This is a genomic window from Rhodococcus sp. KRD162 (assembly GCF_017168335.1).
Taxonomy (GTDB): domain Bacteria; phylum Actinomycetota; class Actinomycetes; order Mycobacteriales; family Mycobacteriaceae; genus Rhodococcoides.
In genome coordinates this window covers 179,244-235,796 of record NZ_JABFAU010000013.1, presented here as the reverse complement: position 1 = coordinate 235,796, position 56,553 = coordinate 179,244, and the positions used below count along the sequence as shown (strand labels likewise).

At 64.5% G+C, this 56,553-nt stretch carries 56 protein-coding genes, 1 tRNA gene and 1 pseudogene (1 of these 58 cut by a window edge); 34 read left to right on the top strand and 24 right to left on the bottom strand.

Going from position 1 to position 56,553, the window contains the following annotated elements:
• The first annotated feature begins 113 nt into the window (after nt 1-113).
• Nucleotides 114-1,379, top strand: a complete 1,266-nt coding sequence (locus J1M87_RS18220) for an aspartate kinase (protein WP_206490933.1) — start codon at nt 114-116, stop codon at nt 1,377-1,379.
• Between the two features lie 2 nt (nt 1,380-1,381).
• Entirely contained in the window at nt 1,382-2,404 is a 1,023-nt protein-coding gene (locus tag J1M87_RS18215; protein WP_206490931.1) for an aspartate-semialdehyde dehydrogenase, read from the top strand.
• Nucleotides 2,405-2,459: 55 nt separating this feature from the next.
• Here J1M87_RS18215 and J1M87_RS18210 read toward each other — a convergent pair whose 3' ends face one another.
• Nucleotides 2,460-3,530 (bottom strand): ABC transporter ATP-binding protein, encoded by a 1,071-nt coding sequence (locus tag J1M87_RS18210; protein WP_206490929.1) that lies wholly within the window; start codon nt 3,528-3,530, stop codon nt 2,460-2,462.
• Nucleotides 3,531-3,804: 274 nt separating this feature from the next.
• Here J1M87_RS18210 and J1M87_RS28730 point away from each other — a divergent pair, with 274 nt between their 5' ends.
• Complete coding sequence (locus J1M87_RS28730; protein ID WP_307830853.1) at nt 3,805-5,484, top strand: HNH endonuclease signature motif containing protein; 1,680 nt, start codon at nt 3,805-3,807, stop codon at nt 5,482-5,484.
• Between the two features lie 166 nt (nt 5,485-5,650).
• Here the strand turns inward: J1M87_RS28730 and J1M87_RS18195 are convergent.
• Nucleotides 5,651-5,806 (bottom strand): annotated as a pseudogene (locus J1M87_RS18195) (CGNR zinc finger domain-containing protein); the annotation flags it as partial.
• Between the two features lie 188 nt (nt 5,807-5,994).
• Here J1M87_RS18195 and J1M87_RS18190 point away from each other — a divergent pair.
• The 18 genes from J1M87_RS18190 (at nt 5,995) to J1M87_RS18115 (ending at nt 22,500) form a co-directional block, all read left to right on the top strand.
• Complete coding sequence (locus J1M87_RS18190; RefSeq protein ID WP_206491408.1) at nt 5,995-6,573, top strand: TetR/AcrR family transcriptional regulator; 579 nt, start codon at nt 5,995-5,997, stop codon at nt 6,571-6,573.
• A complete protein-coding gene (locus tag J1M87_RS18185) occupies nt 6,570-8,087 on the top strand; it encodes an NAD(P)/FAD-dependent oxidoreductase (protein WP_206490927.1) in 1,518 nt (505 codons plus the stop codon). Before J1M87_RS18190 ends, J1M87_RS18185 begins: the two co-directional genes overlap by 4 nt.
• The gene (locus J1M87_RS18180) at nt 8,084-9,775 is read left to right on the top strand and encodes a GMC oxidoreductase (protein ID WP_206490925.1); all 1,692 of its coding nucleotides are present in this window, start codon (nt 8,084-8,086) and stop codon (nt 9,773-9,775) included. The genes J1M87_RS18185 and J1M87_RS18180 overlap by 4 nt, the downstream gene beginning before the upstream one ends.
• The gene (locus tag J1M87_RS18175; protein WP_206490923.1) at nt 9,775-10,410 is read left to right on the top strand and encodes a hypothetical protein; all 636 of its coding nucleotides are present in this window, start codon (nt 9,775-9,777) and stop codon (nt 10,408-10,410) included. The genes J1M87_RS18180 and J1M87_RS18175 overlap by 1 nt, the downstream gene beginning before the upstream one ends.
• Before the next feature lie 168 nt (nt 10,411-10,578).
• Nucleotides 10,579-12,096 carry a catalase gene (locus tag J1M87_RS18170; RefSeq protein WP_206490921.1) on the top strand — a complete coding sequence of 506 codons (1,518 nt, stop codon included), beginning with the start codon at nt 10,579-10,581 and terminating at the stop codon, nt 12,094-12,096.
• Nucleotides 12,097-12,242: 146 nt separating this feature from the next.
• Complete coding sequence (locus tag J1M87_RS18165; protein WP_206490920.1) at nt 12,243-12,716, top strand: Dps family protein; 474 nt, start codon at nt 12,243-12,245, stop codon at nt 12,714-12,716.
• A 131-nt stretch (nt 12,717-12,847) separates the two neighbouring features.
• A complete protein-coding gene (locus J1M87_RS18160; protein WP_206490918.1) occupies nt 12,848-13,537 on the top strand; it encodes an HAD family hydrolase in 690 nt (229 codons plus the stop codon).
• Entirely contained in the window at nt 13,534-15,333 is a 1,800-nt protein-coding gene (locus J1M87_RS18155; RefSeq protein ID WP_206490916.1) for a glycoside hydrolase family 15 protein, read from the top strand. The genes J1M87_RS18160 and J1M87_RS18155 overlap by 4 nt, the downstream gene beginning before the upstream one ends.
• Before the next feature lie 29 nt (nt 15,334-15,362).
• Complete coding sequence (locus tag J1M87_RS18150) at nt 15,363-16,163, top strand: SDR family NAD(P)-dependent oxidoreductase (protein ID WP_206490914.1); 801 nt, start codon at nt 15,363-15,365, stop codon at nt 16,161-16,163.
• A gap of 9 nt (nt 16,164-16,172) precedes the next feature.
• Entirely contained in the window at nt 16,173-17,144 is a 972-nt protein-coding gene (locus J1M87_RS18145) for an LLM class F420-dependent oxidoreductase (protein WP_206490913.1), read from the top strand.
• Between the two features lie 197 nt (nt 17,145-17,341).
• The gene (locus J1M87_RS18140; RefSeq protein ID WP_206490912.1) at nt 17,342-19,186 is read left to right on the top strand and encodes an asparagine synthase-related protein; all 1,845 of its coding nucleotides are present in this window, start codon (nt 17,342-17,344) and stop codon (nt 19,184-19,186) included.
• Between the two features lie 37 nt (nt 19,187-19,223).
• The gene (locus J1M87_RS18135; protein ID WP_206490910.1) at nt 19,224-19,517 is read left to right on the top strand and encodes a lasso peptide biosynthesis PqqD family chaperone; all 294 of its coding nucleotides are present in this window, start codon (nt 19,224-19,226) and stop codon (nt 19,515-19,517) included.
• Nucleotides 19,514-19,951, top strand: coding sequence for a lasso peptide biosynthesis B2 protein (locus J1M87_RS18130; protein WP_032404574.1), 438 nt, complete (start codon nt 19,514-19,516; stop codon nt 19,949-19,951). Before J1M87_RS18135 ends, J1M87_RS18130 begins: the two co-directional genes overlap by 4 nt.
• A 145-nt stretch (nt 19,952-20,096) precedes the next feature.
• Nucleotides 20,097-20,216 carry a keywimysin-related RiPP gene (locus tag J1M87_RS18125; RefSeq protein WP_141216059.1) on the top strand — a complete coding sequence of 40 codons (120 nt, stop codon included), beginning with the start codon at nt 20,097-20,099 and terminating at the stop codon, nt 20,214-20,216.
• A gap of 57 nt (nt 20,217-20,273) precedes the next feature.
• Entirely contained in the window at nt 20,274-20,396 is a 123-nt protein-coding gene (locus J1M87_RS29060) for a hypothetical protein (RefSeq protein ID WP_254925626.1), read from the top strand.
• Between the two features lie 59 nt (nt 20,397-20,455).
• Nucleotides 20,456-20,578: a hypothetical protein gene (locus tag J1M87_RS29055; protein WP_274610978.1), complete on the top strand. Its 123-nt coding sequence runs from the start codon at nt 20,456-20,458 to the stop codon at nt 20,576-20,578.
• A 109-nt stretch (nt 20,579-20,687) separates the two neighbouring features.
• On the top strand, nt 20,688-21,683 hold the full coding sequence (locus tag J1M87_RS18120; RefSeq protein ID WP_241257124.1) for an ABC transporter ATP-binding protein: 996 nt from the start codon (nt 20,688-20,690) through the stop codon (nt 21,681-21,683).
• Nucleotides 21,673-22,500 carry an ABC transporter permease gene (locus J1M87_RS18115; RefSeq protein ID WP_032380017.1) on the top strand — a complete coding sequence of 276 codons (828 nt, stop codon included), beginning with the start codon at nt 21,673-21,675 and terminating at the stop codon, nt 22,498-22,500. The genes J1M87_RS18120 and J1M87_RS18115 overlap by 11 nt, the downstream gene beginning before the upstream one ends.
• 10 nt (nt 22,501-22,510) lie before the next feature.
• On the opposite strand, the gene J1M87_RS18110 is transcribed toward J1M87_RS18115, so the two are convergent.
• The 11 genes from J1M87_RS18110 to J1M87_RS18060 form a co-directional block, all read right to left on the bottom strand.
• On the bottom strand, nt 22,511-23,176 hold the full coding sequence (locus tag J1M87_RS18110; RefSeq protein WP_206490908.1) for a response regulator transcription factor: 666 nt from the start codon (nt 23,174-23,176) through the stop codon (nt 22,511-22,513).
• A gap of 34 nt (nt 23,177-23,210) precedes the next feature.
• A complete protein-coding gene (locus J1M87_RS18105) occupies nt 23,211-24,431 on the bottom strand; it encodes a sensor histidine kinase (protein ID WP_206490906.1) in 1,221 nt (406 codons plus the stop codon).
• Between the two features lie 75 nt (nt 24,432-24,506).
• Nucleotides 24,507-24,875: a hypothetical protein gene (locus J1M87_RS18100; RefSeq protein WP_037149972.1), complete on the bottom strand. Its 369-nt coding sequence runs from the start codon at nt 24,873-24,875 to the stop codon at nt 24,507-24,509.
• A gap of 25 nt (nt 24,876-24,900) precedes the next feature.
• Nucleotides 24,901-25,656, bottom strand: a complete 756-nt coding sequence (locus J1M87_RS18095) for an ABC transporter permease (RefSeq protein WP_206490904.1) — start codon at nt 25,654-25,656, stop codon at nt 24,901-24,903.
• Complete coding sequence (locus tag J1M87_RS18090; RefSeq protein WP_206490902.1) at nt 25,653-26,399, bottom strand: ABC transporter permease; 747 nt, start codon at nt 26,397-26,399, stop codon at nt 25,653-25,655. The genes J1M87_RS18095 and J1M87_RS18090 overlap by 4 nt, the downstream gene beginning before the upstream one ends.
• On the bottom strand, nt 26,396-27,298 hold the full coding sequence (locus tag J1M87_RS18085; RefSeq protein ID WP_206490901.1) for an ABC transporter ATP-binding protein: 903 nt from the start codon (nt 27,296-27,298) through the stop codon (nt 26,396-26,398). Before J1M87_RS18085 ends, J1M87_RS18090 begins: the two co-directional genes overlap by 4 nt.
• 82 nt (nt 27,299-27,380) lie before the next feature.
• Nucleotides 27,381-28,055, bottom strand: a complete 675-nt coding sequence (locus J1M87_RS18080; protein WP_206490899.1) for a response regulator transcription factor — start codon at nt 28,053-28,055, stop codon at nt 27,381-27,383.
• Nucleotides 28,052-29,194 (bottom strand): sensor histidine kinase, encoded by a 1,143-nt coding sequence (locus tag J1M87_RS18075; RefSeq protein ID WP_206490897.1) that lies wholly within the window; start codon nt 29,192-29,194, stop codon nt 28,052-28,054. The genes J1M87_RS18080 and J1M87_RS18075 overlap by 4 nt, the downstream gene beginning before the upstream one ends.
• 150 nt (nt 29,195-29,344) lie before the next feature.
• Complete coding sequence (locus tag J1M87_RS18070) at nt 29,345-29,770, bottom strand: SRPBCC family protein (protein WP_206490896.1); 426 nt, start codon at nt 29,768-29,770, stop codon at nt 29,345-29,347.
• 118 nt (nt 29,771-29,888) lie between these two features.
• Nucleotides 29,889-29,962 (bottom strand) — tRNA-Pro (locus J1M87_RS18065).
• 17 nt (nt 29,963-29,979) lie between these two features.
• Complete coding sequence (locus tag J1M87_RS18060; protein WP_241257200.1) at nt 29,980-30,918, bottom strand: metallophosphoesterase; 939 nt, start codon at nt 30,916-30,918, stop codon at nt 29,980-29,982.
• Nucleotides 30,919-31,103: 185 nt separating this feature from the next.
• On the opposite strand from J1M87_RS18060, the gene J1M87_RS18055 reads away from it, so the two are divergent.
• Complete coding sequence (locus tag J1M87_RS18055; RefSeq protein WP_206490894.1) at nt 31,104-31,568, top strand: GatB/YqeY domain-containing protein; 465 nt, start codon at nt 31,104-31,106, stop codon at nt 31,566-31,568.
• A gap of 64 nt (nt 31,569-31,632) precedes the next feature.
• Here J1M87_RS18055 and J1M87_RS18050 read toward each other — a convergent pair whose 3' ends face one another.
• A complete protein-coding gene (locus J1M87_RS18050) occupies nt 31,633-33,981 on the bottom strand; it encodes a transglycosylase domain-containing protein (RefSeq protein WP_206491404.1) in 2,349 nt (782 codons plus the stop codon).
• Nucleotides 33,982-34,276: 295 nt separating this feature from the next.
• Between J1M87_RS18050 and J1M87_RS18045 the strand changes: the two genes are divergently transcribed.
• Nucleotides 34,277-34,600 carry a WhiB family transcriptional regulator gene (locus tag J1M87_RS18045; protein ID WP_206490893.1) on the top strand — a complete coding sequence of 108 codons (324 nt, stop codon included), beginning with the start codon at nt 34,277-34,279 and terminating at the stop codon, nt 34,598-34,600.
• A 25-nt stretch (nt 34,601-34,625) separates the two neighbouring features.
• On the opposite strand, the gene J1M87_RS18040 is transcribed toward J1M87_RS18045, so the two are convergent.
• The 3 genes from J1M87_RS18040 to J1M87_RS18030 are packed head-to-tail and all read right to left on the bottom strand — an operon-like array spanning nt 34,626 to nt 38,161.
• A complete protein-coding gene (locus tag J1M87_RS18040) occupies nt 34,626-35,756 on the bottom strand; it encodes an ArsA-related P-loop ATPase (RefSeq protein ID WP_206490891.1) in 1,131 nt (376 codons plus the stop codon).
• On the bottom strand, nt 35,753-36,760 hold the full coding sequence (locus J1M87_RS18035) for an ArsA-related P-loop ATPase (RefSeq protein WP_206490890.1): 1,008 nt from the start codon (nt 36,758-36,760) through the stop codon (nt 35,753-35,755). The genes J1M87_RS18040 and J1M87_RS18035 overlap by 4 nt, the downstream gene beginning before the upstream one ends.
• Nucleotides 36,761-36,805: 45 nt before the next feature.
• The gene (locus J1M87_RS18030) at nt 36,806-38,161 is read right to left on the bottom strand and encodes a wax ester/triacylglycerol synthase domain-containing protein (protein WP_206490888.1); all 1,356 of its coding nucleotides are present in this window, start codon (nt 38,159-38,161) and stop codon (nt 36,806-36,808) included.
• Between the two features lie 75 nt (nt 38,162-38,236).
• Between J1M87_RS18030 and J1M87_RS18025 the strand changes: the two genes are divergently transcribed.
• On the top strand, nt 38,237-38,404 hold the full coding sequence (locus tag J1M87_RS18025) for a DUF4177 domain-containing protein (RefSeq protein ID WP_094609297.1): 168 nt from the start codon (nt 38,237-38,239) through the stop codon (nt 38,402-38,404).
• A gap of 4 nt (nt 38,405-38,408) precedes the next feature.
• Nucleotides 38,409-38,867: a RidA family protein gene (locus J1M87_RS18020; RefSeq protein WP_206490887.1), complete on the top strand. Its 459-nt coding sequence runs from the start codon at nt 38,409-38,411 to the stop codon at nt 38,865-38,867.
• Here the strand turns inward: J1M87_RS18020 and J1M87_RS18015 are convergent.
• Nucleotides 38,848-40,236 carry a wax ester/triacylglycerol synthase domain-containing protein gene (locus J1M87_RS18015; protein WP_206490885.1) on the bottom strand — a complete coding sequence of 463 codons (1,389 nt, stop codon included), beginning with the start codon at nt 40,234-40,236 and terminating at the stop codon, nt 38,848-38,850. The genes J1M87_RS18020 and J1M87_RS18015 overlap by 20 nt on opposite strands.
• 12 nt (nt 40,237-40,248) lie before the next feature.
• On the bottom strand, nt 40,249-41,109 hold the full coding sequence (locus tag J1M87_RS18010; protein ID WP_206490883.1) for a Gfo/Idh/MocA family protein: 861 nt from the start codon (nt 41,107-41,109) through the stop codon (nt 40,249-40,251).
• 30 nt (nt 41,110-41,139) lie between these two features.
• Between J1M87_RS18010 and J1M87_RS18005 the strand changes: the two genes are divergently transcribed.
• A complete protein-coding gene (locus tag J1M87_RS18005; protein WP_206490881.1) occupies nt 41,140-41,934 on the top strand; it encodes an MBL fold metallo-hydrolase in 795 nt (264 codons plus the stop codon).
• Here J1M87_RS18005 and J1M87_RS18000 read toward each other — a convergent pair.
• Both J1M87_RS18000 and J1M87_RS17995 read right to left on the bottom strand, forming a co-directional pair.
• Entirely contained in the window at nt 41,931-42,605 is a 675-nt protein-coding gene (locus tag J1M87_RS18000; protein ID WP_027494494.1) for a Crp/Fnr family transcriptional regulator, read from the bottom strand. The two genes, J1M87_RS18005 and J1M87_RS18000, sit on opposite strands and share 4 nt — an antisense overlap.
• 270 nt (nt 42,606-42,875) lie before the next feature.
• Nucleotides 42,876-43,145 carry a hypothetical protein gene (locus J1M87_RS17995; RefSeq protein WP_206490879.1) on the bottom strand — a complete coding sequence of 90 codons (270 nt, stop codon included), beginning with the start codon at nt 43,143-43,145 and terminating at the stop codon, nt 42,876-42,878.
• A 173-nt stretch (nt 43,146-43,318) separates the two neighbouring features.
• Here J1M87_RS17995 and nth point away from each other — a divergent pair, with 173 nt between their 5' ends.
• The 4 genes from nth to marP are packed head-to-tail and all read left to right on the top strand — an operon-like array spanning nt 43,319 to nt 46,561.
• Nucleotides 43,319-44,005, top strand: a complete 687-nt coding sequence (nth, locus tag J1M87_RS17990; protein ID WP_241257196.1) for an endonuclease III — start codon at nt 43,319-43,321, stop codon at nt 44,003-44,005.
• Between the two features lie 50 nt (nt 44,006-44,055).
• Entirely contained in the window at nt 44,056-44,664 is a 609-nt protein-coding gene (locus J1M87_RS17985; protein ID WP_206491403.1) for a TlpA disulfide reductase family protein, read from the top strand.
• Nucleotides 44,665-44,687: 23 nt separating this feature from the next.
• Nucleotides 44,688-45,374: a CoA pyrophosphatase gene (locus tag J1M87_RS17980; protein ID WP_206491402.1), complete on the top strand. Its 687-nt coding sequence runs from the start codon at nt 44,688-44,690 to the stop codon at nt 45,372-45,374.
• The gene (marP, locus tag J1M87_RS17975) at nt 45,371-46,561 is read left to right on the top strand and encodes an acid resistance serine protease MarP (protein ID WP_206490876.1); all 1,191 of its coding nucleotides are present in this window, start codon (nt 45,371-45,373) and stop codon (nt 46,559-46,561) included. The genes J1M87_RS17980 and marP overlap by 4 nt, the downstream gene beginning before the upstream one ends.
• On the opposite strand, the gene J1M87_RS17970 is transcribed toward marP, so the two are convergent.
• Entirely contained in the window at nt 46,562-47,494 is a 933-nt protein-coding gene (locus J1M87_RS17970) for an alpha/beta fold hydrolase (protein WP_206490875.1), read from the bottom strand.
• A gap of 21 nt (nt 47,495-47,515) precedes the next feature.
• The gene (locus J1M87_RS17965) at nt 47,516-48,010 is read right to left on the bottom strand and encodes a phage holin family protein (protein ID WP_206490874.1); all 495 of its coding nucleotides are present in this window, start codon (nt 48,008-48,010) and stop codon (nt 47,516-47,518) included.
• Between the two features lie 243 nt (nt 48,011-48,253).
• Here J1M87_RS17965 and J1M87_RS17960 point away from each other — a divergent pair, with 243 nt between their 5' ends.
• Both J1M87_RS17960 and J1M87_RS17955 read left to right on the top strand, forming a co-directional pair.
• Nucleotides 48,254-49,624, top strand: a complete 1,371-nt coding sequence (locus tag J1M87_RS17960) for an MFS transporter (RefSeq protein ID WP_206490873.1) — start codon at nt 48,254-48,256, stop codon at nt 49,622-49,624.
• 81 nt (nt 49,625-49,705) lie between these two features.
• Entirely contained in the window at nt 49,706-51,556 is a 1,851-nt protein-coding gene (locus tag J1M87_RS17955; RefSeq protein WP_307830852.1) for a glycosyltransferase family 39 protein, read from the top strand.
• Nucleotides 51,557-51,599: 43 nt separating this feature from the next.
• On the opposite strand, the gene acs is transcribed toward J1M87_RS17955, so the two are convergent.
• The gene (gene acs / locus J1M87_RS17950) at nt 51,600-53,543 is read right to left on the bottom strand and encodes an acetate--CoA ligase (RefSeq protein WP_206490872.1); all 1,944 of its coding nucleotides are present in this window, start codon (nt 53,541-53,543) and stop codon (nt 51,600-51,602) included.
• A gap of 447 nt (nt 53,544-53,990) precedes the next feature.
• On the opposite strand from acs, the gene J1M87_RS17945 reads away from it, so the two are divergent.
• Together J1M87_RS17945 and J1M87_RS17940 are read left to right on the top strand one after the other, a co-directional pair.
• Nucleotides 53,991-55,613, top strand: a complete 1,623-nt coding sequence (locus J1M87_RS17945) for an ABC transporter substrate-binding protein (protein WP_241257123.1) — start codon at nt 53,991-53,993, stop codon at nt 55,611-55,613.
• Between the two features lie 145 nt (nt 55,614-55,758).
• On the top strand, nt 55,759-56,553 hold the 5' portion of the coding sequence (locus J1M87_RS17940) for an ABC transporter permease (protein ID WP_206490870.1). 129 nt of this gene lie beyond the right edge of the window; the window shows 795 of its 924 coding nt (coding positions 1-795); the start codon lies at nt 55,759-55,761; its stop codon lies off the right edge, out of view.

The window sequence follows — 56,553 nt, the reverse complement described above, 5'->3', positions numbered from 1 at the left end:
GTCCCAGCTCGGAGCCACCCGGGCCACGACACGAGGTGCCAACTCGGTAAGGTGACCGCGAACGAACTCACGATAATTTTCCGATAGTTGGCTATCCAGCGGAGGTAAGACGCGTGGCTCTGATCGTCCAGAAGTACGGTGGGTCGTCGGTGGGAACCGCCGAACGCATCCGACGCGTCGCTGAACGAATCGTCGAGACCAAGAAGGCAGGCAACGACGTCGTCGTGGTCGTGTCGGCCATGGGCGATACCACCGACGAACTGCTCGACCTGGCACAGCAGGTGTGCCCGGCCCCGCCTGCCCGCGAGATGGACATGCTGCTCACCTCGGGTGAACGCATCTCCAACGCGCTCGTCGCGATGGCGATCCACTCGCTCGGCGCAGAGGCGCGGTCGTTCACCGGATCCCAGGCAGGCGTCGTCACCACCAGCGTGCACGGCAACGCCAAGATCATCGACGTCACTCCCGGTCGCGTGCGGAGCGCACTCGACGAGGGCTCGATCGTGCTCGTCGCCGGCTTCCAGGGCGTCAGCCAGGACAGCAAGGACGTCACCACCCTCGGCCGTGGCGGCTCGGACACCACCGCCGTTGCGCTCGCCGCAGCACTGAACGCCGACGTGTGCGAGATCTACACCGATGTCGACGGAATCTTCACGGCCGATCCGCGCATCGTTCCCAACGCCCGCCACCTCGACACGGTCTCGTTCGAGGAGATGCTCGAGATGGCGGCCTGCGGCGCGAAAGTGCTGATGCTGCGCTGCGTCGAATATGCCCGTCGCTACAACGTTCCCGTACACGTGCGCTCGTCGTACACCACGAAACCCGGAACGATCGTCTCCGGATCTATGGAGGACATTCCAGTGGAAGAAGCAATTCTCACCGGCGTCGCGCACGATCGCAGCGAGGCGAAGGTCACCGTCGTCGGGCTGCCCGACACACCTGGCTATGCCGCCAAAGTGTTTCGCGCCGTGGCAGATTCCGAGATCAACATCGACATGGTGCTGCAGAACGTGTCCAAGATCGACACCGGCAAGACCGACATCACCTTCACCTGCCCCAAGGCCGACGGCCCAACGGCAGTGGAGAAGCTCACCAAGCTGCAGGCCGAGATCGGCTTCACTCAGGTGCTCTACGACGACCACATCGGCAAGGTCTCGCTCGTCGGTGCCGGCATGAAGAGCCACCCCGGCGTCACCGCGACGTTCTGTGAGGCCCTCGCCGACGCCGGCATCAACATCGACCTCATCAGCACCTCGGAGATCCGTATCTCGGTGCTGTGCAGCGACACTCAGCTCGACGACGCGGTACGGGCGCTGCACGCCGCTTTCGATCTGGGCGGCGACGAAGAAGCCGTCGTACACGCAGGAACAGGACGGTAGAGATGACCACAGTTGCAGTCGTAGGAGCCACCGGCCAGGTCGGTGCCGTCATGCGAACCCTGTTGGAGGAGCGCAACTTCCCCGCCGACACCGTTCGATTCTTCGCTTCCGCCCGGTCGGCGGGCAAGAAGCTGCCGTTCCGCGGCGAGGAGATCATCGTCGAGGACGCCTCCACCGCCGATCTCACCGGAATCGACATCGCCTTGTTCTCGGCCGGTGCCACCCTCTCGCGTGAGCAGGCACCGCGGTTCGCCGCAGCAGGGGCGACCGTCATCGACAACTCCTCGGCGTTCCGCAAGGACGCCGACGTGCCGCTGGTGGTCAGCGAGGTCAACCCCGAGGCGGCGAAGAACCCGCCCCGCGGCATCATCGCCAACCCCAACTGCACCACCATGGCCGCAATGCCCGTGCTCAAGGTGCTGCACGACGAGGCAGGCCTGCAGCGTCTGATCGTCTCCAGCTACCAGGCCGTCTCCGGTAGCGGACTCGCCGGTGTCGAGGAACTCGCCACCCAGGCGCGCGCCGTCATCGGCGACGTCGAAAAACTGGTGCACGACGGTTCCTCGGTGGATTTCCCGGCCCCGAACAAGTACGTCGCACCCATCGCCTTCAACGTTCTGGCTCTCGCCGGTGCGTTGGTGGACGACGGCTCCGGCGAAACCGACGAGGACCAGAAACTGCGCAACGAATCGCGCAAGATCCTTGGACTGCCGGACCTGCTGGTCAGTGGCACCTGCGTCCGTGTTCCGGTGTTCACCGGTCACTCGCTGTCGATCAACGCAGAGTTCGGTTCACCGTTGTCGGTGGAGCGGGCCCGTGAGCTGCTCGCATCCGCCCCCGGTGTGTCGTTGGTGGACGTGCCGACGCCGCTCGAAGCAGCAGGCAAGGACGACTCTCTTGTTGGCCGCATTCGCCAGGACCCGGGTGTTCCCGAGGGCCGCGGACTCGCGTTGTTCGTCTCGGGCGACAACCTGCGCAAGGGTGCCGCACTGAACACGATTCAGATCGCCGAACTGCTGGTCTGACGTCGTGCGCCTTTTGCGTACCTGGAGGTACGCAAAAGGCGCACGACGGGGGACGTCAGTTCAGACGGAGGCCCTCCGCGGAGGCCTCGAAGATGTGGGCGTGCGCGTCATCGATGCGGACGTGGACGCGGTCGCCCTTCTCCGGCGGGCTGCGCCAATCGGCCCGAGCGACAATGGTCTCGGTGCGGCCGTTGATGTCCGCGCGTCCGAACACGAACGCTTCCGACCCGAGTTCCTCCACGACATCGATCTCGAGGGCGATTCCGCTGTCGGCGATCTCGATGTGCTCCGGCCGAATGCCGAACATCACCTCGGTCGCAGAACCGAGAGTCCGACGCGGCACCGGAATCACCTGATCGGCCAGGCGAACTCCGCCGTCGGTGACAGGAGCACGGAACAGGTTCATCGACGGTGAGCCCATGAAACCCGCCACGAACGCGTTCACAGGGGTGCGGTACAGCTCCCGCGGGCTAGCGCATTGCTGCAACACACCACCCTTGAGTACGGCCACGCGATCGCCCATCGTCATGGCCTCGACCTGATCATGGGTGACGTAGACCGTGGTGGTGCCCAATCGACGCTGCAGCTGAGCAATCTGCGTGCGCGTCTGGACTCGGAGCTTCGCGTCGAGGTTGCTCAGCGGCTCGTCCATCAGAAACACCTGTGGTTGACGAACGATGGCGCGTCCCATGGCCACTCGCTGCCGCTGACCACCGGAGAGCGCCTTCGGTTTGCGGTCCAGATACGGCTCCAGGTCGAGAAGCTTCGCCGCTTCCTCGACGCGAGTGCGGATGTCTTCCTTGCTTGCCTTCGCCAACTTGAGCGCGAAGCCCATGTTCTCCGCCACGGTCATATGCGGGTACAACGCATAGTTCTGAAAGACCATCGCGATATCGCGGTCCTTGGGCTCGGTATTGGTGACGTCCTTGCCGCCGATGAGAATGCGACCGGACGTGACCTCCTCCAGGCCCGCGAGTACGCGCAGGGACGTCGACTTGCCGCAGCCCGATGGGCCGACCAGAACCAGGAACTCACCGTCCTCGATGTGCAGGTCCAGCTCGTTCACCGCCGGGGTATCGGAGCCGGGAAACAGCCTGGTCGTGCGCTCGAACGTGATTGATGCCATGACGAAATAGATCCCTCCACCGGCAGGAACGTGCCGGACGATCCGAGTGTGGGGTGCCGGCGGAAACCGGCCAGCACATAGTATGGGCCCGGTCACAGTCGCGAGAGAGCGGCCCGGTGAGCGGTGCTGAGTCGTGACGCACGATTCTCGTTCGGTTCCCGACGGCGGCAGGTGACCTGCGATATTTGTGGGTCTAGTGAGCTGCGGTACTGCACCGTCGCTCCTTGACCAGCACCGCCGGAATGTGTCGGTGGTTGGGTATAGCTTGTGCGGTGTGAAGGCACGGGGGGATGTGTTCGAGCTCGCAGACCAGGAGTTGGTCTCCGAGCTCGCTGCCGTGACTTCCGACGAAAATTTTCTTGCTGCAGCGAGATTGACGCTGCTCGCCGAGATCGAACGCCGTGGTCTGGCGATCAAGCTCGGGCATTCGACCGTGACGCGGTGGTACGCGAGATCGGTGCGGATCACCGACGGGTCCGCTGCCCGCCAGAGTGCGTTGGGGCTGTGGCTCACCGACTGGCCTGCCGTGCTCGATGCTCTCGCCGGTAGTGAGATCCACGCGGCGCATGCCTCGGCGATCGCCGACGGGTACGCCTCGGTCGTGGTGGCCGACCCGACGCTGGACCAGCGACACCGCGAGGCCGTCGTCGCGGAGTTGCTCGAGACCGCGCGCGGTGCCACCGCCGGTCAGGTCGCCACCCGTGCGCAGGCGTTGGCGCATTCGGCGGCCGACGAGGCCAGGGCTCGGCACCAGAAGGCGGAGAAACAGCGCCGCGAGTGGGAGCAGGAACAGGCCCGCCGCACCGGTGCCGGTGCCGATGCCGGTGCAGGTGCCGGGGACGCTGATTCGGCTGCTGCTGGTGGCGGCTATTCGGGTGCCGGTGATGGCGCTGCTGGTGGCGGTGATGGCGCTGCTGGTGGTGGTGGTGGTGCGGGCGTCGGCGGTCCGGTACCGCTGGGACCGCCTCCGGTGCCGGTGTCGGAGAACCCGGATCTCAATCGATTCGATCTGCACCCTCTCGCCGATGATCGGTTCCAGCTCAGCGGCAATGTCGACCGGTTGATGGCCGAGAAACTACTCACCGCGCTCTCGCCGTTGACTGCGCCGCGGCCCGGTCCCGGTGGTGCCCGTGATCCTCGCAGTCCGTCGAAACGCCGCGCCGACGCACTCGATCTGATGATCGACCGACACCTGCGCGGTAGGGGCACCGGCGCAGCGGGTGGGTCCCGGGCGTCGGTGCATCTCATAGTTCCGTTGCGGGACTTGCTCACCCACAGCGGCAAGCAGCAGACCGGAAGCGTCACACCGGATTCGACGGGAACGACCACCGTCGCCAGCTCGTCGGACGATGACGCCGCTGCCGCTACCGCTGCTACGGGTGGTAGTGCTACCGGTGCAGGTGCCGATTGTGCCGGTGGTGGTGGTGCTTCCGGTGCAGGTGCCGATTCTGCCGGCGCTGGTGCTGATGGTGCCGGTGGTGCCGGTGGCGCGCAGAAGTCGACGGTGGGGCCGGGAGATGTTCACTGGCCGTTCCACCTCGACTGGACCGGGCCGATGAGCCGCAGCCTCGCCGAGTTGCTCACCTGCGACGCCGACCTGACCCCCGTCATCGTCGACCACCACGGCGTCCCACTCGCCCTCGGACGGACCACCCGACTGGCGACCGAGAACCAACGCACCGCCCTGACCATCCGCGACCGATGCTGCGTGATGTGCGGACGCCCGGCCCCATGGTGCCAAGCCCACCACATCGCATTCTGGGAACACGGCGGCACCACCGATCTGAACAACCTCGCCCTGGTCTGCGGAGAATGCCACCGCCTCGTCCACCACGGTCACTGGCAACTGGCCATGGGCACCGACGGCCACCCCTACGCCATCCCACCCGACACCGTCGACCCCACACGACAACCCATCCCCAGCTACCACCGCCGAAAACAACGAGCCGCCTGATACCCCGACCGGCACGGGTCGAGCGGTAAGCCGGCGACCCTCGATACCGGGTTCGGTGTCGTCGAGCGCCTGGCCGTTGGCGTCAATGCTGCGAGCGGCTCCATCGCCACGGGAATTGCGGGAGGCGGAGCTCGAGGCGTCCTGAGCTTCCGGTCTGTGGCCTGGTTCAGGAGGGCTCTGTTGTGCGACGGCCGGCGGCCATGCGTGCCTTCTTCTGGCGGTTTCCACAGGTGTTCATATCGCACCACTTGCGGCTGCGACTCTGGCTGACATCGAAGGATGCGGCGCGGCAGGTCGATGATGCGCACAGAGTGGGAGGTCCTCGCGAAGGCGAGCTAACGCTGAATGCCGGGTTCGGGGCGCAGTGGCCGCGTTGTCGCCGGGTGAGTTGCCTGCACACGGGACGCAGTGTCAGCGCCTGAGTCTTCCTCGGGCGGCGCGAACTTAAAGTCAGGCTGGACTGTTTGTAAATTGAGCGCTACGGTGCTTGGTGTGACTACCGACACAGGGATGACGGATTCGGGCTCGACCGAGCGTCGAACGCAGGCCGAGCGCACCGCGGGGACCAGGGCGAAGCTGCTCGATGCCGCGATCGACTGCCTCGTCGAGCTCGGTTTCGCGAAGACCAGCACGCAGGAGATCGCGCGCCGCGCCGGCGTGTCCAGGGGCGCGCAGCTGCATCACTTCCCGACCAAGGAGTCACTGGTGATCGCGGCAGTCGAGCACTTGGTCGACCGTCGGCTCTCGGAAATTCTCGAGGCCGAACCCGATGCTGAGCGAGGTCCCGAGATTCTCCTCGACGCGTTCTCCGGACCCCTGTTCTACGCCGCACTCGAGCTGTGGGTGGCCGCCCGCACCGACCCCGCTCTGTACGAAGCGATGATCCCCCTGGAACGGCGCGTCGCCGAAGCAATCGAGAGCGGTGCCCAGATCGTCATGGGTAGCCGGATGACGCCAGAATCCATCGAGCTCAGTGTCGAACTCGCCCGCGGCCTGGCCGTCTCGGCGTTGTTTCGTACCCCCGAGGCCGACGCGCGACTTCGCGAACGGCTCCTTCCCGTCTGGTCCGACAAGGTGATGACTTCATGAATCTTCAAGAGCGCGTAGATGTCCTGGTGGTCGGGGCTGGTTTTGCCGGCCTGGCTGCGGTTGCGAAGATCCTCGCCGACGACCCCGGAGCCGACGTGGTGGTCATCGAGCGTGCAAGCGATGTCGGCGGAACCTGGCGCGACAACACCTACCCCGGATGCGCGTGCGACGTTCCGACCTCGCTGTACTCGTTCTCGTTCGCACCGAGCCCCGAGTGGAGTCACACTTTTGCGCGCCAACCGGAGTTGTTCGACTATCTGCGTTCGGTCGTCGAGCGCCTCCACCTGAAGGACCGCATCGTCACGAACTGCGAACTGCAGTCCGCCATCTGGGACGAGTCGACGAAGCGGTGGACGGTGCAGACGACGAACGGCGCGACGAGCGCCCGGGTGTTGATCGCAGCTACCGGCGCGCTCTCGACGCCGAAGATCCCGGACGTCCCTGGCATCGATACCTTCGAGGGCACGGTGTTCCATTCCGCCACCTGGAATCACGAGCACGACCTCACCGATGAGCGGGTCGCCGTCATCGGGACCGGGGCCTCTGCGGTGCAGTTCGTCCCCGAGATCGTCGACAGAGCCCAGCGGCTCACCGTCTTCCAACGCACCCCGGCGTGGGTCATCCCGCGCCTGGACCGCACCATCGGCAGGCTCGAGCGCGCGCTCTACGAGCGTATTCCGGCGACGCACCGGGCAGTCCGCGCCGTCATCTACGGCTACCGCGAGGCCTATGTGACCGTTCTGGCCGACAACCCATGGATGCTGCCTGCGGTGAAGGCCTTCGCCAAGCTGAATCTGAGACGGCAGGTCAAGAACCCCGCGACGCGGGCAGCGTTGACCCCGGACTACGCACCTGGCTGCAAAAGGCTTCTGCTGTCCAATGATTGGCTACCGACGCTGGACCGTCCGGATGTGGATCTGGTGACGTCCGGCCTGGCATCGGTGACCGAGAACGGCGTGGTCGAGGCCTCGGGCCGACACCACCAGGTGGATACGATCATTTTTGCGACGGGGTTCACCCCGACCGAGCCGCCTGTGTCGCATCTACTGCGGGGCAACGACGGCCGTACACTGGCGCAGCATTGGGGCGGCAGCCCGCAGGCCCATCGGGGGACGACCGTCGCCGGCTTCCCGAATCTGTTTCTGATGTACGGGCCCAACACCAATCTCGGGCACAGCTCCATCGTGTACATGCTCGAATCCCAGGCCAACTACCTGGTATCCGCACTGAACGCGATGAAGACTCGCGGCATCGCGGCCGTGGAGGTCGTCGAATCTGCTCAGCGGCAGCATAATTCATGGGTCGACGCCGAGCTGGAGGGCACGGTGTGGAATGCCGGTGGCTGCTCGAGTTGGTATCTGGACGCCAACGGCCGCAACTCCACGATGTGGCCCACCTATACCTTTCGATTCCGCAGCATGACGCGCGAGTTCGATCTCGCGAACTATCGGATCGTCTCCGACGCTCCCGATTCAGACACTCTCGATTCCGACAACGAGGTGGTATCCGCATGAGTGACTACGACGTGGTGATCATCGGCTCCGGTTTCGGTGGCAGCGTTGCCGCCCTGCGGGCCGTCGAAAAAGGCTACCGGGTGGCGGTGCTCGAATCCGGCCGACGGTTCGAGGACGACGAACTACCCGAGACCAGCTGGCGATTGCGCAAGTATCTGTGGGCTCCGGCGTTGGGTTGCTATGGGGTGCAACGCATTCACCTGCTTCCCGATGTTCTGGTGATGGCGGGCGCAGGTGTGGGCGGCGGTTCGCTGAACTATGCGAACACGTTGTATCAGCCGCCGGCGAAGTTCTTCGAGGACCCGCAGTGGGGGTCCATCACCGACTGGCAGCGCGAATTGAGTCCGTACTACGACCAGGCGCGCCGGATGCTCGGCGTCGAGACCAATCCCACCATCACTGCCTCGGACAAGGTCATGAGGGAGGTGGCGGAGGACATGGGCGTCGGCGACACGTTCACCTCCACGCCGGTGGGGGTCTACTTCGGGGACCGTGGCAAGACCGCACCGGACCCGTTCTTCGGCGGTGCCGGGCCCGAGCGCACCGGGTGCACCGAATGTGGATCCTGTATGACGGGGTGCCGCGTCGGAGCGAAGAACACGCTCGTGAAGAATTACCTGTATCTCGCCGAACATGCTGGTGCGCAGGTTCTTCCATTGACCACTGTGGTGGATGTGCGCCCGAACGGCGACGGCTACGACGTGGTGACACGCCGGACCGGCGGCAAGCTGCGTCGCAGCGAGAAGACGATCACTGCCGATCAGGTGATCTTCTCGGCCGGTACGTACGGCACGCAGAAGTTGATGCTCGCGGCCAAGGAGAAGGGGTCGTTGCCGCGGCTGTCGAGCAGGATCGGCTCGCTGGTGCGCACCAATTCAGAGGCCGTGTTGGCCGCCACCGCACGCGGGCATGAGGTCGACTACCACGAGGGTGTGGCGATCACGTCCTCGTTCCACCCGGACGATCACACGCACATCGAGCCGGTGCGATACGGCAAGGGCAGCAACGCGATCGGGTTGTTGCAGACCGTGCTCAGCGACGGCGGCGGCAAGATGCCACGCGTCCTCAAGACCCTCGGTGTCGCTCTGCGCCATCCGGGCGCTGCGGTTCGGAGTTTGTCGGTGCACCGGTGGTCGGAGCGAACCGTCATCGCGTTGGTGATGCAGACCGACGACAATTCGCTCGAGCTCGGATCGAAGAAGGGCCCGTTCGGTCGTCGGCTCACAAGTAAGCCCGGTGCTGGCGACCCGCCGCCACAGTGGATTCCGCAGGGACATACGGCGATCAGGTTGCTTGCGGACAAGATCGGCGGCGACCCGGGCGGCTCGATCGCGGAGATCGTCAACATTCCGATGACGGCACATTTCCTCGGCGGTTGCGCAATCGGTGACTCGCCCGAGACCGGTGTCGTCGACGGCTATCAACGGGTCTACGGCTACGACGGACTGCACGTGCTCGACGGTTCCGCGGTCAGCGCCAACCTGGGCGTCAATCCGTCTCTGACGATCACCGCGCAGGCCGAGCGAGCAATGGCGTTGTGGCCCAACAAGGGTGAGGTCGATCGGCGGCCGGCGGTGGGTTCCGAATATCAGGAAATCGCACCCACGCAGCCTGCGCACCCCGTGGTACCGGTGTCTGCGCCGGGCGCGTTGCGGCTTCCGCTCACTGTCGTCGGGAGGGAGTCCTGATGTGGAGTGTTGCCGAATCCGAGACCGAGCGCACCGATTGGCCGGCGAGTCCGGCCGCTCCGTGGCCGGCCAACGTGCGGGCCACGATCTGGTGGCACCGAGCTCGGTCGTCGGACTTCGCGCCTGCCGGTGCCAAAACCCTGCCGATCACGATGTGCATGGTGGTCGATTACACGACGTCACCGGTGGGCCCGTATCGCGAGATATTGGCGAGCCCGGTTCTACGCCGGGACGTGGGCAAGGTTCCGCGGATGGCGGTCCCCTTTATCGCCGTCGACTCCGCGACGTCGGTGCACGGTGGTAGGGCCAACTGGTATCTGCCGAAGGTGCTGGCCGAATTCGACGGCGATGTGTTGGGGGAGGCCGGGGTGAGCGGTGGTGAGTGGTCGGTGCGGACGAGGTCGCGCGGGTTCGGGCCGCAGTTCCCGATGCGCGGGTCCATCGGGTTCGCGCAGCCGGTGGCGGGCGGATCGGCGGTCGGTGTCGCCGGCCTGAGGGGTAAGGCGAGGGTGGCTCGGGTGCAGGTGGATGCGGTCGGCCCGACGTTGAGTCGTTGGATGCCCTCGGGCACGTATTTGGGGTTGCAGATCCTGTCGGGTTCGATGCGGACGGGTGAGGCGCACGTGGTTGCCTGAAGGCTCGGCTTTCTTGACTCAGTCCAGATTTGTGGGCAGGCTGGAAATCAGCAGGGTTTATGCCGGTGGCGCTCGAGGCATTCCTGCAGACACGACGGTCCATTGCGCGGCCGCTCACTTTCGTCCGGGGCAGCCCCCGGACTCGATATCGCCAGCAGGAGGCCTTGTATGACCAAGCCGACCACCAGCAACTCGGGCATCCCCGTAGCCAGTGACGACCAGTCGCTCACCGCAGGTACGCAGGGACCGATTCTGCTGCACGATCACTACCTGATCGAGAAGATGGCGCAGTTCAACCGTGAGCGCGTCCCGGAGCGCGTCGTCCACGCCAAGGGCTCCGGCGCGTTCGGCCAGCTCGAGATCACCGGCGATATCAGCAAGTACACCAAGGCCAAGGTCCTGCAGCCCGGCACCAAGACCGAGATGCTCGCACGCTTCTCGACCGTCGCGGGCGAGCAGGGTAGCCCTGACACCTGGCGCGACCCCCGCGGGTTTGCGCTGAAGTTCTACACTGACGAGGGCAACTGGGACCTCGTGGGCAACAACACCCCGATCTTCTTCGTCAAGGATCCGATCAAGTTCCAGGACTTCATTCGAAGCCAGAAGCGGCTGCCCGATTCCGGCCTGCGTGACAACAACATGCAGTGGGACTTCTGGACGCTCTCGCCCGAGACCGCCCACCAGGTGACCTGGCTGATGGGGGACCGCGGCATTCCGAAGTCCTTCCGGCACATGGACGGGTTCGGCTCGCACACTTACCAGCTGATCGCCGAGGATGGTACTAGGACCTGGGTGAAGTTCCACTTCAAGACCGATCAGGGCGTCGAGTACCTGACTCAGGACAAGGCCGACGAGGTCGCAGGCACATCGCCGGACCACCACCGTCAGGACCTCTTCGGTTCCATCGAGAACGGCGATTTCCCCAGCTGGACCTTGAAGGTGCAGCTCATGCCGTACGACGATGCGGAGAACTACAAGTTCAATCCGTTCGACCTCACCAAGGTCTGGTCGCAGAAGGACTACCCGTTGATCGAGGTCGGCAAGATGACCTTGAACCGGAACCCGGAGAACTTCTTCGCTCAGATCGAGCAGAGTTCGTTCGAGCCGTCCAACACCGTGCCGGGCATCGGATTCAGCCCGGACAAGATGCTGCTCGGCCGCGTCTTCTCCTATGCCGACGCTCATCGGTACCGGATCGGGGCCAACTACGCGCAGCTCCCGGTCAACGCTCCGAAGTCCGAGGTCAACTCGTACGCCAAGGACGGCAGCATGCGGTACTCGTTCAATTCCCCGGACACACCCGTGTACGCACCCAACTCGTTCGGCGGCCCGTCTGCGGACACGAACAAGTACGGCGACGACGGATCGTGGGACTTCGAGCCACGGTTCATCCGCACCGGCTACATCGAGCACCCGGAGGACGGCGACTTCGTTCAGGCCGGTGCCCTGGTGCGCGAGGTCATGGACGACGCCCAGCGGGATCGTCTCGTCGGCAACATCGTCGGGCACGTCCTCAACGGCGTGAAGGAGCCGGTCCTGAGCCGGGTGTTCGAGTACTGGACCAACGTCGATGCCGATCTCGGCAAGAGAGTCGAGGACGGTGTGCGGTCGCAGCAGGACGAGACCGCACCCACCACCGGTGCCGGTGCCATCGACGACCCTGCCGACGAGGCCGCCAAGGTCTGACCGAAGGACAGTTCTGGGATCGGCGTCACAGATTTGGTGGCGCCGATCCGGAACACAGCGCGGTGACCTGCTGTTGTGTAGTACAGACGAAAGCACAATAATGATGTGCGATGCATACCGTCGTCCAACGGCAGGGAGGCCACCTCATGACTAGCCCCATCACCAGCACGCTCGACGCAGGTCAGCAGAAGATCGCAGGCGATGCTCTTCAGGGAACAGTGGTAGATCTGATCGACCTCTCGCTCATCGCGAAGCAGGCCCACTGGAACGTGATCGGAAAGAACTTCCGCTCCGTGCATCTCGAGCTCGACGAGTTGGTCACGGCTACACGTGATTTCACCGATCAGGCCGCCGAGCGAGCAACCGCCATCGGTGTCAGCCCCGATGGCCGCGCAGCGACGGTCTCGGCCACAGCGGGGACCAAGGGCTTCGGAGCCGGGTGGACCGAGGACAGCGAGGTCGTAGCGGCAATCGTCGACAACATCGCTGCCGTCGTCGAGCGACTGCGCGGACGGATCGCGGATACGGCAGAAGCCGATCCTGTCACCCAGGACCTGCTCATCGCCGTTACCGCGCGACTCGAGCAGTTGCACTGGATGTGGCAGGCGCAGGCCAGGTAGCACCTTCGATTGTCCCGGGCCCCTCGCATGATGCGAGGGGCCCGTTGTTTTCGAAAGCGGACTGTTGTCGAGTGCGGACTGTTGTCGAGTGCCCACTGTTTGCGGGCATCGACCCTGGGTATCCGATGTCCATGCCTGTGAGTGTTCCCAGCGTCGACGCTGTTCTGTTCGACATCGACGGCACGCTCGTCGATTCCAATTTCGTCCACGTGTCCGCGTGGTCACGCGCATTTCGTGAAGCGGGCCGAGAAGTTTCGGCCTGGCGCATCCATCGTTGCATCGGGATGGACGGGTCGAAGCTGCTCGAGTCTCTCGTCGGTTCCTCCGACAGCGCATTGGCCGCCGAAGCGAAGAAGCTGCACGGTGAGTACTACGCGGCGGCCTCTGCCGATCTCGAGGTTCTGCCCGGTGCACGGGAATTGCTGGAAGACATGAAGTCTCGTGGTCTCACCGTCGTTCTGGCGACATCCGCGCCCGAAGGCGAACTGTCGACGCTGCGGGATCTGCTCGACGTGGAGGATTCGGTGGCGGTCGTGACCTCCGGCGAGGACGCCGACGTCGCGAAGCCCGAACCGGACCTCGTCGCGGTCGCGCTGGAGCGGGCCGAGGTCGAGTCGACGCGTGCGGTGATGGTCGGTGACAGTGTGTGGGATATCGAGGCCGCCGGGCGTGCAGGCGTACGCGCCATCGGCGTGTTGAGCGGAGGTATCTCGCGCGCAGAGCTGCTCGATGCAGGTGCGGTGGCGGTGTTCGACGACCCGGCCGATCTCCTCGAGCATGTCGAGAGCAGCCCGATCTTCTCCGGAAAGGCACGCGCTTGAGTGAGTTTCGAGACCCGCACCGCAGGGTCGACGGTTACGTTCCCATCGAGAGCTACGGAGCGATCGGCGACGGGAGAACGGTGGCAATGATCGCCGACGACGGTCGCATCGACTGGCTTCCGGTCCCGAACCTGGATTCTCCGCCGCCGTTCGCCGCGCTGTTGGATTACGAGCATGGTGGATGGATCGAGCTGGCCCCGGTTGCCGAGTTCACCGTCCAGCGTGAATTCGTCTCGGATACAAATGTTCTCGCTACCGTCTTCAAGACTGCCGACGGAACGGTGCGAGTGACCGATTCGCTCAACACCGGCGTGGCCGGGCGACTGCCGTGGATGGAACTGGCACGCCGAATCGACGGCATCGACGGGAGCGTCGAGATGGCCTGGAAGGTGGCACCGGGAACCATGCTCGGTAAGGCCTCACCCTGGGCCTATGCCACCGAGCACGGCACCGTCCTCCGGGTGGACGGGCTGACCCTCGCCGTACGAACCCTCGGCATCGACGATCCTCGGGTCGAGACGCAGAATATTCATGGGCTGTTCTCCACCGAGCCCGGTTCCAGGCACGCTCTCGGAGTCGTCGGCACCGAGAACGAACCACTGCATCTGCCCGATCCGCAGACATTGGACGAGGGGATCGACCGAACCGTTCTCAACTGGCGGATGTGGTCGGAGGAGTTCGCGTACGAGGGACCGTGGGCGGAGCACGTAGCGCGCAGTGCTCTTGCCCTGAAGTTGCTGTTGCACAGTCCTTCCGGTGCCATCGCTGCTGCAGCGACGACGTCGCTGCCGGAGAACCGGACCGGCGGGAAGAACTGGGACTATCGGTACGCCTGGGTGCGAGATGCCGCGTACACGATCAGGGCGATGCAACGCTTCGGGCTTCGTGAGGAAGTGCACGCGGCCGTCGCCTGGTTGCTGAAGGTCATCAGGTCCAACGATCCGCTGGTCAATGTGTTCTACACGCTTCAGGGACAGTTGCCAGGGGGAACCGAGCAGCCGGATGTGCCCGGCTGGCGAGGCATCGGCCCGGTCGTCAACGGGAATGCAGCGGCAGATCAGCTGCAGCTCATGATCTTCGGAGACCTGTTCTCCATCATTCGGCAGTACGTGGACGCCGGGAACATTCTCGACGCGCAGACCGGTCGCCTGTTGGCCGCCATCGCCGACGAGGCCTGTGACTCATGGCAGCGCAAGGATGCGGGCATCTGGGAACTCGAGGACGAGCGTCACTACACCAGTTCGAAGCTCGGCTGCTGGCAAGCGCTGGACTGCGCTGTTCATTTGGCCGAGGCCGGCGAGATCCCCGGAATTCCGGACCGGTGGAAGGCGGAAAAGGGCCGCATCAGGCACTACATCGAAACGCAATGTTGGTCCGAGGAGCGGCAAGCATATTTGGCATACCCGGGTGCCGATGGCCTCGACGCGTCGGTGCTGTTGGCCGCCGAGATGAATTACGATCGCGGGGAACGGCTTTCGTCCACCATCGATGCGCTGAGCGAGGAGCTCGGTGCGGGTCCGTTGCTGTATCGCTACAGCGGCGTGCACAAGGAAGAGGTCACGTTCGTGGCCTGCGCGTTCTGGCGAGTGTCGGCATTGTCGTGCGTCGGACGCGACGACGAAGCCACCGCCCTGATGGACCAGTTGGTGGAGCTGTCCAATGATGTCGGTCTGTACAGCGAGATGATCGATGCTTCGGATGGATCGTTCCTGGGTAACTTCCCGCAGGGCTTGAGCCACCTGGCCCTGGTGAATGCGGCGCTGACGATCGCGCGCCCGCACGACGCCACAGCCTGACATCGACTCCGAGCGCAAAGTGGGATCACATGGATTTGGGAATCGACGGTAGAACAGCGTTGGTGACAGGGGCCGACTCCGGAATCGGCTGGCACACAGCGAAAATGCTGTTGGCCGAGGGTGTTCGAGTCGTGATCAGTGACAAGGATCAGAGTTCCCTCGACGAGGCCGCGGCGCAACTCGAAGCACCTGAGGGGCAACTGTTCGCATTCGCTGCCGACGTCACCGACACCGAGGCCGTCGAGAACTTGGCGGTGCGGACACAACAAGCCGTGGGGGACATCGACATTCTCGTCCAGTCCTCGGGCGTGACCGGAGCGCAAGGGCTGTTCCACGAGATCGAAGAGGAGGGGTGGAACTCCACCCTCGACGTCGACCTGATGGGCCCCGTCCGGTTGCTGCGGGCGTTCGTGCCCGCGCTTCGCCGCGGTGGGTGGGGACGCATCGTGCTGCTCACGTCCGAGGATGCAGTGCAGCCGTACGACGACGAATTGCCATACTGCGCAGCCAAAGCCGGTGTGCTTGCCCTCGCCAAAGGGCTCTCTCGTAGTTATGCGTCGGAGGGGTTGTTGGTCAACGCCGTCTCTCCGGCATTCATTCACACCCCGATGACGGACGCGATGATGGACAAGCGGGCCGAAGAGAAGGACACCGACCGAGACGGTGCCATCGAGAGCTTCCTGAGCGAGCAGCGTCCGCACATGGAGCTCGGACGCCGGGGCGAACCCGAGGAAGTGGCCGCAGTGATCACGTTCCTGTGCTCGGAAAGGGCCAGCTTCGTCAACGGATCGAACTACCGCGTCGACGCCGGTTCCGTCGCAACAATTTAGGAGACACACATGACCAATTTCGGATACACGTTGATGACCGAGCAGAGCGGCCCGAAAGAGCTGGTGCAGTATGCCGTCGGAGCCGAGAAGGTCGGCTTCGATTTCGAGGTCAGCAGTGACCACTACTCGCCGTGGCTTTCCTCGATGGGGCATTCGCCTTACGCCTGGACGACGTTGGGTGCGGTGGCTCAGGCCACCGAACGGGTCGAACTGATGACGTACGTGACGTGCCCGATCATCCGGTACCACCCGGCCGTCGTCGCTCAGAAGGCCGCGACCATGCAGATCCTGGCCGACGGGCGCTTCACCCTCGGCCTCGGCAGCGGCGAGAACCTCAACGAGCACGTCGTCGGCGAGGGCTGGCCGTCCATCGACAAGCGGCAGGACATGTTCGTCGAGGCGCTCGAGATCATCAGGGAACTGCATTCCGGTGGCCTGGTGACATACGAGGGCAAGCACTTTCGCGTCGACTCCGCTCGGATCTGGGACCTGCCCGAAGGCGGCGTGCCGATCGGTATCGCAGCAGGCGGAGAGAAGGCAGTGGCGCGCTTCGCCGAGTACGGCGATCATCTCATCGCTACCGAACCCGACGCCGATCTCGTGAAGGCGTGGTCCGACAACCACGACGGACCGGCGCGATCGATCGGACAGATCCCCATCTCCTGGGACCCCGACAAGGACACCGCGGTCGATCGCGCACATGACAGCTTCCGCTGGTTCGCCGGCGGCTGGGCCGTCAACGCCGATCTGCCGACGACGGCAGGTTTCGCCGGAGCGACCAAATTCGTGCGCAAAGAGGATGTAGCCGACACCATCCCGTGTGGACCGGACCTGGACGCCATCGTCGAGGCGGTCAAGCCGTACTGGGAGGCCGGTTACACCGACATCGCCCTCGTGCAGGTGGGCGACGAAACCCAAGAACGGTTCCTCGCCGAGGCTGCAGGCCCGTTGTTGGAGAAGCTGCGCGCTGCGTCCAGCTGAGCTACTCCGGTAGCTGAACAACCCCGACCGATTCAATCGGCCGGGGTTGTTCGCGTCGGGCGGTCCTCCCACGGTATGACTCCGCGTCCGTCCGTCGCAGGACTGAAATCGTCGGCAGGCAGGACGCCACGAAAGTTCCCACGCGGCAGAGTGGTTCACATCGAACGAGCCGAACACTCACCGCAGGGAGGCGGACGATGAACACGCGAGATGCTGTCGAGGCGGGTGGCCGCTCATTTTTCGTGGCGCTACCCGATACGGCCCGCGCAGGCGCGTTGGCGGCCCGGTTGGCGCAGGTGTCGACCACTCGGATCAATCACGACTCGGGGCGTCCATGGCTTCTCGGGCATCTCACAACCGACCGACTCGTCACCGCACAGGTTGGACGTATGACGGTCGCAGTCGTCGGCAGGTCAGATGCGACGGAGTCCCGGCTGCGGAGACTTGCCGAGAACATTTCGTTACCGGCACAGGCGGCAACGGCAGCGTCGAACTTCAACGGGAGTTACACGACGGTCGTGTCGGTAGATGGACAGATCTATGCCAGCGCCGCGGCAATGGAGACCCGCAGAATCTGGTCTGCGCGGATCGACGGTGTGCTGGTACTGAGCGACCGCGCCGATGTTCTGGCCGATCTGGGCGAGTTCGACGTCGACCCAGCGGCCGTCACCATACGACTACTCGGCACCATGCCGCACCCGCTCGATCGCGTCCCGTTGTGGACGGAGGTCGAACCACTTGCCGGAGATCGATACATCACCGTCGACAGAAACGGCGAGCGAAGCCGGACCGGAACGTGGTGGTACGCGCCGCAGGCCGACACCTCGAGGTCCGATGGTGCCGTTCTGTTCAGATCGGCGGTGGAGGGTTCGGTTCGAGCTCGCACCGCGCCCGGAGATCCGGTGGCCTGCGACCTTTCCGGGGGGCTGGATTCCACTCCGCTGTGCTATTTCGCAGCACAAGCGCAGCAGGGTGTGCTCGCTCGCACTCTCTTCAACGACGACCCGGGTGGACGCGAGGATCTCCACTGGGCTCGCCGGGCGATCAAGAGCATGCCCGGAGTGCACACCCATGAGGTCACCTCCACGGACGACATGCAGGATTTCTACGAGGGTGTCGACAGCCTGGATGTTCGACTCGACGAGCCGACGCAGGCCGCGACCGCCGGGCCGCGGATCGTACGAATGTTGGCCGACGATCGCCGCAAGGGAATCAGGACGCACATCACCGGTCTCGGAGGGGACCACATTTTGCGCGGCGTCAATGCGTGGGAGCACACGATCGTACGGGCACGTCCGTGGGTCGGGTGGAACAGAGCCAGGGCGCAGCACATTCCAGCGGGAATCGGAGTGCTGACGACCTTGCGAGAGTTGGCCGATCGGCGCACGTACCGACAATGGTTCGCCGACACGATGCGTGCAGCACTGGCCGGAGCTCCTCACCCGGAGATACCACGGATGAACGATTGGTCCAGTCCGCCCGCTGTGCCACCCTGGCTTACGCCGCATGCTCGCGAATTGCTTCGGAGCAAGATCGATTCCGTGCTCGAGGCAGCAGAGCCACTGGACCGAACCGTTGCCGGGCACATCGATCTGTATTTCGCTCGCGATGCTGCCCGACTGATCCGCGGCACAGCACAACTGGGACAGCCGTTCGGAGTGTCCTACGACTCGCCTCTGCTCGACGATCGAGTGGTGGAAGCTGCCCTTGCAGTTCGACGCGACGAACGCGATACCCCACTCGAATGGAAGCCCCTCATGAAGGACGCGATGCGCGGATTGCTGCCGAACGACTATCTGATGCGAACGAACAAGATCGGCGGCGGACCGCAGTCCGTACGCGGGTACGCCCGCCACTACGGACGACTGCTGGAGCTGATGGACGACGCACGACTGTTCGATACCGGACTGGTCGACCGAACAGAATTTGTTGCATCGACATCGCCTCGAGCTCGTGAGGTACCGGTCGGACATGTTCACCAGGCCATCAATGCCTCGGTATTCCTTGCGGCTCAGCGAAATCGGACCGACCTAACAGTGTGATCGATCCATCCCGGCTCTATCGACAAAGGAGAAACCTATGTTCTGGAGGACCAAGGACACTGCTGCGCAGCGAAACTCGGGTCGTTCCAGCAGGACGAGGCACCTCGACACGGTGGCAACCGAGTACGGTCACGTCGTTCTCGACGGTGCAGCCGGCCGGTACTGGCACCTCAACGACAGTGCGCTGATCGTGTCACGTTGCCTGCGTGAGGGTGGCAGTCGCGAGGACGCGGCCGCGGCGTTGGTCGACACGTTCGCCATCGACCCGGCACTGGCGAGATGCGACGTCGACGCTGCCTACCGTCAACTCGAAGGGGTCGGTCTGCTGTGAGTGACGTACTGCCACACATTCCTTCGACCCTCGGTCCGCTCCCCACTCTCGGCATCAAGGCGAGCGTCGGAATCGCCAAGGGCCTGAGTCGAATGCCTCCGAATGTCCTGCGTTCGTTCCTCGAACGGATCGCAACCGGCGCTCGGCCGGCGACCTACGAGGAGGCTCGTCTGGCTCGCGATGCAGTCCTGACCGCCAGCCCCTACAGCAGAGGTGGATCGGCTTGTCTGCCTCGCTCCCTTGCGACGGTGTTGGTGTGCCGTGCACGAGGCACGTGGCCACAATGGTGCGTGGGCGTGCTCTCGTCGCCGCCGTTCACCGCCCATGCGTGGATCGAGGTCGACGGAGTGATAGTCGATGAACCGATGGCCAAGTCCGACTTCTCGACATTCTTCTCCGTCTCCTCGAAATCGATGCTGCCGCAGTCTGTGTGAGCTGGACTCCAGGCTGCGCCTCATGAACTCGGGACGTCGGACGTCGACCGCGCCGTCGACCGCCGTCGATCCCGTACCGGAGGACTCGATACGGGCCCCGGAGTGAATCGACCGATCCCTGAGTATGCGAAAGGAGGTGTGACACATGACCGAGGATTACCAAGCCCCGACCATCGTCGACCTGGGTAGCTTCCAGGACGAGACAGGTTTCGGCATCGGTGGCCAGGCCGAGGGCTGGAACCCGATCGCGGATCGCAAGAACTGATCGTCGACGCCGCGAACATCGCGGCCTGATCAACCTCGGAAAGGAGGTGTAACGCGCATGTCGAAGCCATACGAAACACCTGCTGTTGCAGATCTGGGCCGTTTCCAGGACGAGACCGGAGAGTTCATCGGTCCGCACACCGAAGCGATCCTGCCGTTCGAGGATCACTCCAAGGAGTGAATCCGTCAGTCACATAGAACAATTCGAAACATCTCTACAATTCAGCGAGGAGTTCCATCGTGAACAAGCCATACGAAACACCTGCTGTTGCGGATCTGGGCCGTTTCCAGGACGAGACCGGAGAGTTCATCGGTCCGCACACCGAAGCGATCCTGCCGTTCGAGGATCACTCCAAGGAGTGACACTGCACCCGGTACGGCGACCCGGCACGATCATGTGCCGGGTCGCCGGTCCGGGATCCGATTCCGAGTCGTACCCAACTGTTGTGGCAACAACGTAGAAGGAGCGTCGATGACGATGGCACTGCACGGGCAGTCGAGCGATTCCGTTGGCACATCCGTATACCCGAACCGATCCGACGTACCGGCCCTCGAGGCCAGGGACGTTCGGATGCGCTACGGGTCGATCGATGTGTTGACCGGGGTCGATCTTCGTGTCGAGGCGGGCGAAGTGGTTGCATTGCTCGGGCCGAACGGCGCGGGTAAGACGACCACCATCGAGATTCTCGAGGGAATTCGCCGCCGGTCGAGTGGGTACGTGCGTGTGTTGGGAGTCGATCCCGCCCACGGCGACGAAGAATGGCAGTCGCGCATCGGTGTCGTGTTGCAGTCATGGCGTGATCATCGTCGATGGAAAGTTCGAGAGTTGTTGCTGCACTTCGCACAGCATTATCGGGTACTCGGGCCGTCGGGTGGCCGACTGCCATACGACACGGACGAGTTACTGGATGCTGTCGGTCTGACCGACCGAGCACAGACCAAGGTCGGTCGACTCTCCGGAGGCCAACGGCGTCGTCTCGACGTCGCGATCGGACTCGTCGGAAATCCCGAGCTGTTGTTCTTGGACGAACCGACAGTCGGGTTCGATCCCGAAGCGCGCCAGGACTTTCACGAACTCATCGGGTCGATCACCCGCACGCGGCGAACGGCCGTCGTACTGACCACCCACGATCTGGTCGAGGCCGAGCTTCTCGCAGATTCGGTGGCGATTCTGGTAGATGGACGTGTCGTCGCGCGTGGAACCACCGAGCAGCTCGCCCGCCGGTACGCCTGGGGTACCGCGGTGTCGTACCGGCTCCGTGGACGTTCGCAGACGGCGACGGTCGACAACGCCACCGAGTTCGTGCGTGAACTGTTGGCCTCGGGGGGCTCCCAGGTGACCGATCTCGTCGTCCGGCCACTGAATTTGCAGGACGCCTACCTGCACATGATTCGAAGTGCCGATCCCGTTGCCGCGGAGCTCGATCCGAGTCCAGATGAAGGAAAGGTGCTCTTCCATGCTCATTGATACCGTCCGTCTCGGTCTCGGCCGCGGGCTGATCGAATTCAGACAGAGCCTTACCCTCGTCCTCAACTACATCTTCTTTCCGTGCATCGCTCTGATCGTCATGTATTTCCTTCGAGGAGTGGAGGTGTCGGGCTCCGGAACCTCGCTCGGTAGTTTCGCCATCCCCGGAGTGCTCGCGATCAACGTGCTGTTCAGCGGACTGATGGGGTTGGCCACCAACCTCATCGCCGAGCGGGAGGACGGAAGTCTGCTGCGCGTGAAATCTTTGCCCTACGGTATTCACACCTATCTCGTCGGCAAGATCAGCAGCCAGGTGGCCCTCACGTTCATCACCTTCTGCGTCGTACTGATCGGAGCGAGTGTGCTGTTCGGGCAGTTCGTCTCGGCCGATCCGATCGAACTAGCAAACCTTGTGTGGATTCTGCCCCTCGGCATGACGGCTACTCTGCCGTTCGGAGCGATCCTGGGTTCGCTCGTCAAGAACCCGCGGAACCTGAGTTTCGTATCGCTTCTGCTCATGGCGCTGGTGAGCGTGTCCGGCGTGTTGTACCCGCTGGCGAACCAGGCGTCCTGGATGCAGGCGATCGGACAGGCGACTCCGCTCTACTGGCTGGGCCAGGCCCTGCGCGCTGCTCTCCTCGGTGATGCCGCAGCCGCTTCGGAGATCGGTGGGCGGTGGCACCTGGCCGAGACCGCATTGGTTCTCGGTGCTTGGAGCGTCGTCGGATGCATCGCGGCGGTGTTCGTGCTCCGGCGCGCGGCACGGCGCGATGCGGGTGCCAAGATATCCGGAGCCGTCTCCTCGCGTGCCGAGTGATCACACTCCGTCAGTCCGAGACCAAACCCGCAGTGTGGGCGAACACCACGCATTGAATTCGGTCGCGAACATCGAGTTTGCGCAGTACCCGCCCCACGTGTGTCTTGACGGTAACCTCCGCGATGAACAGCTTGTCCGCGATTTCGGAATTGTTCAGTCCCTGTGCGATTGCCTCGAGTACGTCACGTTCGCGGTCCGTCAGCGACTCCCAGCGACGCCGAACGGAATCGTCGGCGGGAATACCGGCACGTTGCGGGGATACCGAGCACAGCAGTTGCCGAGTCATTTGCGGCGAGACGACCCCAGTGCCGCGGTGAGTGGCCTCGATGGCGGACAGAAGTGCGTCGGGCGGAGTGTCCTTGAGCAAGAATCCGCTCGCCCCCGCCATGATGGCGTTGTACGCCAGGTTGTCCACCGCGTATGTCGTGACAATGAGGATCTTGGGAGGCGCGTCGAGGTCGAGGATCCGCGCAGTGGCGTCCACTCCGTTCAGTCCGGGCATGTCGATGTCCATCAAGACCACGTCGATCTCACCCGGCAAGCTCTCGACCAGGGAAACTGCGTCGATCCCGTTCGTTGCTTCGCCGACGACGGTCGTTCCGCTGCCGGACTCGACGATCATTCGCAGCCCAGCTCGGAACAGTTCACTGTCGTCGACGATGACAGTGCGAATCATTGTCCCCCCGAAGGATCGAGTCAGCTGATGGCGATCAGTTGTTTCTGGTGCGAACATACCGGTTGTTCGAGCTGCGATCGTCGGAGCTGAGAGGAATCGTTGCCCGAACGACGAATCCGCCGTCGGGCGGCGACTCGGCGAACAGTGTTCCGCGCAGGGAATCGACGCGCTCGCGCATACCGAGTAGCCCGAAGCCGTCCGTAGTGCACTCTGCGGCACCCACTTCGGCAGCCGACCCGTCACCGTCGTCACTGACTTCGACTTTCACGTTCTCCGCGGTGACGTCGACCGATGCAGTCACCTTGGTCACCGAGGTACCGGCATGTTTGCGAACGTTGGTCAACGACTCCTGCACGATTCTGTAGACGGCTTCCTGCACCGTTGGTGGCAGCTCGCAATGACGGCCCTCCACAGTCAAATCCGTGGCGACGGTATCGGACGCGGCCGATTCGACCAGGAACTCGAGATTCGACACGACGGGCGAGGTGCGCGTCATGTCCGCTGGTTCGTCTCGGAGCAGCTTGAGCAACTTTCGGAACTCGGAAAGCGAATCACGACAATGGGTGTTGATCATGCGGAGCGAATTCTTGTGTTCTTCCGCCAGTTCGGGGGATGACCGCAACGTTCCCTCGGACATGGTGAGGATGCCGGCCAGACTGTGTGAGATCACGTCATGAAGGTCGCGCGCGATGCGGGCACGTTCTTCTGCTGCGGCTATCTGCGCCAAATGGTCCTGCTCGCGTTCGAGTTGGTCGGCACGGGTACGCAGAGTTTCGTCGTGCACACGACGTAAGGCGGTATGGGTGCCCCACAGCCACACCGCGACGGTCGTCGTCCCGATGGCCGAGAGTGGCACTGCAGATGCCGCGAACGTCTCACCCCACCGGATCGCGGCAATTACCGCGCCCGCCACGACGGCTGCCGCACACAGCAGTGCCGCACGGCGTGGGGCGTGTGCTGCCACCGCGTACACCCCGGCCAGCAACATGAGATTCGCCGGGATCGGGCCGAAACCTTCGATCAACTGGACGGTGCCGGCAGCCGACATCACGGCGAAGGACCGCAGCGGATGGCGATGCGCGAACAACCATGGCAGACACAGGCCCAGTGCAATGGCCATCAAGAGAACTGTCGTCGTACCGCGCCAGTACACGCCTACCGAGACCGCTCCCGTATAGGAAAGGATGCCGAAGCAGAGAACACCGCGTCCGATGGCTCGGACGCGGTGTTGCTCGGATCCAGTGGTGAGCATCATGCGGCGATGATAACGGGACCAGGTGGTCCGTAGTGTTTTCGAGCAGGCCCCGCGAATCGCCGAGACGTTGTCGGATCAACTGGAGAAGATGTTGCTCACCGCGTCGTGCAGCTCACCGTACTGAGCGATCGACGGATTGACCACGAAGAAGATCCACAGGGCGGCCGCCGCCACGGATACGCACAACACGATCATCGACAGGACGAATCCCGTGCGCGCGACCCCGGTTGCAGTGCGCCGCGTCGCCCGCCACCCCAGAACGACGCCGGTTGCGGCGAGCGCGACCGGGACGAAGCCGGCGAACGGAAAGATCACCAGCACGGGTGTGAGAACGAAGGCGAGCAGTGCTGCGGTGAGCGAAGCGGCACCGCGCCCGTCGGGGCGCTGATGCGTACGCCCCGGTTCGGTGTACTCCGTGCGAGTGATAGTTCGATTGTCGGTCATGGTCGATTCTCCTTTCGCTGCGATATCACTGAACGTGAATGTCCTTGCGGTCGAGTGCCCTGCCGGTCATTGCGACGACTACGGCAGTGAGCAGTGCCGCGGCCGTCAGGACCGACAGTGCGGCTCCGGTGGTCAGCGAACCCGAGTCACCGAAAGTTCCGGAGGCCAGTTGGGTTGCGCGAGTTGCCAGGGCGTAGGGCAACACGAAGATTGCCTCGGTCACCTCGGCGGTGAGGAAGAACACCGATATCCCGGCCCCGACGAGAGCGATGGCAATCGGCACAGCAAACGACCTGATCGCCATCGACAGACCGGATTGCAAAGCCGCCACCGGTAGCGACCCCACCACAACGAGTGCACTGGTCGCGAAGAGCTCGGAAGGAAGCATCCCCTCGAGCGAGAAGACCACCTTGCCGAGAACGACGACAGCTGCCAGCATGACGATGTTCATGATCGCGGTCAGCGTTGCCACCGCAGCCGCCTTTGCGATGGCGATGCGCGTCGACGGAACCGGCCCACTCATCAGGGCATTCCAATTTCCTCCTCGGTGTTCTGATTTCCACGCCAGCGAGGCCAGTACGGCAACGCCGAGTGCGAGTGGGAACAGGCCGTAGAACACGACTGTGCGCAACCACAATGTGCGCCATCCCTCGGCCAGTTCTGCGCCCGACGCGATCGTGTTGAACGTTCCTACCCCCGCGATGATCAGAGGGAGCAGGACGACGACCGCCCATGCCTGCGAGCGCCTGAGTTTGATCATTTCCGCCGAGAACGCGTTCATGCCCGTACCTCCTGTCGATCGAGTCGAACGGTCGTGAACCAGAACAACACTGCCCCGACAACTCCGAGGGCGATGATGCTGGCGTAGGACGGGTTCAGCGTCACCACCTGCTCGCCTCGGTAGTCGGCGGCAGAGGCCAAGGAGTAGTACCCCCACGGCGTCAGGTGTGCTGCCCATGACGGGAATCCTGAGGCGCAGATCGCGATGACGGTACCCACGATGCCTACTCCGAGCGCGACCAGTTGGTTGTCCACTCGCGCCGAGATCAGCAGATGCAGACCGAGTATTACCAGGTTGGCCGTCACCGCCGCCGCCGTGTAGCCCAACCACAGACCGGCAGGCAACGGTTGGTCCACTCCGATGGCGGTCCCCAGAAATACACCTGCAGCACTGGCCGCAACCGTCGCGCCACCGACAACGAGGCCCGTGGAGACGAGCTTCGCGCGAACGAGCGCTCCGCGGTCGGCTCCCTGGGTCTGGTTCGACAACCAGCCGTTGGACTGGTGCTCGACTTCCACTGTGCGGCTGGCCATCACTGCAATCAGCAGCGGCGACGCGATGGGGACGGCAAGGGACAGACCGGCCAGTGGCAGTGCCCAGGAGACCACAGTCGAATCGTTCGACGTTGCCGCGGTGAGAGCGCCGACGAAGGTCAACCCTACGATCGCGGCGACCAACAATGCGGCGATCGCGCCGATGTGCAGGTGCCTGAGTTTGGCGAATTCGTTGCGTACGGTCGTCACAACCGGCCACCCTTCGTCAGATTCATGAATACGTCTTCGAGGGACTGATCCTCGCGCCGAACGCCGTAGACGCCTGCGTTTGCGCCGACGAGTTCCGTTACCACCTGTGCGGTACCGCGATCGTCGATGCCGGACAACCGCAACGTGTGATCGTCGATCTGCACCGGGATCTTCTGTTGCAGCACCGAACTCGCGCGAAGAGGGTCGATCGCGTCGATGAGCACGTCCGGAGTGGATGCGGCGAACAGCTCGTCGCGGGTGCCTTGGAAAATCAGACGGCCCTGGCTCAGGATTCCGAGCATGTTCGCCGTCTTGTCGATCTCGCCGAGCAAATGGCTGGAGACCATCACTGTCACACCGTGTTCGGCGAGATGGCGGAGCAAGCCGCGGATCTCTTCGATGCCGGCCGGGTCCAAGCCGTTGGTGGGCTCGTCCAGGATCAGAAGTCGTGGTTCGCGCGCGAGTGCCATCGCGATGCCCAGGCGCTGTTTCATTCCCAGTGAGTAGTTCTTCACCCTCTTGTCGAGGTGTTCCTGCAAACGGACAGTGGCCACAGCCCGCTCGATCTGTGCGGCGTGCAGCCCGAGCGAGCGTTGCACGATCCGAAGGTTCTCCGCACCCGTGAGATGTCCGTATCCGGGTGGAGATTCGATGAGTGATCCGATGTGTGAGAGCAATTCGCGGCGGGTGCCGTGATTCATCGACATACCCAGGATCTCCACCTCACCCGAGGTCGGTCGAATCAGGGACAGCAGCATCTTCATGGTCGTCGATTTGCCCGATCCGTTCGGACCGAGAAAGCCGTAGACGCAGCCCTCAGGAATGCGAAGGTTCACGTCGTCGACGACGGTGTGCGTGTCGTAGCGCTTGCCGAGGCTGTGAGTTCTGACGATGTCCATACCCCGACTGTTCCGCATTCGGCCTGGAGAATCGTCCGCCTGCAGGAGTATTTCGGAGGGTATACCCAGGTATACCCTCCCGTCAGCCGCCGGTACCCGGACCGACCAGTCCCGACTCGTAAGCGGCGATCACTGCCTGGGTGCGATCACGTACCCCCAGCTTGGACAATATGCGCCCCACGTGGGCTTTCACGGTTACTTCCGACACCGTGATCGCAGCGCCAATCTCCGCGTTGGACAGCCCGCTCGAGAGGTGGACAAGGACTTCACGTTCACGTGGAGTCAAATCGGCGAGTTGTTCGGTAGAGGTGGAGACCGGTCGCGCTCGGGGCGCGGAAGCGGAAGTGAAATGCTCGATCAAGCGCCGCGTGGTACTCGGGGCGACCACCGAATCTCCCTCGTGCACATGCTGAACCGCCGATATCAGCTCGTCGACCGGAGCGTCCTTGACGAGAAAACCGTCGGCACCTGCTCGAAGCGCGTCGAACACGTACTCGTCGAGGTCGAAGGTGGTCAGTATCAGTATTTTCGAGTTCGTCGTCTGCACGATGTCACGGGTTGCTTCGATGCCGTCCATCACCGGCATTCTGACGTCCATGAGAACGACGTCGGGGGTGGTCGCCCGAACTACGTCGATGCCTTCGCGTCCGTCGGCAGCTTCGCCGACTATCTGCACCTCGGGGCGCGAGCCGAGCACCAGTTTCAGTCCGGCTCGCACGAGGTTCTGATCATCCACCAGCACAACCGATATCGTCACCGTGCCGCCTCGGCAGGCAGTGAGACCGCGACGTGGAATCCGTCCGCGGTGGGGCCTGCGTCGAAGGTGCCGCCCTGCGCGAGAACTCGCTCCCGCATACCCATCAGCCCCCATCCGGACGCAGACGACGAATGGGCTCCGCGTCCATCGTCCGCTACGGTCAATTCGATCGTCGCCGGTCCGTAGTTCAGATGCACTCGCACGGCTCGAACCTCCGGTCCCGCGTGTTTGCGCACGTTGGTCAACGACTCCTGAATCACACGGTAGATCACCAGCTGCAGACCGGGCGGCAACTCGACGGGCTCGCCGGTCACGCGATAGTCGATCGGAATGCCCACCGCCCGCGATCGCTCGACGAGCCCGTCGAGCTGGGCGATACCCGGTGCAGGGACCCGGTCGACCGGATCGTCGGAATGCAGAACGGTGAGCATCGACCGCATCTCGGTCATTGCTTCTCGACCGGTGTCTCGAACGGTCTCCATTGCCGCGGCGGCCGCATCGGGATCCTGCCGGACGGTGCCGGCGGCACCCTCCGACAGCAACACGATCGCACTCAGGCTGTGGGACACGATGTCGTGTATCTCGCGGGCAATTCGGGTTCGTTCGGCCGCGGCAGCGTCCCGTTCCATCTGCTCGGCGCGGAGCTGCAGGCTGTGGACGTACTCGTTGCGTACGCGCGCCAGCATTCCGGTCAGCCACGCGATCGCCACGATCAGCACCAGCAGCCCCACGTCACCGAAGGACATGCTGTACCGCTCCATCGACGGCATCGTCATGGTGATCGTCCACGCGGCCACCGCGAGGGCCGCAGGAACCGAGTTCGACTGCGGCCGACTCCGAGCGACGGCGTGCAGAGCGGGAACCAGCATCACATCTGCGACCAGCAGCTCCACCCCGAGTGCGAGTTGCAGATAGGCGGTCGCCACGATCACCGAGAACATCGACAAAGGGCGACGGCGATGGAAGACGTACGGCAGACACAGTCCGACAGGGAGGGCATATGCCATCCAGGAGACCGCGTCGACGGGTGACGCGAAGCCCTGCACGGGCAGGTTGTAAGCAAAGACCGCAGCCGCGACAACGCAGTCGAGCAACCTGTGATTGCGCAGGCTCGATCGGACACCATCGATCACGGTCATCGCCCGATACCGTACTGGACAAGCGCAGTGGGGTCACGTCTCAGCGAGTGGGAAACGACGACACCTCCCGTCGACGCGGCTCTTCGCGCGCCCAATCGCTACGTTCCCGGCACTGACGGGTCTTGCGGTTCGGGCAGGGTGAAGAACTGGCTACGGAGCCAGCGTCGGCAAGTTCTTCGAGATGCTCGACGTCAATGCTTTACCGACGATCGCAGCGAGCCCGGGGATGGGCGCGTCGAATCCGATCGTGTAATCGAGTTCGGTGCCGCCGTCCGGGGTCGGAGTCAACCTCTGCCTACCCCAATGACCGCGTAGCGGACTGCCTTTGGTGATGCGGTACTCGATGAGCGAGTTGGGCTCCGAGGTGGTGGTGGTTTCCTCGAACGCGGGCAGCGGTCCCAGCTTCAGGCGGCGAGTCGAACCGACTCCGTTGCGTGTGGTGTCGCCGTCTCGCACGCGGTCGATCTTCGCCATGAACAGCGGCCCGAGATTCTCGTGCTCGGCCAGTACGGCGAACACGACCTCGGGCGGAGAAACGAACCGGTGGGTGACGTGGACGCGGGTCGGGGTCGGCATGGTTGGGAGATCCGTTCGCTCGGGGTCGTGCAGAGTCGACTCACAGTAGCGTCGATCACGGAAAGAAAAAGGGACCCACTCGATCGAATCGAGTGGGTCCCTTCTCGTGGTCCAACTGTCGGGGTGGCGGGATTCGAACCCACGACCTCTTCGTCCCGAACGAAGCGCGCTACCAAGCTGCGCCACACCCCGTGTACCGCTGGAGAAGTCTAACTCACGACTGCCTCGGAACGCGAAACGCCCTCATCGGAGGAGTTTTTCGGACCCATTCTGGGAGCCGGGGTGAGCGTGATCAGTGTTGCCTCGGGCCTGCAGCAGAACCGTGCAGGCGCGTAGGGCGAGGTGCCGATGCCCGCCGAGACGTGCAGCTGGGTGTGCGCGCCCCACTTCGACGGACCCTTGACCCGCGAGCGGTCGATCTCGCAGTTGGTCACCAGTGCGCCGTAGAACGGCAGGCACAGCTGCCCGCCGTGGGTGTGTCCGGCGAGGACCAGGTCGTAACCGTCGGCGGCGAACTTGTCCAGCACGCGCGGCTCCGGCGAGTGGGTGATTCCCAGGCGGAGGTCGGCCAACGGATTCGGCTGTCCGGCGATGGTGTCGTATCGGTCTCGCTTCAGGTGCGGATCGTCGACGCCCGCCGCGGCGATGCGTACTCCTGCGATCTCCAGCTCACGACGGACATGCGTGACATCGAGCCAGCCGCGCTCGGAGAATGCGGCCCGCAGATCTCGCCAGGGCAACGAGTCGCCGGTGGTGCGCTTGTGGTTCTTGTCGAAGTACTTGAACGGGTTCTTCGGTGTGGGCGCGAAGTAGTCGTTGCTGCCGAACACGAACAGGCCGGGACGCGCCAGCATCGGCCCCAATGCCTGCACGACGCTGGGAACAGCACGCTGGTGGGAGAGATTGTCTCCGGTGTTGACCACCAGATCGGGCTCGAGCCGGTCCAGTTCACGTAGCCAGTTCTGCTTCATCCGCTGGCCGGGCATCATGTGCAGGTCGCTGATATGGAGCACGCGCAGAGTCGCAGATCCCGGCTCCAGTACGGCCATCGACGTCTCGCGAAGGGTGAATGCATTGCGCTCGATGAGCGTGGCATACCCGAGTCCCAACGCCGCGGCACCCGCCGTCCCGATCACGGAACTTCTCAGCGGCGAGGCCCGGACCGCGTCCCGCGCGTGCTCTGCAGCGGAGCGAAGTTGCGTGGAGGCACTGCGCAGTTGCGTCGAAGTACGGAGAATCGAGGGACTCAATTGGGCGGACACCTCGTCCACGATACGGCAGCGACGGGATATGGACGTGCGAGCTGCAGGCCGGGCCGCGTAGCGTTTCGACCATGTCCGAACTCAAGGCTCGACTCCGTACCGACCTCACCGCAGCGATGAAAGCGAAGGACAAACTTCGCCTGGCGACGCTGCGCATGCTGCTCGCCGCCATCCAGACCGAGGAGGTCTCCGGCAAGGAGGCCCACGATCTGACCGATGACGACGTCTTGAAGGTGCTGGCCAAGGAAGCGAAGAAGCGCGGCGAGTCGGCCGAGATCTATACCCAGAACGGCCGCGGGGAACTCGCGGCGAACGAGCGTGCCGAGGCACAGATCATCGACGAGTACCTGCCCACTCCGCTCACCGACGAGGAGTTGGCCAACATCGTCGACACCGCCATCGCGCAGGTTGCCGAGGACATCGGGGAGCGGCCGGCGATGAAGCAGATGGGTCAGGTCATGAAGGTCGCCTCGGGCCTTGCTGCAGGCAAGGCCGATGGATCGCGCCTGTCGAAGGCCGTCAAAGATCGCTTGTAGTACCTGCTGCGGTGGTGCGGATCAGTACCCTCTGGGCACATGAACCGCACCACCGTCTCGGGCGTCAGCGCGGGGCCGTGAGGCCGGGGATGCCCGGAATCTGAATCCCCGGCGGCAGGTCCGGGATCTGAATGTTCGGCAAAGTCGGCGTCGGAGGCGGCGGCGGTCGAACCGAACCGTCACTGACGTAGAGCGTGATGTTGGATCCGGGTACCGCGGACCCCGACGGCGACGTCGACAACACTGTGCCGCGAGCGGCCTGGCCGGCCGTCGTCACGACTGTCACCTGGAAGCCTGCACCCTGCAGGGTGGATGTCGCCGAAGACTGGCTCTGGCCGGTCACATCGGGGACCTGACCGTTGGCAGAGCCTCGGACGTATTTCTGGTCGACGGGTGGCAACGCGATGGGGCCGAAGTCCGTCGCGATCGGGGCCATCGCGTCGAACCAGGTTCGGGCGGGCTCGTTGCCGCCGTAGAGGTTGCCGGAGCTGCACGGCCGTAGCGGGAACGAGCAGATCTCGCTCGGCGTCGGAGAGTCACCGTAGGTGTACACGGCCGCGGCGTAGTGGTTGGTGAATCCGAGGAATCCGGAGGAGCGGTTGGACTCGGTGGTACCGGTCTTACCGGACATCGGCAGGCTCCAGCCGGCCGAGTTCGCGGCCGAGGCGGATGTACCGCCTGCTTGATCGTCCTTGCTCATGGCATTGGCCAGGGTGTTCGCCAAACCGGGCTCGACGACCTGCTCGCACGCCTGGTGCGCGACCGGTACGGGCTTGCCATTGCGATCGAAGATCGAATCGATGGGGGTGGGCGGGCACCACTTGCCGCCGGAGGCCAAAGTAGCAGCCACGTTGGACAGCTCCAGGGGATTGACCCAGGTGGGTCCGAGGGTGAACGAGCCGAGGTTCTGGCTCTTCTGGAAGTCGGCCATCGACTGATCGGTGCCCGAGGAACCCGGGTCGGTGTACGAGCGCAGGCCCAGGCGCACGGCCATGTCGACCGTCGGCGTGACACCGACGGATTCGATCAGCTTGACGAACGCGGTGTTGGGAGACTGCGCGAGCGCGTCGGTGATCGACAGTGCAGGCGGGTAGTTGCCGGCGTTCTCCACGCAGTAGGTGGCAGCGGGGCAGTTCCGCGCACCACCGTTGCCCACGCCTTTGACCTCGACGCGCTTGGGTACCTGCAGTATCGCGCTGGTGCCGAGTCCGCGTTCCATGGCCGCCGCTGTGGTGAACACCTTGAAGATGGAGCCCGCTCCGTTGCCGACCAGCGAGTGCGGTTGTGGCTGCACGGTTTCGTCGGCGTCTGCGTTGAGGCCGTAGGTACGGCTGCTGCCCATCGCGAGCACGCGGTGTTGATCCTGGCCCGGCGCGACGACGTTCATGACGGTGGCGACCCCGTCGAGTGACGGGCTGGTGTTCTGAACGAGAGCGGCCTTGGTGGAGTTCTGCACCTTGGGGTCGAGCGTGGTGCGGATGAGGTATCCGCCCTTGTCGATCTGTTCCTGGCTGATTCCGGCCTCGGCGAGGTACTGCAGTGCGTAGTCGCAGAAGAAGCCGCGGTCACCCGCCGCGATGCAGCCGCGGGGGAGTGTTTGGGGCACCGGCAGGACGCCGAGCGGCTCCGCCTTGAGCGCACGGAGTTCGTCTGCGCGCTCGGGAAGGTTCTGGATCATCGTGTCGAGCACGGTGTTCCGTCGTTCGAGTACGCCCTCTTCGTTGGTGTACGGGTTCAGGGCCGAACTGGACTGCACCATGCCTGCGAGCATCGCGGCCTGGACGGCGCTGAGCTGGCTGGCATCGATGCCGAAGTAGGTCCGGGCGGCGTCTTGGATGCCGAAGGACGAATTACCGAACGGAACGAGGTTGAGGTACCGGGTGAGGATCTCGTCCTTGGTCAGTTCTTTGTCGAGCGTCAGCGCCATCCGGATCTCGCGGATCTTGCGAGCGGGTGTGGTCTCGATGGCTGCGCGGCGTTCGGCGTCGGTCTTGGCGACCACGAGCAGCTGATAGTTCTTCACGTACTGCTGATCGATGGTGGACGCGCCCTGCTCCACCTGGCCGCTGGTGGTGTTGGTCAGGAATGCGCGCAGCGTGCCCTGCCAGTCCACCCCTCGGTGTTCGGCGAAGCGACGGTCCTCGATCGAGACGATGGCGAGCTTCATCTCGTTGGAGATCTTGTCGCTCGGTACCTCGAAACGGCGCTGCTCGTACAGCCAGGCGATGGGGTTGCCGTCGATGTCGGTCATCGTCGAGACGGCAGGCACATCGCCCTCGACCAGTTCGGCCGAGACGTTGTCGACGGTATCGGCGGCACGGTTGGAGGCATATCCGAAGCCACCGGCCAAGGGGAACATCACGCCGGCGAGCAAGGCACCGGCGAGTGCAGAACATCCGGCGAGCTTCGCCACGGTTTTTCCAACAGACACAGGGCACAGCGTACGTGGGTACAGCTCGAATCGGCATCAGGCCTGGATGCTCTGTGCACTGCGGCCCTGCTCGGGACGGCCGTACCAGAAATGTGACCTCACCGTCTTGCATTCACGGCTCACGTTACCTAAATTGTGAACACGGTGTGATTCACGTAACACTTGATAATGATTGTGGGGCAGCTCTTAGAATTTGTGCTTCGCCAGCGAGGTACAAACTGCTTCGAGCCTCCGGGGTCGTCCACCTAGGACGTCCGACACGCAAAGGGGTATCCGCATGCATACGACAACCGCGCCGACGCGACTCGATGTAGAAGAAGCAGAGGCACGCATCGCCTGGGTGTCCCACGCCCGCTGCAAGGGCACGGACCCGGACCAGCTCTTCGTTCGCGGTGCAGCGCAGCGCAAGGCTGCGACCATCTGTCGGCATTGCCCGGTGTTGATGCAGTGCGGCGCGGATGCGCTCGACAATCGAGTCGAGTTCGGCGTGTGGGGCGGCATGACCGAGCGGCAGCGCAGGGCCCTGCTCAAGCAGCACCCCGAGGTCGATTCCTGGTCCGAGTTCTTCGAGGCCCAGCGTCAGCAACAGGCCGCCATCTGACCCCTACCGGCAAGCCGATCGCAGCTCACCCCTGCCGGGTCAGCTGATCGGCGACGGCACGAAGCGCGGCGAGGTCGGACACCTCGAACGGCAACGACGGAACACCGACGATGGGCACGCGGGGGTGCGCACCGGTGAAGCGTCGCAGCAACCGAACCTCGCGCGCTGCCGTCACGGCACGTTGAGCGTGGATACGAAGAACGGCGGCGGTCAGTTCCGCGCCGGGCTCCTCGATCCGGTCCAGCAGATCAGCGGCCGTGGCGGCATGATCGGCCGGCACCGACGACAGCGTCGGGTGCGTCCGGTTCACCACGAGGCCGGCCAACGGCATCTGCTCCTCCGACAGCCGCTCGACGAAGAACGCGGCCTCGCGCAACGCATCGGGTTCTGCAGCCGCGACGACGAGGAAGCTGGTTCCCTCCTCGCGCAACAACTGGTACGTACGCGTGGCACGCTCGCGGAAGCCGCCGAACATCGAATCCAGTGACTGAACGAAAGCCGATGCGTCAGAAAGCATTTGGCTACCGATCACCGTGGAGACGCCGCGCATCGCCAGGCTCATCGCGCTGGTGACCACACGGGTGATGCCGCGTCCGGGGGCGGTGAGCAGCCGGATCAAACGACCGTCGAGAAACGACCCGAGTCGCTGCGGCGCGTCGAGGAAATCGAGTGCGTTGCGCGAGGGCGGAGTGTCCACCACGATCAGATCCCACGAGGCGTCCAAGGACAACTGCCCCAGCTTCTCCATCGCCATGTACTCCTGTGTGCCCGAAAAGGACGACGCCACAGTCTGATAGAACGGATTGGCGAGGACCTGCTGCGCTTTCTCCGGCGTCGAATGTTCGATCACCATCTCGTCGAACGTGCGCCGCATGTTCAACATCATCGCGTGCAGTTCGCCCTTGGCACCTGCAGGCAACTTCACCGGCTGCGGGCTGTTGTCGAGATCGCCGAGGCCGAGTGCCTGAGCCAGTCGGCGGGCCGGATCGATCGTCAGCACCACCACTCGCCTGCCCTGTTCGGCTGCGCGCAAGGCCATCGCCGCGGCGGTCGTGGTCTTGCCGACCCCGCCTGCCCCGCAGACGACGACGATCCGCGAGGCGGGGTCGGTCAGAATGCGGTCGACGTCGAGGTCGGTAGCTCCTGGTCGAGTCATCGGACACCCTGTTCTGCCAGTGTGGCGGCGAGTTCGTACAAACCACCGAGATCGACACCGTCGGCCAACATCGGTAGCGACATGCGGGCGACATCGAGTTCGTCGAGCGTGGTTGCGCTCTCCACCTGAGCGGACAGCGTGGACGCATGCTCGATCGATTCGGTGAGCAGACCCGCGAAATCGTCCTCGGAGAGCGTGATTCCGGTCTTGGCGAGACCGTCGTGGATTGCCGCGGCGTCGATCTCGCCCTCGGCGATGGCCTCGAGGGATTCGGCAGGCAGGTACGTCGGTTCGGTGCGGTTGACGATGACCGTGCCCAGCCGAAGATCTGCTGCCGCGAGTTCACGCACCGCGTCGGCGGTTTCCTGTACCGGCAGAGCCTCGAGCAGCGTCACCAGGTGCACGACGGTGTCGCTCGAGTGCAGCAGCCGAACCACGCCCTCGCTCTGGGACCGCACTGGGCCGCCCTTGGCCAGATCCGCCATGGCCTTGGTGACATCGAGGAAGTTTCCGATGCGACCTGTCGGCGGTGAGTCCACGACGACCTCGTCGTAGGCGCGGTCACCCTTCTTGTCGGTCCGCACCACGCATTCTTTGATCTTGCCGGTCAGCAGGACGTCGCGCAGGCCGGGTGCGATGGTGGTGGCGAATTCGATGGCACCGATCTTGCGCATGGCGCGGCCCGCGAAACCGAGGTTGTAGAACATGTCGAGGTATTCGAGGAACGCGGTTTCGATGTCGATGGCCAGGGCGTAGACCTCGCCGCCGCCGTCCGCTGCGGCGACGCGAGTCTCCACCGGCGGCAACTGCGGTACGTCGAACAGTTGCGCGATGCCCTGCCTGCCCTCGACCTCCACCAGTAGCACCCGTCGACCGCCCGCTGCCAGCGCCAGCGCCAACGCCGCGGCGACCGTCGACTTTCCAGTGCCGCCCTTGCCCGACACGAAATGCAGCCGCGCGGCATCGGCTCTCGCCGACCATCCCTCTTCGTTCGCTGTTCCCACGCCTCGACCATATAGAGGTATCCCCCGGACGTCCGGCGGACATGGCTAACCGACGTTCGATGGTCCGCGAAGCTCGTTCACCAGATCCTCGGTGTGCGCTCGAAGCGACGGCAGCGCCGTGGGGCAGGTGACAAGGGAGACGGTGACGGTCTCACCGAGTCCGAAGAAGCCGTGGGTCACGGCGCGCCCGTCTTCGAGAAACGGAAACCCGGCGGTGAATCGGGCTCTCGCACCGCACAATCGGAGATCGGCCGCGCCTCTGTTCACGCTGACGACCGTTGTCTGGCCTGCGACGCGGTCGGGGTTTCGGATTCGATGGCGAAACCGACGACCCTGGACGTATCTGACGATCGGTGCTGGTACTCGGTCGTCGGCTCGGGCAAGCCGCAGCACCGGCTCGGTGGTCGCTCGTACCCGTTCCTGCTCCAGTGATCGGGCGATCTGCTTTCGCCTGTCGTGGGGGTCCTCGATGTCTGCATGGAGATCGACCGTGCCCATCAACACGCGGTTCGCCGCTGCCCACGCGAAACGCGGCGGAAGTGCAATCGGCACCATGGCGGCAACGTCGAGATCGCCCTCTCGGCCGTCCACATCGCGCAGGTATCTGCTCAGGCAGGTTCCGACCGCTGCCAACGCCGACACGGTGATCGTCGAGCTGCCCGCACGACACTGCTCGGCGGGCATCGGCACGATCCGAACCGTCCTGGCCGAACTGACGGCGCAGTTGAGCGAACTGGCTGGAAGCGAACTCGGGAGCGGGGTCGCGAGCACTGCGCGCAGCGCCCTGCTCGCTGTCCAGCGTGAAATTGCGAGGTCGACGGGGGCGCAGAGCAGTGCACGTGCCGTGTTCAGCCAGGTGCGGATCCTCGTGTCCTGCGCCGGGTGGCCGGGCAGCGGGATGCCGACCGTGCGGTCCTCGGGCGCCGCGAAGAGCGCTCGCAGCAGTCGAGTCACTCCGAGGCCGTCGGTCAACGCGTGCCCCACCTGCAGGATGATCACGGTGGCGGCACCCTGGACCCGCGGGACACCGTGGACGCCGCGAACGAGGTGTAGCCGCCAGGATTGTGCGCGCATGTCCAGGCGCGTGCGTAGCAGCTCGCCGACGAATTCCTCGAATCGGTCCCAGTTCTGTCCGGCGAGATCATGATCGACCAGGTGCTCGCGAGGCGCAGAATCGTCGCGTACCCAACGCGGGTAGTCCAGTCCCCACAGTGTTTCCTTCAAACGAAGCCTCAGCCCGGGGATACCGGGGGCCCGAGCCTCCACATGTGCTCGGACGTCGGCGAAGGTGGGCGCGGGGCCGTCGACGGAATCGAACGCCAGCAGCGCGAACTGATCGCTCGAACCTCCGTGATCGCGGCCGAAATGGTAGACGGCATCCTTCATCTCGAGTCGGGCCATCACCCGACCCTAGTTCGAGGAGATCGAGCAGATCGGACGTACCGGGGCCGTCGGCGAACGATAGGCTCTGAACTCATGAGCGAAAAGATCATCTGGGAGTACTTCACCGCGCCGGTGCTGATTCATGCCACCAAGCAGATTCTCGACAACTACGGCTCCGAGGGCTGGGAACTCGTGACGATCATGGCAGGACCCAACGGCGGCGACACGTTGGTCGCGTACTTCAAGCGTCCGAAGGCCTGAGCACGTGACGAACTGGAGTGAGCGCCTGGTCGAGCTGGGCATCGAACTGCCCGAGGTGGTCCCGCCGCTGGCGGCGTACGTCCCGGCAGTGCAGGTGGGTTCGATGGTCTACACCTCCGGTCAGCTACCGATCGTCGACGGCAACCTGACCTCCGTCGGCAAGGTCGGCTCCGAGGTCTCGGCCGAGGACGCCACCGCAGCGGCGCGCGTCTGTGCATTGAACGCACTCGCCGCCGTGCATGCCCTCGTCGGCATCGACTCGGTCGCCCGCGTGGTCAAGGCCGTCGGCTTCGTCGCATCGGCCTCCGGCTTCACCGGTCAGCCCGGAGTGGTCAACGGAGCGTCGAACGTCATCGGAGAGATCTTCGGCGACGCAGGAAAGCACGCGCGGTCGGCCGTCGGGGTTGCCGAACTACCTCTCGGTGCCTCGGTGGAAGTGGAGCTCATCGTCGAGCTGCGGTAGGCGTCGTCCCGTGCAGGGCAGCGCAGGTCTCGTCGATCGATGCGCGCAGGATGTCCGCGTATTCGGAGTGGTCCGGGACGGTCGTCGGGCACACGGACACGCACACTGCGATGACCTCGCCGTACCCGTAGACGGCGTGGGTGAGGCTGCATCCCGGACCCAGCGCGGCGACGCCCGCGCACAACCGAGCTCGGCCCGACCCCAGCACGAGGTCCAAGCCGGTTCGGTCGACGCTGGTCACGACCGTGTGGGTCACTGCCCGATCCGGCCTACCGGTGCGGCGAACGATGCTGCTCGCGTGGCGTCCGAAACCGTGCAGTAGGGCGGCCGGATAGTTCTCGGCAGCGAGAGTGGCCTCGACGTGCCGGTGATCGGTCACGTGATCGCGTTGCAGCGACAGCGCCGCCGCGACGGCCGACGCTCGCTCGGCCGCCCCGGTGAGCTGTGAGTGCAGTGAGACCGCGGCCGGCAGGGTGCGGTTGATGGCCGGCCACGGCACCGTCGGAGCGAGCGCAATGGGCACCAGCGCCCGGATGTCATCATGATCGGGCTCACCGTGGGCGGCGAAGAACGTCGACAGCGCAGCTCCTACTGCGGTGAGGGCGGTGACCGTCACGGTGTGCTGCCCGCCCTGGAACTGCGCTTTCGGAAACTGCAGCACGTGTACGGCCCTCGTCCCGTCGGGATGGACATTCGATGACGTGGAGCCGACCGAACGCGGTGCCACCAGTTCCCCGGTTCGCACCGCGGCCACGTATCTTCGCTGGGTTCGCACCATGGCGAACTGGGATCGCACCCAACGGATCGGCAGCAGTACCGCAGCTTTCGCCGCGTCGTACAGAGGATGCGCCCGGGAGGTCTCGGGATCATCGGTGAACCCGAGGTTCTCGGTGATCTCGTCTCGACCGAAGAGGGCGCGAGCGATACGGGTACCGACGGAGCCGTCCGCGAGCGCGTGACTGATCTGAACCACGACGACGGTGGCCGCTCCCTGCACGCCGTCGACCGCGGTCAGACCCCGGCCGACATGCACCGTCCAGGCTCGATCCGTCGCGTCGATCGCATTGCTCGACAGTTCCGCCAGGAACGACGACGCCGTGTGTCGTCCGTCGGAGAGATCGTGATCGATCAGGTGGTCGCGAACAGGGAGCCGATCACGGACCCATCGTGGAAGATCCAGCTGACCGGGTACCTCGCGGATGCGAATTCGCAGCCTCCGAACATGTTCGGCGCGCCGCTCGACGTGCCGTGTCACCTCGTCGAAGGTCGGTGGCTGCGCGTCGCCGGAATCGAACACGATCATCGTGTACTGGTCCGTCGAGCGATGTGGGGCAGAGGCGAAATGGAACTCCGCATCCTTGATGTTCATCCTGGTCACACTTCAGGGTGCCCACGACCTCGCTCGATCAATCACCTCCTGCAGGTGCACTCCTCGATGAACGGAGCATTCGTGATCGACACCGGACTCGACGGACTCGAGGAATTCGTCCAGCAGGACCGCGAAGCAGTCGGTCGACGAGGTGGATCGATCGGTGAGGGTCTCGACGCCATCGGGGCCGCTCAGTTCGATACGCATCAGCGAGGGCATGATCGGCGTCCGCAGCGACAACTGGACGGTGCTGCGGGCACCGCCTTCGTGTTCGAGCAGAACCGTCCAACTGTCCGACGCCACCTCGCGGTGCGAATAGGCAACGCGTGCAATGGTTCCCAGCGCGGCGTCGAGTAGATCGAACACGTGGGGCCCGATGTCGAGGATCGCCCCGTCGTCATGACGCCACTGCGAGCGGGCGTACGCACCGCCGAGGGTGGCACCGGAGAACCAGGTTCCCGAGCCCGCCGCCCAGGAACGTCCGGCGACCGCATCGAGGAATTGTCTTGTCTCAGGGGCAAATCGGAGAGTGAGCGTCACCATCGAGCGGACGCCTGCCGCTGTGACTGCCGTGGCCAGTTCCTCGGCCTCGGCCACCGTTGCGGCAACGGGCTTGTCCAGCAGCACGTGTTTGCCTGCCTGCGCTGCGCGCAGTGCATAACCGGCCTGCACTGCCGGTGGTACTGCGAACGCCACCGCGTCGACGGCGTCGAGCAGGGCCTCGAACGACTCGAAGACCGGCGCACCGAGGTCGGCCGCGGCCTCGGGTCGTCGGGCCCACACGCCGGAGAAGTCGACGCCGGGATGGGCGAGGAGCGAGGGGGCGTGAGTCTTACGAGCCCAGGGGCCCGCTCCGACGAGTCCGACCTTCATGTGAGTCAACGGTAGTCCTACAGTAATTCCATGGCCGTCTCGAACCCTCAGCATCCCGCATACGGACTTCTCCGGACAGTGACGCCTACCGCGTCGGTTCTGCTCGCCGACAATCCGGGCAACATGACCCTCGACGGAACGAACACGTGGATTCTGCGGGCACCGGGGTCCGAGGAGTGCATCGTCGTCGATCCGGGGCCGAAGGATCGGGGCCATCTCGACGCCGTCGCCGCGTCGGGCAGGGTTGTTCTCACGCTCGTGACCCATCGCCACGCAGATCACACCGCCGGGCTGCGGCGGTTCCACCGAAAGACAGCGGCTCCGGTGCGGGCTTTCGGGGAGAAGTTCCTGCACGGCACCGGCACTGCGCTGATCGACGGGGAGGTGATCGAGGCCGCGGGGCTGCGGATCGAGGTGCTGCACACGCCCGGTCACACGGCGGATTCGGTCAGCTTCGTCCTCGACGACGCGATCCTGACGGGCGACACCGTTCTCGGCCGCGGTACCACGGTGCTCGACCCGAAAGACGGCTCGCTTGCGGACTATCTGGGATCACTGGACCGGTTGGAAGGTGCGGGAGCAGGCAAGACGGTGCTCCCCGGGCACGGTCCGGAGCTTGCCGATGCCGCCGAGGTGGCGCGAGGGTATCGCGCCCACCGTCAGCAGCGTTTGGACCAGGTCCGTTCGGCGTTGGCCGAGATCGGCGAGAACGCGAAACCGATGCAGGTCGTGCGGCACGTCTATTCGGACGTGGACAAGAAAATGTGGCCTGCTGCGCGGATGTCGGTCAAAACGCAGCTGGCCTACCTTCGAGAAGGCAACTAGCGAGCTCGGCGGGCCAGACGCTCGGAGTCCGAGATCAACACCGACTTGCCTTCGAGCCGCAGCCAGCCGCGGTGCGCGAAGTCTGCCAGCGCCTTGTTGACGGTTTCGCGAGAGGCACCGACGAGCTGAGCGATCTCTTCCTGCGTCAGGTCGTGGGTCACGCGCAGCGATCCCGCTTCCTGGGTGCCGAAGCGCTGGGCGAGCTGCAGCAGCGCCTTGGCGACACGTCCGGGAACGTCGGTGAAGATGAGGTCGGCAAGGTTGTTGTTGGTACGACGCAACCGGCGAGCCAGCACGCGCAGCAACTGCTCGGCGATCTCGGGCCGCTGGTCGATCCAGTCCTTGAGCGCGGCGCGGTCCATGCTGACCGCGCGCACCTCGGTGACGGTGGTGGCCGAGGAGGTGCGGGGGCCGGGATCGAAGATCGACAGTTCGCCGAACATGTCCGACGGTCCCATGATCGTCAGCAGGTTCTCGCGGCCGTCGGGGGAGCGTCGTCCGAGTTTGATCTTGCCGGAAACGATGATGTAGAGCCGGTCTCCGGGCTCACCCTCGTTGAACACGACGTGTCCACGAGGGAAATCGACAGGCTGCAGCTGCTTCGTCAGCGCCGCAACCGCAGAGGGCTCGACTCCTTGGAAGATGCCGGCCCGTGCCAGGACGTCGTCCACTTGCGCTCCTTTTGGGATGTCGGTGACGCGGCAACCCGCACCACCGAAAGCGTTTGTACACAGTTCGTGCCACTCACCGAACTGCGGGTGCAATTCAGGCGTCGACGCCGATCCGATGATCAAACACAACAATTACCTCAGGAGAGTCTACTTCGAGTCGGTGGAAACCGAGTGATCGACGCCACCACAGGTTGCCAGAGCCCTCGCGCGTACGTTCGCGTTCACCCGAAATTCATGGAAATCACGACCGATACACACACAACGTCCTGATCAGCTGGCGCGTTGGTCGACCATGCCGTCGCGGGTGTCGATCGTCCGCGGCGGGGTCTGACGTCGCTTGCGGGTGTTGAAGCGAGCAAGAGCGTGCGGGAAGCCTTCGTTCGCCAGGGTGGCCACCTCGGAGTTGCTCGCCTTGTCGAGGAATTCCTGAACTTCCTGCTCCCGGACGCCGAGCTTGCTGAGCCGGAACTCGACCCGCTCCATGGCGAGTGCGAAGAGCATGAGTAGTACCGGAAAGAGCACCACGGCGAGTCCTTGCATACCCAGCAGTAAACACCGAAATGGTCTCGATACAAACACAGCACGATGTGCCTGCATCGTTCGTTACGCATTCTTGTCCGTACAGTGTTGGAGTGGAATCGACAGCTCCGAAACGCCCCGACGTGCGCAAACGCGAGGAGACTCACCTCGGCCTCATACGCCGAGCGCGGCGGATGAATCGGAAGCTCGAGACAGCCTTCCCCCATGTGTACTGCGAACTCGACTTCACCACACCCCTCGAACTCGCCGTTGCGACCATCCTGTCTGCGCAGTGCACCGATAAGCGCGTGAACATGGTGACCCCTGCACTGTTCGTGAGATATCGCACGGCCCGCGACTACGCGGAAGCAGATCGAACCGAACTCGAAGAGTTCATCCGCACCACGGGGTTCTATCGCAACAAGGCCACATCGCTGATCGGCCTGGGGCAGAAGCTGCTGGAGAATTTCGACGGTGAGGTACCTGCGACGCTGAAGGACCTCGTCACCCTTCCCGGCATCGGCCGCAAGACCGCCAACGTGGTGCTCGGCAATGCGTTCGACGTACCCGGCATCACCGTCGACACACACTTCGGCCGGCTCGTGCGGCGCTGGCGATGGACCGAGGAGGAGGACCCGGTCAAGGTCGAGCACGCCGTCGGCGCACTCATCGAACGCAAGGAATGGACCTTGCTCTCCCATCGAGTGATCTTTCACGGGCGACGCGTCTGCCATGCTCGGACGCCCGCCTGCGGAGTGTGTGTCCTCGCCAAGGACTGCCCGTCGTTCGGAACCGGCCCGACCGATCCGGCCACCGCTGCCGCACTGGTCAAGGGCCCGGAAACCGATCACCTGCTCGCCCTCGCCGGAATCGTGTCGTGAACAAAGCCGCGCTGCGCTGGTCTCTCGTCGCTCTGATCCTGGTCGTCGGGATGGTCTATGCGCTCTGGCCCCGCCACGACGCTCCCACTGCCGCACCGTCGGACGCGCCCGGTCTCGGGCAGCGTGCGCCCGGTACCGACGCGCGCCGCGCAGCCGATACCCCGGAGGCTCTCGCGCCGCTGCGACAGGAGGCCGGCCTCTCGGCATGTCCTACGTCACAGGGCAACGACGCGGGCCCGCTGACCGGCATCACGCTCGAGTGCATCGGCGACGGCTCGTACATCGATCTGGGGCAGGCGCTCGCGGGGCGTCCCGCATTGCTCAACATCTGGGCCTACTGGTGCGGACCCTGCGCAGAAGAGCTGCCGTACCTGCAGCAGTACGCCGAACGAGCAGGCGACGCAGTGACCGTGATGACGGTGCACAACGACGCCAACGAGACCAACGCTCTGGCTCGGCTCACCGACTACGGCGTCACCCTGCCCGGAGTTCAGGACGGCGGTGGCCGCGTCGCCGCGGCCGTGGGGGCACCGAACGTGCTGCCCGTTTCCGTTTTGATATCTGCGGATGGCACTGTCGCCAAGGTGTTGCCTCAACCTTTCCGTAGCGTCGACGACATCGCCGACGCCGTGCGCGTGAATCTCGGAGTCGAGTCGTGAGCGCTCCCGAATGGCTCGTAACCATGCGTGACGTCGCAGGCGGGGCCCGCGGGCTTTCCGACACCATCGGTGCCAACCCTGTTCTGCAGCGTCAGGCCCCGCCGTCCGGCCGCTCACGAACTGCGGCGGTCCTGGTGCTGTTCGGCGGACCGGCAGACGCCGATCCCACCTCGCCCGGCGGGCTGCCCGCCGAGGCCGATGTGTTGCTGACCCAGCGCGCATCGACGCTGCGTGATCACAGCGGACAGATTGCGTTCCCCGGTGGTGCCACCGATCCGGGTGACGACGGCCCGATCGGAACGGCGCTGCGTGAAGCCGAGGAAGAGACCGGACTGGATCCGGCCGGTGTGGTTCCGCTGGCGACGATGCCCGGGATCTACATCCCGCCCTCGCGCTTCGATGTGGTTCCGGTGCTCTCGTACTGGGAGCGGCCGAGCCCGGTGCGCGTCATCGATGCGGGTGAGACCGAGCGGGTCGTGCGAGTTCCGTTGCGCGAGTTGCTCGATCCCGACAATCGATTCCAGGTTCGACATCCCTCGGGTTACCAGGGGCCGGCCTTCTCGGCGCAGGGAATGCTCGTGTGGGGATTCACGGGCGGTATTCTGGCGGGCCTGCTGGCTGTTTCTGGCTGGGAGCCCGAGTGGGACACGGGTGACGTACGCGATCTGGAGGCCAGCTTGACTGCGGTAGGAGCGAGGCTCGATCGGTGACCGGTTCAGGATGGGTCGATATCGCGGTGATCGCCATCGCACTGCTGGCGGCAACGTCGGGATGGCGGCAGGGTGCGGTGGCGTCGGCGCTGGCGTTCCTCGGCGTCGTGCTCGGTGCCGTCGCCGGAATTCTGGTGGCCCCACACGTACTGGAGCACGTCGATGGTTCGCGAACGAGGGTGTTCGTCGGCATCGCGTTGATCGTGGTGCTGGTGATCGTCGGTGAAGTCGCCGGAATGGTTCTCGGACGCGCACTGCGCAGCGGAATCCATTCGCGCGCAGCCAGATCCGTCGACAGCACGATCGGAGCCGGACTGCAGGCGGTCGCAGTTCTCGCCGCTGCCTGGCTGCTCGCCATTCCGCTGACCTCCTCCTCGCAGCCCGAGGTCGCCAGTGCGGTACGCGGATCCACGGTGCTGGGCCAGGTCGACGAAGTGGCACCCGATTGGCTGCGGCAGGTGCCGAAGGAGTTCTCGGCTCTGCTCGACACCTCGGGGTTGCCGGAGGTCATCGGGCCGTTCGGTCGCACCCCGGTCGCCGAGGTCGCGGCTCCCGATTCCGGTATCGCCGCAGGCCCCATTCCACTTCAGCTGCAGTCCAGCGTCATCAAGATCAACGGCATCGCTCCCAGCTGCCAGAAGGCGCTCGAAGGTTCGGGCTTCGTCGTCGGACCGAATCTGGTGATGACCAACGCGCACGTCGTCGCCGGAACGTCCGAGGTGACCGTCGATTCACCCAACGGACCGCTCGACGCCGAGGTAGTACTGTTCGATCCCGAGGAAGACATTGCTGTGCTTCGGGTTTCGCAGTTGCAGGCACCGGTGTTGTCGTTCGCCCCGACTCCGGCCGATTCCGGAACCGATGCCATCGTGCTCGGCTACCCCGGCGGCGGGCCGTACACCGCGAGCCCGGCACGTATCCGCGAGGTCATCAATCTCAGCGGCCCCGATATCTACCGCACCGGAACCGTCCAACGCGAGGTCTACACGGTGCGCGGATCGGTGCGGCAGGGCAACTCCGGTGGACCACTGGTCAACTCGTCCGGCGAGGTGCTCGGTGTCGTGTTCGGTGCGGCCGTCGACGACCCCGATACCGGATTCGTGTTGACCGCATCGGAGATCTCGCAAGAACTGGCACAGAGTTTCGATGCGCCGGTCGCGGTGACCACCGGCGACTGCATCGTCTAGCTAGCTCTCCCGGACAACCCGCAGGATCTCCTCGGACACCACCTCGGGCGCTTCCTGGTGCGGGTAGTGCCCCACGTCCGGCACTGTTCGACGCGTCAGCCCCGGTGCCCAGTGCCGATCCCGATCGAGGGTGGTCGGCAGCACGTACGGGTCCAGGTCGCCGCTGATCTGAGCGACCGGAATCGTGGTGCGGACGTCGACGGCGTCCATGAAGCGGCGTCCGTCGGAACGGAATTGGCTGCGGAACGCCCACCGCTGATATTCGAGCGCGCAGTGCGCGGCACCGGGAATGCGGATGGCCGAGCTCATCTTCGCGGCGGTGTCCGAGAAGTCGTCGGTACTCATCCACGCCGCCCCGGCGCGGCTGCTCATCAGCTCTGTCACTGCGGCACCGCCGTTGCGCGTCAACTGCCGCTCGGGCCGTAGCGGAATCTGGTATCGCACGAAGTGCGGGAGCAGCGCGGCGCGCTGGGCGGGGTCTTTCAGTACTGCGCGCCGCAAGGAAATGGGGTGCGGGGCGTTGATCAGCACCATCGAGCGCACGAGACGCGGGTGCAGCGCGGCACTGGCCCAGCAGACCAGTCCGCCGTCTGCGTGCCCGACGAACGTGGCGTGCGGATAGCCGAGAGCACGGACGAGTCCGACGATGTCGCCGGCAAGGGTCCACCCGTCGTAACCGCGTGGGGGCTTGTCGGAATCGCCGTATCCGCGCAGGTCCACCGCGATCGCCCGGACACCCGAGCCGGCGAGTGCCTGGATTTGGTGCCGCCAGGAGTACCAGAAGTCGGCGAAACCGTGCAACAGGATCACCAGAGGTGCGTCAGGAGCGTGCTCGCCGACCTCCACCGTGTGAAAGCGGATTCCGTTGGCGTGGATGTCGCGATGGATCCACTGTCCCGGGTAGCGGACCGTGGACGGATCGGGCTGATTCATGCTGCTCGATTCGCCGGGTGGCTACTTCTTGTAGCCGGGAACCCCTGGGATGGAATCGTGCTGGTTCGGCAGCACCGTCGACGCCTGCTTGAGCGAATCGATGGTCTTCTCGGGCTTGCGCAGCTTCTTGACCCTGCGATAACCGAGGAAGCCGAACAGAGCGGCGGCCAACACCATGAACGCGAACACGATCAGGAAGGCTGCCCACCGGTAGAGCCACACGTCGAGCAGTTCGGCGGCGAAGAAGAAAAAGAAGAAGGTACTGAACAACAGGACCGTCAGTGCCGCGATGAAGAAGACGCTGCCCTGCAGTCCCTTCTTGACCTCTCCGGTGACCTCCGCTTTGGCGAGGGCGACCTCGGCTCGCACCAGCGTCGACACCTGTGTGGTGGCGTCCTTGACGAGGTTCCCGATGCTGGCGCTACCAGGGGTGCGGGCATCGACATCGGTCAGAGGTATCGACGAAATCGTGTTCGGGACGCCGTTTCCGTATCCCTTGTCATTGCTGACGCTCAACTCTCGGCCCCTTGTAATCGCTCTGCTCGGTGTTGATCGGATCGTATCGACAGTAGTGCCTACGTAGCAGGTTAACTGCTCCGCGATGGGCGAGCGACGCTCGGCCCCAGAGCCGCGTACCACCGCGCCGCACCGGGCAAACAGCGAGAATCGGGTACGACCGGCGACAAACGAAACCGGGCCGTGAAATTCTCAGGTGTTCATCAGGTAATTTGCAGGGAACTTCCCCCTTCAGGAGCATCCGTGAGTTCAGCACACGCCGTCACCGCCGATGGCGCAATTCCCGCACCGCAGGTGCCGCGTTCACGCATCGTGATCGCGTCGATGGTCGGCACGTCCATCGAGTTCTTCGACTTCTACATCTACGCCACCGCCGCAGTGCTCGTCTTCCCGCGCCTGTTCTTTCCGGCAGGAAACGACACCACCGCGCTGCTGGCCTCGTTCGCGACGTTCGGTCTGGCCTTCATCGCCCGCCCCATCGGGTCGGTTCTCTTCGGGCACTTCGGCGATCGCATCGGACGCAAGGCGACCCTCGTCGGGTCACTGTTGACGATGGGCGTCGCGACGTTCGCGATCGGCCTGTTGCCGACGTACGCCGCGGTGGGTCTGTGGGCCCCGGCGCTGTTGGCGATCATGCGCTTCACCCAGGGTGTCGGCCTCGGCGGCGAGTGGAGTGGTGCGGCATTGCTGGCCACCGAAACCGCCAAACCCGGAAAGCGCGCCTGGGCGGCGATGTACCCGCAGCTGGGCGCACCCATCGGCTTCTTCTTCGCCAACGGCATCTTCCTGTTGATCGTCATCGCCACCGGATACGACTCGGCCAACTCCGGCACCGATCACGCGTTCCTCACGTGGGGCTGGCGAATTCCCTTCCTGCTCAGCGCGATCATGGTGATCATCGGGCTCTACGTCCGGCTCAAGCTGGAGGAGACGCCGGTGTTCAAGCTGGCCGTCGAGCGCGGGCAGAAGGTCAAGGCTCCGCTGGCTCAGGTGTTCAAGTCCAGCTGGCGTCAGCTGATCATCGGTACGTTCGTCATGCTCGCCACGTACACACTCTTCTACATCATGACCACGTGGGTGGTCAGCTACGGCACCGGCAAGGTCTCCGATGTCAACGGCCCCAAGCTGGCCATCGCGTACACCGACTTCCTGGAGCTGCAGCTGATCGCGGTGCTGTTCTTCGCAGCGTTGATCCCGGTCGCCGGGCTGCTCGCGGACAAGTACGGACGCCGCCCCACGCTCATCGTCATCACCGCGGTGATCGTGCTGTTCGGCCTGTCGTTCCACTGGTTCGCCGATCCGGCGTCCGCGTCCGCAGGCAAGATGTTGGTCTTCATGTGCGTCGGCCTCGGTTTGATGGGCCTGACCTTCGGTCCGATGAGTGCCGTTCTGCCCGAACTGTTTCCGACGAACGTTCGCTACACCGGCTCGGGAATCTCGTACAACACCGCGTCGATCCTCGGTGCGGCAGTGGCCCCGTTCATCGCCACCTGGCTGGTGAGCAGCTACGGCGTCGGCTGGGTGGGTGTCTATCTGGCCATCGCGGCCTCGTTGACCTTGATCTCGCTCATCATCATGAGGGAAACCCGCGACCAGTCGCTCGACAACGTGTAGAGCGGCCGGCGGGGACATTGACGGGCGATTGCCAGGAAGCCCGGAGCGAACCCTCAGCGTCGAGGGCCACAGTGATCGCTTGTGACCGTCCTCGAACACGACATCGCCCGCCCGCGGTGGGCAATGCCCACTCTGGTCGCCCTACTCGTCGGAACAGCAGCGGCCTACGCCGTGGACCTCAGCCGCGAGCACTGGGGTAACTCCTTCTACGCAGCGGCCGTCCAGGCCGGCTCGGTCAGCTGGAAGGCGTTCGTCTTCGGTTCGTCCGACGCCGGAAACTCGATCACCGTGGACAAGCCCCCAGCGTCGTTGTGGGTGATGGAACTCTCGGTCCGGGCCTTCGGTCTGAACCCGTGGTCGCTGCTGCTACCGCAGGTGCTGATGGCCGTGTTGAGCGTGGGCATCATGTACGCGATCGTCGCGCGCCGATTCGGATACGGGGCCGGGCTGATCGCAGGCCTCGTCCTGGCGACGACGCCGACCTTCGCGCTGATGTTTCGCTACGACAATCCCGACGCGTTGCTCACCCTCGCGCTGTTGGGTGCGGCCTGGGCACTACTGCGGGGTCTCGAAGACGGTCGAACTCGCTGGCTGGTGCTGACCGGGGTGGTGATCGGGCTCGGTTTCCTGACCAAGCAGCTGCAGGCGTTCCTCGTCGTTCCCGCGCTGGCTGTGGCCTACGGGGCATTCGGGCCGCCGAAACTCGGAATTCGACTACTGCAGCTGCTGGCTGCCGGCGGTGCCGTACTCGTATCCGCCGGGTGGTGGGTGGCGCTCGTGCAGCTCGTTCCCGCGGCAGATCGACCCTGGGTCGGCGGATCGAAGACCGACAGCATTCTCGACCTGACGTTCGGCTACAACGGCCTGGGCAGGTTGACCGGGAACGAGCACCCGAGCAGCACCGCCGCGGCCCAGACGGGCGGTTTCGGCGGGGTCGGGCACGCCCCGCAAACCGGCATCACCCGGTTGTTCGCCGCTGCCCAGGGCGGTCAGATCTCCTGGCTGATTCCCGCCGCGCTGGTACTCCTCGTTGCGGGAATCGTGTTGCGGGGCAGAGCGCCTCGACGGGACTTTCGACGGGCGTGGTACGTGATGTGGGCTGTCTGGCTCATCGGATGTTCGGTGGTGTTCAGCTTCATGTCCGGCACCTTCCACCCGTACTACACGATCGTCCTGGCTCCGCCGATCGCCGCTGTCCTCGGGTCCGCGGGCAGCGAGCTGTGGAGGCGCGAAAAGTTCTCCTGGCGTGCGGTTCTGGTGCTGTCCTCGGTGGTCACCACGGCAACGTCGTTCGTCTTTCTCGCCCGTACCCCCGAGTTCCTGCCGTGGCTTCGGTGGGTGGTGCTGGGCGGCGGGATCGCGGTGGCACTCGCCCTGCTGTTCTTTCGTTCCCGAACCGTCTCGATTGCACTGGGGGCTGCGGCAATCGCGGTTGCCTTGGCCGGGCCGATTGCTTACGTCGCAGATACCGTCGTCACGCCGCACACCGGCGGCGGTCCGTCCGCCGGCCCTGCCATTGCATCCGATCACTCCGCGTATCGAACTGGACGAGGCGATGAAAGTGCCGGTCGATCCCCGCAATTCGGCTCTCAGTCGCCGCCCGATGCCGCGCTGATCGGCATGCTGGAGGCCGATGCACCCCACTACACCTGGGTGGCGGCGACGATCGGCTCCAACGCCGCTGCGGGCCTACAACTCGCCACCGAGGACCCGGTGATGCCGGTGGGCGGGTTTTCCGGAACCGATCCGTCACCCACCCTCGATCAATTCGAGGCCGATGTGGCAGCCGGGAAGATCCACTACTTCGTCGCAGGCGCGGGCAGGACCCGGTCTTCGTCGATCGGCGACTGGGTGACCGCGAGGTTCACGCCCCAGACCGTCGGCGATTACACGGTCTTCGATCTGACCGAAGCACCTGCGCTCACCGCGTGACGATATCGAGCCGCTCCGCCGACGGCGGAGCGGCCGCGAGCGTCTACCGGCCCTTTGCGATTGCCTCGAACACCTTCGGATCGACGAGGGTGGAGGTGTCACCCAGATCGCGACCCTCGGCCACGTCACGGAGCAGGCGTCGCATGATCTTGCCGGACCGCGTTTTCGGAAGCTCGGGCACGATGGAGATCTCGCGAGGACGGGCGATCGGTGAAATCTCCTTCGACACCTGAGCTTTGAGCTCCTTGATCAGGTCGTCGCCGGTGTTCTCCACGCCGGCGCGCAGGATGACGAACGCCACGATGCCCTGTCCGGTGGTCTCGTCGGTCGCACCGACGACGGCGGCTTCGGCGACGCCGTTGTGACCCACCAGCGCCGACTCCACCTCGGAGGTCGAGATGCGGTGGCCCGAGACGTTCATGACGTCGTCGACGCGGCCGAGCACCCACAGTGCACCGTCCTCGTCGTACTTGGCACCGTCGCCGGCGAAGTACCAGCCCTCTTCGGGGTACCGCGACCAGTACGTGTCCTTGTACCTGTCCATGTCGCCCCAGATGCCGCGCAACATCGACGGCCAGGGCTCGTCGAGGACGAGGTAGCCGTTGCCGCCGTTGCCCAGTGGCTTGGCATCGTCGTCGACGATCTTGGCGCAGATACCGGGCAGTGGACTCATGGCCGAGCCCGGTTTGGTGGCGGTGACGCCGGGCAGTGGGGAGATCATGATCGCACCGGTCTCGGTCTGCCACCAGGTGTCGACGATCGGTGCGGTGCCGCCGCCGACGACATCGCGGAACCAGCGCCACGCCTCGGGGTTGATCGGCTCCCCGACGCTGCCGAGCAGGCGAATCGAGGTCAGATCGTGTGCCTCGGGAATCTCTTTGCCCCACTTCATGAACGTGCGCACGAGGGTGGGGGAGGTGTAGTAGATCGAGACCTTGTACTTCTCGATGACGTTCCAGTGCCGATGCTCGTCGGGCGAGTTGGGGGTGCCCTCGTAGACGACCTGGGTGGCGCGGTTCGAGAGCGGCCCGTACACGATGTAGGAGTGTCCGGTGACCCAGCCGATATCGGCGGTGCACCAGTAGACGTCGGTGCCTGCCTTGTGGTCGAAGACGTTGTGATGGGTGTAGGAGGTCTGCGTCAGGTAGCCGCCGGAGGTGTGGATGATGCCCTTCGGCTTACCCGTCGTACCGGAGGTGTAGAGGATGAACAGCGGGTGCTCGGCAGGGAAGGGTTGTGCCTCATGCTCTGTCGATGCCTTCGCGACGGTCTCGTGCCACCACAGGTCGCGTCCGTCGGTCCAGGCCACATCGGAGTCGGTGCGTTTGACGACGAGGACGTGTTCGATCGAGGCGGCACCGTCGACGGCCTCGTCGACGGTGTCCTTGATGGGAGCGGGCTTGCCGCGTCGCCACTGGCCGTCGGTGGTGATGACGAGCTTGGCTTCGGCGTCGTCGATCCGTGAGCGCAGCGCGGTGGCCGAGAAGCCGGCGAAGACGACCGAGTGGGTCAGGCCGAGGCGAGCGCAGGCGAGCATCGAGACGATGGCCTCGGGGATCATCGGCATGTAGATCGCGACCCGGTCGCCGGAGACGAGGCCGAGTTCGGTCAGGGTGTTCGCGGCCTGGCTGACCTCGGCGAGCAGATCGGAGTAGGTGACGTCGCGGCTGTCGCCGGGCTCGCCCTCCCAGTGAATGGCCACCTGGTCGCCGTGCCCGTCGAGCACGTGGCGGTCGACGCAGTTGTAGGCGACGTTGAGCTCACCGTCGCCGAACCACTTGGCGACGGGGGCCTCGGACCAGTCGAGAACCTCGGTGAACGGGGTGTGCCAGTGGAGACGGCGTGCTTGCTCGGCCCAGAAGCCGAGTCGGTCGTTCTCCGCGGCGGCGTAGAGTTCGGCTCCGGCGTTGGCCTGTGCCGAGAACTCGGCCGAGGGTGCGTAGGAGGCAACCGCGGTCTCGTCTGTTCCGGAGGTACTGGTCGTCATCTCGAATAGCTCTCTTTCGTCCGATGCGTTTGACCCGTGAAACGACGCTTCGATGCCGCTTTCGAGCCATGGGTGAGGGTAGTCACATGTGATCGCGATCGCACCGTTGCACTCGGCTGCAACCCCCTGATCTGCGGTGATCGGTCGTTTCTGCGCGATGGACGGTAAATCGTGCGGCCGGTGAGCGGGGTCGGTCGCGTCCGAGTCCGAACTGTGAGAAATCGACTTGCCGAAACGTTTCGAACGTGTGTCGTAGCCACCCGCCGATCAGGCAAATCTGGGGGAGTTCACATGTTCGTATCAGGATGTGTCTAAAGTCCTCTTCTATTGGATCGTTCCCACGGCATACCTGCGTCGTGGTTTGCGGTCGCCCATGAATCCCCGGGCGTCGCGCCCGAGGGACTGAGCACGGATGACCCCGTGTTCACATCTGGATGGAGGATTTTCTTGCGTATCAAACGTGCCGCGGTCGTCACCACGGCTGTGCTGATGAGTGCGAGCCTGCTCGCCGCCTGTGGCGGTGGGGGCTCGGGCTCCGGCGGCAGTGCCGACGGGATCTACAGCATTTACATCGGCGAGCCCGAGAACCCGCTGGTTCCCGGAAACACCACCGAGAGCGAAGGCAGTCAGGTCCTCGAGGCCCTCTTCACTCCGCTGGTCACGTTCAACGACGATGACAACAGTGTCGAGTACAACGGCGTCGCCGAGTCAGTCGAATCCGACGACAACACCATGTGGACCATCAAGCTCAAGGACGGCTGGACGTTCCACGACGGCACTCCGGTCACGGCCGAGTCCTACACCAAGGCGTGGAGCTACAATGCGTTGAGCACCAACGCATTCGGTGCGTCCTACTTCTTCGAGAACATCGAAGGCTATGCAGATCTGCAGGGCAGCGACACCGCCGAGCCCGTCGCAACCGAACTGAGCGGTCTCAACGTCGTCGACGACACGACCTTCACCGTCAAGCTCACCGGACCGTTCGCGATCTTCCCGCTGACGCTCGGTTACACCGCGTTCGACCCGCTGCCGGAGGCGTTCTACAACGACCCGACGGGCTTCGGTGCCCGCCCGATCGGTAACGGCCCGTTCAAGGCCGACTCGGACTTCGTTCCGGGGCAGGGCTTCACCGTCACCAAGTACGACGACTACGCAGGCGACAACCCCGCCCAGTCCGCAGGCGTCAACTTCAAGGTCTACACCGAGGTGAGCACCGGCTACAACGATGTTCAGGGCGGCGGACTCGACGTCATGCTCGATCTGCCCGAGGATGCATGGGCCACCGCACGCAGTACGTTCGGTGACCGTTACGGCGAGCGCGCTCGCCCCGACATCACCTCGCTCGGCTTCCCCACCTATGATCCGCGTTTCCAGGATCCGAACGTGCGCAAGGCATTCTCGATGGCCATCGACCGCCAGGCCATCGCGACCGCGATCTTCACCGATACCCGCACCCCCGCCGACTCGTTCGCATCTCCCGTCGTCGACGGTTACCGCGCGAATGCCTGCGGTGCCAACTGCGAGCTCAACCCGGACGAGGCCAACCGTCTGCTCGACGAGGCCGGATTCGATCGCAGCCAGCCGGTCGATCTGTGGTTCAACGCCGGAGCCGGCCACGATTCGTGGATGACCGCTGTGGGCAACCAGATTCGTGAGAACCTGGGTGTGAACTACGCACTGCGCGGCGACCTCCAGTTCGCGCAGTACCTACCGCTGCAGGACGCCAAGGGTATGACCGGCCCGTTCCGCTCGGGTTGGATCATGGACTACCCGTCGATCTACAACTTCCTCAGCCCGCTGTACTCGACCTCGGCCCTGCCGCCGGCAGGCAGCAACGCCACCTTCTTCAGTGACCCGGCGTTCGACAACGCGCTGACCGAGGGCAACAACGCCGAGGACATCGACGGTGCCACCGAGGACTACCAGCGTGCGGAGGACATCCTGATCGACCAGATGCCCGCCACCCCGCTGTTCTACGGTCTGAATCAGGCCGTGTGGTCCGACCGCGTCTCCGACGTCAAGATCGACAACCGAGGAAACATCGTCCTCGAGGATGTCGTAGTCAACTGACGACACACCCAGTGGGTGGCAGCCGAGCAGATCGGTTGCCACCCGCCGGGTCTCGTTCAACCGTGGGTCGAATCGGTCCCACACCGACCTGCGCCGGCAAGACCCGGGGTGCAGGTTCGTCCCTTGTTCAAGGAGAAGACACACCGTGGGTCGCTACATCACTCGCCGATTACTGCTGACGATTCCCGTCCTGATCGGCTCCTCGTTCTTGATCTTCGCGATGGTCTACGCGCTACCGGGTGATCCCATCCGCGCCCTCGCCGGAGATCGCCCCCTCGCACCAGGTGTCGTCGCCCAGCTGCGAGCCGAGTTCAACCTCGACGACAATCTGTTCGTTCAGTACTTCAAATACATCGCCGGATTCTTCCAAGGCAACTTCGGAACCGACTTCTCGGGGCGGCCCGTCCTGGACACCATCGAGCGGACGCTCCCGGTGACCGTGCGGTTGACCATCGTGGCCGTCGTCATCGAGACCGTCATCGGCATCGCCGCAGGCGTGCTCGCTGCGCTCAAGCGGGGATCGTTCTTCGACAACCTGGTGCTGATCTCCACCACGCTCCTGGTCTCGGTGCCCGTCTTCGTGCTCGGTTTCCTCGCGCAGTTCACTCTCGGGCTCAAGCTCGGCATCTTCCCGATCTCGGGCATCAACAACGGGTGGTCGAGTTACTTGCTTCCCGGCCTGGTGCTCGCGTCGCTGTCGATGGCATACGTCGCTCGTCTGACGCGTACCTCGGTGGCCGAATCGATGGCCGCGGACTACATCCGCACAGCGAAGTCGAAGGGAATCAGCAACAGGCGCATCATCGTTCGGCATGCATTGCGCAATTCACTGATTCCCGTCGTCACCTTCATCGGTGCCGACGTCGGCGGACTTCTGGGCGGCGCAATCGTGACCGAAACGGTGTTCAACCTGCCCGGGCTCGGCCGCGCCATCTACGAC

What these genes read in the sequence shown, in the direction of transcription:
- J1M87_RS18160 (WP_206490918.1), top strand. Translation starts at nt 12,848, where the DNA reads ATGCCTGTGAGTGTTCCCAGCGTCGACGCTGTTCTGTTCGACATCGAC.
- J1M87_RS18175 (WP_206490923.1), top strand. Translation starts at nt 9,775, where the DNA reads ATGTGGAGTGTTGCCGAATCCGAGACCGAGCGCACCGATTGGCCGGCG.
- J1M87_RS18095 (WP_206490904.1), bottom strand. Translation starts at nt 25,656, where the DNA reads ATGAACGCGTTCTCGGCGGAAATGATCAAACTCAGGCGCTCGCAGGCA.
- J1M87_RS17995 (WP_206490879.1), bottom strand. Translation starts at nt 43,145, where the DNA reads ATGCAAGGACTCGCCGTGGTGCTCTTTCCGGTACTACTCATGCTCTTC.
- J1M87_RS18185 (WP_206490927.1), top strand. Translation starts at nt 6,570, where the DNA reads ATGAATCTTCAAGAGCGCGTAGATGTCCTGGTGGTCGGGGCTGGTTTT.
- J1M87_RS18210 (WP_206490929.1), bottom strand. Translation starts at nt 3,530, where the DNA reads ATGGCATCAATCACGTTCGAGCGCACGACCAGGCTGTTTCCCGGCTCC.
- J1M87_RS29060 (WP_254925626.1), top strand. Translation starts at nt 20,274, where the DNA reads ATGTCGAAGCCATACGAAACACCTGCTGTTGCAGATCTGGGCCGTTTC.
- J1M87_RS18100 (WP_037149972.1), bottom strand. Translation starts at nt 24,875, where the DNA reads ATGACCGACAATCGAACTATCACTCGCACGGAGTACACCGAACCGGGG.
- J1M87_RS18135 (WP_206490910.1), top strand. Translation starts at nt 19,224, where the DNA reads ATGTTCTGGAGGACCAAGGACACTGCTGCGCAGCGAAACTCGGGTCGT.
- J1M87_RS18030 (WP_206490888.1), bottom strand. Translation starts at nt 38,161, where the DNA reads ATGGCCCGACTCGAGATGAAGGATGCCGTCTACCATTTCGGCCGCGAT.
- J1M87_RS18015 (WP_206490885.1), bottom strand. Translation starts at nt 40,236, where the DNA reads ATGAACATCAAGGATGCGGAGTTCCATTTCGCCTCTGCCCCACATCGC.
- J1M87_RS18005 (WP_206490881.1), top strand. Translation starts at nt 41,140, where the DNA reads ATGGCCGTCTCGAACCCTCAGCATCCCGCATACGGACTTCTCCGGACA.
- J1M87_RS18055 (WP_206490894.1), top strand. Translation starts at nt 31,104, where the DNA reads ATGTCCGAACTCAAGGCTCGACTCCGTACCGACCTCACCGCAGCGATG.
- J1M87_RS18115 (WP_032380017.1), top strand. Translation starts at nt 21,673, where the DNA reads ATGCTCATTGATACCGTCCGTCTCGGTCTCGGCCGCGGGCTGATCGAA.
- J1M87_RS18180 (WP_206490925.1), top strand. Translation starts at nt 8,084, where the DNA reads ATGAGTGACTACGACGTGGTGATCATCGGCTCCGGTTTCGGTGGCAGC.
- J1M87_RS18165 (WP_206490920.1), top strand. Translation starts at nt 12,243, where the DNA reads ATGACTAGCCCCATCACCAGCACGCTCGACGCAGGTCAGCAGAAGATC.
- J1M87_RS17980 (WP_206491402.1), top strand. Translation starts at nt 44,688, where the DNA reads ATGCGTGACGTCGCAGGCGGGGCCCGCGGGCTTTCCGACACCATCGGT.
- J1M87_RS17970 (WP_206490875.1), bottom strand. Translation starts at nt 47,494, where the DNA reads ATGAATCAGCCCGATCCGTCCACGGTCCGCTACCCGGGACAGTGGATC.
- J1M87_RS18140 (WP_206490912.1), top strand. Translation starts at nt 17,342, where the DNA reads ATGAACACGCGAGATGCTGTCGAGGCGGGTGGCCGCTCATTTTTCGTG.
- J1M87_RS18085 (WP_206490901.1), bottom strand. Translation starts at nt 27,298, where the DNA reads ATGGACATCGTCAGAACTCACAGCCTCGGCAAGCGCTACGACACGCAC.
- J1M87_RS18070 (WP_206490896.1), bottom strand. Translation starts at nt 29,770, where the DNA reads ATGCCGACCCCGACCCGCGTCCACGTCACCCACCGGTTCGTTTCTCCG.
- J1M87_RS18120 (WP_241257124.1), top strand. Translation starts at nt 20,688, where the DNA reads ATGACGATGGCACTGCACGGGCAGTCGAGCGATTCCGTTGGCACATCC.
- J1M87_RS18025 (WP_094609297.1), top strand. Translation starts at nt 38,237, where the DNA reads ATGAGCGAAAAGATCATCTGGGAGTACTTCACCGCGCCGGTGCTGATT.
- J1M87_RS18170 (WP_206490921.1), top strand. Translation starts at nt 10,579, where the DNA reads ATGACCAAGCCGACCACCAGCAACTCGGGCATCCCCGTAGCCAGTGAC.
- J1M87_RS18150 (WP_206490914.1), top strand. Translation starts at nt 15,363, where the DNA reads ATGGATTTGGGAATCGACGGTAGAACAGCGTTGGTGACAGGGGCCGAC.
- J1M87_RS18215 (WP_206490931.1), top strand. Translation starts at nt 1,382, where the DNA reads ATGACCACAGTTGCAGTCGTAGGAGCCACCGGCCAGGTCGGTGCCGTC.
- J1M87_RS18010 (WP_206490883.1), bottom strand. Translation starts at nt 41,109, where the DNA reads ATGAAGGTCGGACTCGTCGGAGCGGGCCCCTGGGCTCGTAAGACTCAC.
- J1M87_RS18105 (WP_206490906.1), bottom strand. Translation starts at nt 24,431, where the DNA reads ATGATGCTCACCACTGGATCCGAGCAACACCGCGTCCGAGCCATCGGA.
- acs (WP_206490872.1), bottom strand. Translation starts at nt 53,543, where the DNA reads ATGACGACCAGTACCTCCGGAACAGACGAGACCGCGGTTGCCTCCTAC.
- J1M87_RS18045 (WP_206490893.1), top strand. Translation starts at nt 34,277, where the DNA reads ATGCATACGACAACCGCGCCGACGCGACTCGATGTAGAAGAAGCAGAG.
- J1M87_RS18125 (WP_141216059.1), top strand. Translation starts at nt 20,097, where the DNA reads ATGACCGAGGATTACCAAGCCCCGACCATCGTCGACCTGGGTAGCTTC.
- J1M87_RS18145 (WP_206490913.1), top strand. Translation starts at nt 16,173, where the DNA reads ATGACCAATTTCGGATACACGTTGATGACCGAGCAGAGCGGCCCGAAA.
- J1M87_RS18190 (WP_206491408.1), top strand. Translation starts at nt 5,995, where the DNA reads ATGACGGATTCGGGCTCGACCGAGCGTCGAACGCAGGCCGAGCGCACC.
- J1M87_RS17985 (WP_206491403.1), top strand. Translation starts at nt 44,056, where the DNA reads ATGGTCTATGCGCTCTGGCCCCGCCACGACGCTCCCACTGCCGCACCG.
- nth (WP_241257196.1), top strand. Translation starts at nt 43,319, where the DNA reads ATGAATCGGAAGCTCGAGACAGCCTTCCCCCATGTGTACTGCGAACTC.
- J1M87_RS18110 (WP_206490908.1), bottom strand. Translation starts at nt 23,176, where the DNA reads ATGATTCGCACTGTCATCGTCGACGACAGTGAACTGTTCCGAGCTGGG.
- J1M87_RS18040 (WP_206490891.1), bottom strand. Translation starts at nt 35,756, where the DNA reads ATGACTCGACCAGGAGCTACCGACCTCGACGTCGACCGCATTCTGACC.
- J1M87_RS18075 (WP_206490897.1), bottom strand. Translation starts at nt 29,194, where the DNA reads ATGACCGTGATCGATGGTGTCCGATCGAGCCTGCGCAATCACAGGTTG.